Annotated in this window: 56 protein-coding genes (1 of these 56 running past the window's edge); 24 read left to right on the forward strand and 32 right to left on the reverse strand. The window is 39.5% G+C overall.

Features of this window, described 5'->3' with window-relative positions; all coding sequences use genetic code 11:
- On the reverse strand, positions 1-1,025 hold a 1,025-nt coding region (locus tag ACSHXM_RS02875), incomplete at its 3' end, for an efflux RND transporter permease subunit (protein ID WP_435687216.1).
- Entirely contained in the window at positions 1,025-2,257 is a 1,233-nt protein-coding gene (locus ACSHXM_RS02880; RefSeq protein WP_435687217.1) for an efflux RND transporter periplasmic adaptor subunit, read from the reverse strand. The genes ACSHXM_RS02875 and ACSHXM_RS02880, both read right to left, overlap by 1 nt.
- Positions 2,258-2,594: 337 nt before the next feature.
- Here ACSHXM_RS02880 and gloA point away from each other — a divergent pair, with 337 nt between their 5' ends.
- Positions 2,595-2,981 (forward strand): lactoylglutathione lyase, encoded by a 387-nt coding sequence (gene gloA, locus ACSHXM_RS02885; protein ID WP_435687218.1) that lies wholly within the window; start codon positions 2,595-2,597, stop codon positions 2,979-2,981.
- The gene (gene glpQ, locus ACSHXM_RS02890; protein WP_435687219.1) at positions 2,978-4,042 is read left to right on the forward strand and encodes a glycerophosphodiester phosphodiesterase; all 1,065 of its coding nucleotides are present in this window, start codon (positions 2,978-2,980) and stop codon (positions 4,040-4,042) included. The genes gloA and glpQ overlap by 4 nt, the downstream gene beginning before the upstream one ends.
- A gap of 67 nt (positions 4,043-4,109) precedes the next feature.
- Here the strand turns inward: glpQ and ACSHXM_RS02895 are convergent, their stop codons facing one another.
- Positions 4,110-4,988, reverse strand: coding sequence for a flagellar protein MotY (locus tag ACSHXM_RS02895; protein WP_435687220.1), 879 nt, complete (start codon positions 4,986-4,988; stop codon positions 4,110-4,112).
- A 188-nt stretch (positions 4,989-5,176) separates the two neighbouring features.
- Here ACSHXM_RS02895 and rnt point away from each other — a divergent pair, with 188 nt between their 5' ends.
- Positions 5,177-5,806, forward strand: a complete 630-nt coding sequence (gene rnt, locus ACSHXM_RS02900; protein WP_435687221.1) for a ribonuclease T — start codon at positions 5,177-5,179, stop codon at positions 5,804-5,806.
- 94 nt (positions 5,807-5,900) lie between these two features.
- Here rnt and ACSHXM_RS02905 read toward each other — a convergent pair whose 3' ends face one another.
- Positions 5,901-6,506, reverse strand: a complete 606-nt coding sequence (locus ACSHXM_RS02905; RefSeq protein WP_435687222.1) for a peroxiredoxin C — start codon at positions 6,504-6,506, stop codon at positions 5,901-5,903.
- 234 nt (positions 6,507-6,740) lie between these two features.
- Between ACSHXM_RS02905 and ACSHXM_RS02910 the strand changes: the two genes are divergently transcribed.
- Positions 6,741-6,935: a (2Fe-2S)-binding protein gene (locus ACSHXM_RS02910; RefSeq protein WP_435687223.1), complete on the forward strand. Its 195-nt coding sequence runs from the start codon at positions 6,741-6,743 to the stop codon at positions 6,933-6,935.
- Between the two features lie 194 nt (positions 6,936-7,129).
- On the forward strand, positions 7,130-7,714 hold the full coding sequence (smrA, locus tag ACSHXM_RS02915; RefSeq protein WP_435687224.1) for a DNA endonuclease SmrA: 585 nt from the start codon (positions 7,130-7,132) through the stop codon (positions 7,712-7,714).
- Positions 7,715-7,717: 3 nt separating this feature from the next.
- Here the strand turns inward: smrA and ACSHXM_RS02920 are convergent, their stop codons facing one another.
- Positions 7,718-7,882 carry a hypothetical protein gene (locus ACSHXM_RS02920; protein ID WP_435687225.1) on the reverse strand — a complete coding sequence of 55 codons (165 nt, stop codon included), beginning with the start codon at positions 7,880-7,882 and terminating at the stop codon, positions 7,718-7,720.
- 272 nt (positions 7,883-8,154) lie between these two features.
- Complete coding sequence (purL, locus tag ACSHXM_RS02925) at positions 8,155-12,045, reverse strand: phosphoribosylformylglycinamidine synthase (RefSeq protein WP_435687226.1); 3,891 nt, start codon at positions 12,043-12,045, stop codon at positions 8,155-8,157.
- Positions 12,046-12,296: 251 nt separating this feature from the next.
- On the opposite strand from purL, the gene mltF reads away from it, so the two are divergent.
- Together mltF and ACSHXM_RS02935 are read left to right on the forward strand one after the other, a co-directional pair.
- Complete coding sequence (gene mltF, locus ACSHXM_RS02930; RefSeq protein WP_435687281.1) at positions 12,297-13,685, forward strand: membrane-bound lytic murein transglycosylase MltF; 1,389 nt, start codon at positions 12,297-12,299, stop codon at positions 13,683-13,685.
- A 155-nt stretch (positions 13,686-13,840) separates the two neighbouring features.
- Positions 13,841-13,993: a hypothetical protein gene (locus ACSHXM_RS02935; protein ID WP_435687227.1), complete on the forward strand. Its 153-nt coding sequence runs from the start codon at positions 13,841-13,843 to the stop codon at positions 13,991-13,993.
- Here the strand turns inward: ACSHXM_RS02935 and tadA are convergent.
- Complete coding sequence (gene tadA, locus ACSHXM_RS02940; protein WP_435687228.1) at positions 13,990-14,487, reverse strand: tRNA adenosine(34) deaminase TadA; 498 nt, start codon at positions 14,485-14,487, stop codon at positions 13,990-13,992. The two genes, ACSHXM_RS02935 and tadA, sit on opposite strands and share 4 nt — an antisense overlap.
- 199 nt (positions 14,488-14,686) lie before the next feature.
- Between tadA and ACSHXM_RS02945 the strand changes: the two genes are divergently transcribed.
- Entirely contained in the window at positions 14,687-14,929 is a 243-nt protein-coding gene (locus tag ACSHXM_RS02945; protein ID WP_435687229.1) for a hypothetical protein, read from the forward strand.
- Positions 14,930-14,986: 57 nt separating this feature from the next.
- Here the strand turns inward: ACSHXM_RS02945 and ACSHXM_RS02950 are convergent, their stop codons facing one another.
- The 5 genes from ACSHXM_RS02950 to guaB form a co-directional block, all read right to left on the reverse strand.
- Complete coding sequence (locus ACSHXM_RS02950; protein WP_435687282.1) at positions 14,987-16,105, reverse strand: 1-acyl-sn-glycerol-3-phosphate acyltransferase; 1,119 nt, start codon at positions 16,103-16,105, stop codon at positions 14,987-14,989.
- A gap of 102 nt (positions 16,106-16,207) precedes the next feature.
- Positions 16,208-16,750, reverse strand: coding sequence for a YaeQ family protein (locus tag ACSHXM_RS02955; RefSeq protein WP_435687230.1), 543 nt, complete (start codon positions 16,748-16,750; stop codon positions 16,208-16,210).
- Positions 16,751-16,804: 54 nt separating this feature from the next.
- Complete coding sequence (locus ACSHXM_RS02960; RefSeq protein WP_435687231.1) at positions 16,805-17,266, reverse strand: GNAT family N-acetyltransferase; 462 nt, start codon at positions 17,264-17,266, stop codon at positions 16,805-16,807.
- A 47-nt stretch (positions 17,267-17,313) separates the two neighbouring features.
- Positions 17,314-18,891 (reverse strand): glutamine-hydrolyzing GMP synthase, encoded by a 1,578-nt coding sequence (gene guaA / locus ACSHXM_RS02965; RefSeq protein ID WP_435687232.1) that lies wholly within the window; start codon positions 18,889-18,891, stop codon positions 17,314-17,316.
- A gap of 76 nt (positions 18,892-18,967) precedes the next feature.
- A complete protein-coding gene (gene guaB, locus ACSHXM_RS02970; RefSeq protein ID WP_435687233.1) occupies positions 18,968-20,437 on the reverse strand; it encodes an IMP dehydrogenase in 1,470 nt (489 codons plus the stop codon).
- 163 nt (positions 20,438-20,600) lie between these two features.
- Here guaB and xseA point away from each other — a divergent pair, with 163 nt between their 5' ends.
- The 4 genes from xseA (at position 20,601) to ACSHXM_RS02990 (ending at position 25,792) form a co-directional block, all read left to right on the forward strand.
- On the forward strand, positions 20,601-21,950 hold the full coding sequence (xseA, locus tag ACSHXM_RS02975; protein ID WP_435687234.1) for an exodeoxyribonuclease VII large subunit: 1,350 nt from the start codon (positions 20,601-20,603) through the stop codon (positions 21,948-21,950).
- A 27-nt stretch (positions 21,951-21,977) separates the two neighbouring features.
- On the forward strand, positions 21,978-22,979 hold the full coding sequence (locus tag ACSHXM_RS02980) for a DUF3500 domain-containing protein (RefSeq protein ID WP_435687235.1): 1,002 nt from the start codon (positions 21,978-21,980) through the stop codon (positions 22,977-22,979).
- Positions 22,980-23,216: 237 nt separating this feature from the next.
- Positions 23,217-24,074 carry a hypothetical protein gene (locus ACSHXM_RS02985; RefSeq protein ID WP_435687236.1) on the forward strand — a complete coding sequence of 286 codons (858 nt, stop codon included), beginning with the start codon at positions 23,217-23,219 and terminating at the stop codon, positions 24,072-24,074.
- Between the two features lie 203 nt (positions 24,075-24,277).
- Positions 24,278-25,792 carry a sulfatase-like hydrolase/transferase gene (locus ACSHXM_RS02990; protein WP_435687237.1) on the forward strand — a complete coding sequence of 505 codons (1,515 nt, stop codon included), beginning with the start codon at positions 24,278-24,280 and terminating at the stop codon, positions 25,790-25,792.
- A gap of 144 nt (positions 25,793-25,936) precedes the next feature.
- Here ACSHXM_RS02990 and ACSHXM_RS02995 read toward each other — a convergent pair whose 3' ends face one another.
- The 9 genes from ACSHXM_RS02995 to glmS form a co-directional block, all read right to left on the reverse strand.
- Positions 25,937-26,722, reverse strand: coding sequence for a carbohydrate kinase family protein (locus ACSHXM_RS02995; RefSeq protein ID WP_435687238.1), 786 nt, complete (start codon positions 26,720-26,722; stop codon positions 25,937-25,939).
- 109 nt (positions 26,723-26,831) lie between these two features.
- Positions 26,832-27,596, reverse strand: coding sequence for a nuclear transport factor 2 family protein (locus ACSHXM_RS03000; protein ID WP_435687239.1), 765 nt, complete (start codon positions 27,594-27,596; stop codon positions 26,832-26,834).
- A 97-nt stretch (positions 27,597-27,693) separates the two neighbouring features.
- Positions 27,694-28,383: a VIT1/CCC1 transporter family protein gene (locus ACSHXM_RS03005; RefSeq protein WP_435687240.1), complete on the reverse strand. Its 690-nt coding sequence runs from the start codon at positions 28,381-28,383 to the stop codon at positions 27,694-27,696.
- A gap of 42 nt (positions 28,384-28,425) precedes the next feature.
- Complete coding sequence (locus ACSHXM_RS03010) at positions 28,426-28,998, reverse strand: hypothetical protein (protein ID WP_435687241.1); 573 nt, start codon at positions 28,996-28,998, stop codon at positions 28,426-28,428.
- Between the two features lie 203 nt (positions 28,999-29,201).
- Positions 29,202-29,666: an N-acetyltransferase gene (locus tag ACSHXM_RS03015; protein WP_435687242.1), complete on the reverse strand. Its 465-nt coding sequence runs from the start codon at positions 29,664-29,666 to the stop codon at positions 29,202-29,204.
- Between the two features lie 414 nt (positions 29,667-30,080).
- Positions 30,081-31,655 carry an AMP-binding protein gene (locus tag ACSHXM_RS03020; RefSeq protein WP_435687243.1) on the reverse strand — a complete coding sequence of 525 codons (1,575 nt, stop codon included), beginning with the start codon at positions 31,653-31,655 and terminating at the stop codon, positions 30,081-30,083.
- The gene (locus tag ACSHXM_RS03025) at positions 31,646-32,848 is read right to left on the reverse strand and encodes a glutamate mutase L (RefSeq protein WP_435687244.1); all 1,203 of its coding nucleotides are present in this window, start codon (positions 32,846-32,848) and stop codon (positions 31,646-31,648) included. The genes ACSHXM_RS03020 and ACSHXM_RS03025 overlap by 10 nt, the downstream gene beginning before the upstream one ends.
- A complete protein-coding gene (locus ACSHXM_RS03030; protein ID WP_435687245.1) occupies positions 32,845-34,215 on the reverse strand; it encodes a hypothetical protein in 1,371 nt (456 codons plus the stop codon). Before ACSHXM_RS03030 ends, ACSHXM_RS03025 begins: the two co-directional genes overlap by 4 nt.
- Complete coding sequence (gene glmS, locus ACSHXM_RS03035) at positions 34,212-34,637, reverse strand: methylaspartate mutase subunit S (RefSeq protein WP_435687246.1); 426 nt, start codon at positions 34,635-34,637, stop codon at positions 34,212-34,214. Before glmS ends, ACSHXM_RS03030 begins: the two co-directional genes overlap by 4 nt.
- A gap of 204 nt (positions 34,638-34,841) precedes the next feature.
- Here glmS and rraA point away from each other — a divergent pair, with 204 nt between their 5' ends.
- Entirely contained in the window at positions 34,842-35,321 is a 480-nt protein-coding gene (gene rraA / locus ACSHXM_RS03040; RefSeq protein WP_435687247.1) for a ribonuclease E activity regulator RraA, read from the forward strand.
- A 132-nt stretch (positions 35,322-35,453) separates the two neighbouring features.
- Here the strand turns inward: rraA and ACSHXM_RS03045 are convergent, their stop codons facing one another.
- The 7 genes from ACSHXM_RS03045 to nirB form a co-directional block, all read right to left on the reverse strand.
- On the reverse strand, positions 35,454-36,641 hold the full coding sequence (locus tag ACSHXM_RS03045; RefSeq protein WP_435687248.1) for an amino acid aminotransferase: 1,188 nt from the start codon (positions 36,639-36,641) through the stop codon (positions 35,454-35,456).
- A 163-nt stretch (positions 36,642-36,804) separates the two neighbouring features.
- Positions 36,805-36,990 carry a DUF1289 domain-containing protein gene (locus tag ACSHXM_RS03050; RefSeq protein ID WP_435687249.1) on the reverse strand — a complete coding sequence of 62 codons (186 nt, stop codon included), beginning with the start codon at positions 36,988-36,990 and terminating at the stop codon, positions 36,805-36,807.
- Between the two features lie 100 nt (positions 36,991-37,090).
- Positions 37,091-38,032 carry a hypothetical protein gene (locus ACSHXM_RS03055; protein WP_435687250.1) on the reverse strand — a complete coding sequence of 314 codons (942 nt, stop codon included), beginning with the start codon at positions 38,030-38,032 and terminating at the stop codon, positions 37,091-37,093.
- 181 nt (positions 38,033-38,213) lie between these two features.
- The gene (locus ACSHXM_RS03060) at positions 38,214-39,224 is read right to left on the reverse strand and encodes a glycosyl transferase family protein (protein ID WP_435687251.1); all 1,011 of its coding nucleotides are present in this window, start codon (positions 39,222-39,224) and stop codon (positions 38,214-38,216) included.
- A 105-nt stretch (positions 39,225-39,329) separates the two neighbouring features.
- A complete protein-coding gene (locus ACSHXM_RS03065) occupies positions 39,330-42,125 on the reverse strand; it encodes a nitrate reductase (protein WP_435687252.1) in 2,796 nt (931 codons plus the stop codon).
- 3 nt (positions 42,126-42,128) lie between these two features.
- Positions 42,129-42,476: a nitrite reductase small subunit NirD gene (gene nirD, locus ACSHXM_RS03070; RefSeq protein WP_435687253.1), complete on the reverse strand. Its 348-nt coding sequence runs from the start codon at positions 42,474-42,476 to the stop codon at positions 42,129-42,131.
- Positions 42,477-42,486: 10 nt separating this feature from the next.
- A complete protein-coding gene (nirB, locus tag ACSHXM_RS03075; RefSeq protein WP_435687254.1) occupies positions 42,487-45,078 on the reverse strand; it encodes a nitrite reductase large subunit NirB in 2,592 nt (863 codons plus the stop codon).
- 380 nt (positions 45,079-45,458) lie between these two features.
- Between nirB and ACSHXM_RS03080 the strand changes: the two genes are divergently transcribed.
- The 4 genes from ACSHXM_RS03080 to ACSHXM_RS03095 all read left to right on the forward strand — a co-directional run bounded on the left by ACSHXM_RS03080 (position 45,459) and on the right by ACSHXM_RS03095 (position 49,511).
- Positions 45,459-46,319 (forward strand): TraB/GumN family protein, encoded by an 861-nt coding sequence (locus tag ACSHXM_RS03080; RefSeq protein ID WP_435687255.1) that lies wholly within the window; start codon positions 45,459-45,461, stop codon positions 46,317-46,319.
- Positions 46,320-46,450: 131 nt separating this feature from the next.
- Positions 46,451-47,680, forward strand: coding sequence for a molybdopterin molybdotransferase MoeA (gene moeA / locus ACSHXM_RS03085; protein ID WP_435687256.1), 1,230 nt, complete (start codon positions 46,451-46,453; stop codon positions 47,678-47,680).
- 24 nt (positions 47,681-47,704) lie between these two features.
- Positions 47,705-49,063: an MATE family efflux transporter gene (locus ACSHXM_RS03090; protein ID WP_435687257.1), complete on the forward strand. Its 1,359-nt coding sequence runs from the start codon at positions 47,705-47,707 to the stop codon at positions 49,061-49,063.
- 46 nt (positions 49,064-49,109) lie between these two features.
- Complete coding sequence (locus ACSHXM_RS03095) at positions 49,110-49,511, forward strand: MOSC domain-containing protein (protein ID WP_435687283.1); 402 nt, start codon at positions 49,110-49,112, stop codon at positions 49,509-49,511.
- 51 nt (positions 49,512-49,562) lie between these two features.
- On the opposite strand, the gene ACSHXM_RS03100 is transcribed toward ACSHXM_RS03095, so the two are convergent.
- The 4 genes from ACSHXM_RS03100 to ACSHXM_RS03115 are packed head-to-tail and all read right to left on the reverse strand — an operon-like array spanning position 49,563 to position 51,574.
- A complete protein-coding gene (locus ACSHXM_RS03100; RefSeq protein ID WP_435687258.1) occupies positions 49,563-49,859 on the reverse strand; it encodes an ArsR/SmtB family transcription factor in 297 nt (98 codons plus the stop codon).
- Positions 49,860-49,868: 9 nt separating this feature from the next.
- Entirely contained in the window at positions 49,869-50,282 is a 414-nt protein-coding gene (locus ACSHXM_RS03105) for a DUF6691 family protein (protein WP_435687259.1), read from the reverse strand.
- A gap of 9 nt (positions 50,283-50,291) precedes the next feature.
- Positions 50,292-50,702, reverse strand: a complete 411-nt coding sequence (locus tag ACSHXM_RS03110) for a YeeE/YedE family protein (protein ID WP_435687260.1) — start codon at positions 50,700-50,702, stop codon at positions 50,292-50,294.
- The gene (locus ACSHXM_RS03115; protein WP_435687261.1) at positions 50,699-51,574 is read right to left on the reverse strand and encodes an MBL fold metallo-hydrolase; all 876 of its coding nucleotides are present in this window, start codon (positions 51,572-51,574) and stop codon (positions 50,699-50,701) included. Before ACSHXM_RS03115 ends, ACSHXM_RS03110 begins: the two co-directional genes overlap by 4 nt.
- A gap of 84 nt (positions 51,575-51,658) precedes the next feature.
- Between ACSHXM_RS03115 and ACSHXM_RS03120 the strand changes: the two genes are divergently transcribed.
- From ACSHXM_RS03120 to ACSHXM_RS03150, 7 genes are all read left to right on the forward strand, one after another.
- A complete protein-coding gene (locus tag ACSHXM_RS03120; RefSeq protein ID WP_435687262.1) occupies positions 51,659-52,411 on the forward strand; it encodes a sulfite exporter TauE/SafE family protein in 753 nt (250 codons plus the stop codon).
- A 10-nt stretch (positions 52,412-52,421) separates the two neighbouring features.
- Complete coding sequence (locus ACSHXM_RS03125; RefSeq protein ID WP_435687263.1) at positions 52,422-52,802, forward strand: rhodanese-like domain-containing protein; 381 nt, start codon at positions 52,422-52,424, stop codon at positions 52,800-52,802.
- A 133-nt stretch (positions 52,803-52,935) separates the two neighbouring features.
- Entirely contained in the window at positions 52,936-53,787 is an 852-nt protein-coding gene (locus ACSHXM_RS03130) for a polysaccharide deacetylase family protein (RefSeq protein ID WP_435687264.1), read from the forward strand.
- Between the two features lie 2 nt (positions 53,788-53,789).
- Complete coding sequence (locus tag ACSHXM_RS03135) at positions 53,790-54,776, forward strand: aldo/keto reductase (RefSeq protein ID WP_435687265.1); 987 nt, start codon at positions 53,790-53,792, stop codon at positions 54,774-54,776.
- Between the two features lie 119 nt (positions 54,777-54,895).
- Entirely contained in the window at positions 54,896-55,729 is an 834-nt protein-coding gene (locus ACSHXM_RS03140) for a mechanosensitive ion channel family protein (protein ID WP_435687266.1), read from the forward strand.
- A 156-nt stretch (positions 55,730-55,885) separates the two neighbouring features.
- Positions 55,886-56,395, forward strand: coding sequence for a glutathione peroxidase (locus tag ACSHXM_RS03145; protein ID WP_435687284.1), 510 nt, complete (start codon positions 55,886-55,888; stop codon positions 56,393-56,395).
- Positions 56,396-56,723: 328 nt separating this feature from the next.
- Positions 56,724-57,671 carry the 5' portion of a cytochrome-c peroxidase gene (locus ACSHXM_RS03150; RefSeq protein ID WP_435687267.1) on the forward strand. It continues 774 nt past the right edge of the window, so 948 of the gene's 1,722 nt are visible here — the first part of the coding sequence; the start codon lies at positions 56,724-56,726; its stop codon lies beyond the right edge, outside the window.

Genomic DNA, 57,671 nt, shown 5'->3' on the forward strand with positions numbered 1-57,671 from the left:
ACTAACACTAAACCACTAATGGCATTGTCTTTAAGTAAGTTAAACCTAGCGTCATAAATATCTTTGCTAACGTTATTAATTTTTAAGGTTAAGCTGGATGGTAGGGTCTTTTTAAAATTGTCTAAATACTCAATAGCATTAGCCGTCCCCGCAATTAATAAAGGATCATCACTTATTTTAACCTCAAAGTTTAAGCCCCCTTTGGTACCAATCATAAACTCCAATTCTTGCTCACTAAAACCATCTTTTATTTCAGCAATATCAGATAACAAAAGTACGCTACCATCTGCGTTACCTCGAACTACAATATCAGCGAAATCCTGTCCATTGTACGCTTGGGTACGAGTTTGGATTTGTATATTGCCTTGATCAGATTTAATTGTGCCTGCCGGTACATTCATCGAATCATTACGTATCGCTGACGCCACTTCAGAAAAAGTTAGGTTATATCTACGTAAATTTTCTTCAGATATTTCAATCCCAACTTCGTCAGGTACCAAACCTTGTATTTGTACTTCCGAGATACCTTCTATTAACGGCATCTCATCTCTAATTTGATAGGCTATTTGTTTCAATAAGCTTTGGTCGGCATCACCCGATATAGCAAACCATAGTAATGAACCTCTAAACAATATTTGACTAATAATGGGCCGCTCTGCGGAAGGCGGGAAAGTATTTATCGAATCAACTCGACCTTTAATATCCGATAAAACATCTTTAACATCATAACCTTCAATCACTTCTACTCTAACTGAACCAAAACTTTGACGAGATTCAGAAGTGATTTGAAAAATACCCGGAAGCCCAGACAAAGCTTCTTCAATACGAATCACAATTTGTTGTTCAACTTCTGTTGGTGCCGCTCCAGGGTAACTCATGTTGACGGTAATAAAATTAAGGTTTGGTGTAGGGAAGACCTCCTTTTTGATTAACCCTGCCCCCGACCAGCCACCAAATAATAGCCCTAACATCAATAAATTTGCTGCGATGGGGTTTTTGACAAACCATTGAATGAAATTATTCATTAACCTTTAGCTCCCTTGCTAGATAACGCCACCTCTGTGCCCGGCACTAGGCTATTTATAGGCTCAACATTAAATAGAGGTTCAATTGTAATTCCAGGAGCAACAACAGCGTGTTTCTCTAACAAAATTCCAGTATTGGCAGGAATGTCGGCTTTAAGCCAAACCTTATCTGCAGTCCTACTCAAAACGTTTACAGGAGTGACCTTTATCACATTGTCTTGGGTTATGGTATAAACATTGGAGCGTTTAACTATGGCATTATTAGGTACCACAATTACATCTTCTAACTTTTTACCGGCAATCGTCGCATTAACAAATAAACCAGGCATAAGAGGAGCAGTGTGACTTTCTGAGCCATTAATATCAAAAGGCCGTTTAATCTCAGCTATGGCATAATACATGCGAGAACGTACATCAATTGACGCTTCAGTGCGGGTAATCACACCTAACCAGTTATGTGTTTTCCCAGCAATGGTGGCACTTAAAGTAACTTGCGGTTTATTGGTAATTTCTGTACCTGTCATTGGCAAATCTAATAATGCGAGCTGCTTGTCTGATAAAGGCAATCTGACTTCTGCGATTTCGGTATCATAAATTTTGGCCAAAGCAGTACCTGAGGTTACAAATTGCCCCACATTAACTAATGTTTGTTTTATGCGGCCATTAAAAGGCACTGTTATTTTAGTACGTTGTATATTTAACTTAGCTATGTCTAAGTTAGCTTGGGCATATTCAACAGAGGCAGTGGCTTCAGCTAATTGTGGTTTGCGTAAAAATAAGTCATTGGCATCGTCGTTACCTAAATCTCGCCACTCTTGTTTGGCTTGCCTACCCCGACCTTTTTCTTCGGCTAAATTACGGTGTGCTTGGGCTAATCTCGATTTAGCGCTTAGTAAAGCGGCTTTATAATCTCTGTCATCTATCTCAATTAACACCGAACCCTGTTGGAAAAAATGCCCACTTACAAAGTCATCACTTACCCTAAGCACAACTCCAGACACTTGCGAAACCACATCAATTTCACGCTTTGCTACAACTGTCCCTTGACTAGTTGCTGATAGAGTAACTTGCTCTTTTGTTGCTGCTAAAACGGCAACTTTAGTTCTTGGGGGCTCAGCGAGTAACTCTTCATTAGGTTTAGGTGAAGGCTTAGAGGCCATAATCGAAAACATGGCGGCTACTCCAATCACCAAAATAATAAGTGGCAACTTTGCTTTATTCCAAATGTTCATATAATTCTCCAAGTTCGAGTAACCTACGAGTAAAACTAATTAATAAAAAACCGCAGTAAATACTACACCGAGAAGAATAACCTCCAACTCAAGACTTGTTACAGAAAGCCCTGAGATGTAACAGAAGTTGTCATTCGATAAATATTGCTAAGTTATGCAAGTATTCAAACATGTATAGCTGTTTTAATGACTTAAAATGCGTTCAATCCACTACAAATCGCGTTTACCGAAAACTGGATTTATAGCTAAAATTGTCATAAAAGTTTTTTTAACTTGTTTTATGATGGACCAAAGTTTTGCTTACTATTTTCACATTCGCTCATTTATAGGAATAACTATGCGCTTACTTCACACCATGATTAGAGTTTCTGATTTACAGAAATCCATTAATTTTTACACGCAAGTTATGGGTATGAAATTATTACGACAAAGTGAAAACCCTGAATATAAATATTCATTAGCGTTCGTTGGTTACGGAGATGAGTCATCTCAAACAGTGATTGAATTAACTTATAATTGGGATAAAAAAAGTTATGAGTTAGGGGATGCGTTTGGTCACCTAGCGATTGGTGTTGAAGATATTTATACAATTTGTGACCAGATAAAACAGCAAGGCGGGGAAGTATTTAGAGAGCCTGGTCCCGTATTAGGTGGCACTACCATTATTGCTTTTGCGCGGGATCCTGATGGGTATAGTATTGAATTAATTGAAGAAAAAAAATGATGAAAATAAACTCGTTAATATTAATCACCTTTGTATTCATGCTAAATGGATGTGCCAGTAATAACCCCAAGGATATTACGCCAATAGATGGTTCGGGATATGCAACTGTAAAAACGGTACAGTCCGCAACGTTAGAGAATGCCTTAGTTATTGCACATCGCGGAGCTTCAGGTTATTTACCTGAACATACATTAGAGTCGGCAACGTTGGCGTATGCTCAAGGAGCTGATTTTATAGAACAAGATCTAGTCGTCAGCAAAGATAATGTATTGATTGTGCTCCATGATATTCACTTAGAAACTGTGACAAACGTCGAACAAAAGTTCCCAACAAGAAACCGCGAAGACGGCAGATATTATTCTATTGATTTTACATTAGAAGAATTAAAAACATTAACCGTACACGAACGACAAACAGAATCTGGTCAACTGGTTTTTCCAAACAGATATCAAGGTCAAGGGAACTTTAAAATTGCCACCTTTGAAGAACAAATTGAGTTGATTCAACAGCTCAATCGCCAGTTTGATAAAAATGTAGGATATTACCCAGAAATTAAAGCCCCTGCATGGCATCAAGAGCAAGGTGTAGACATTAGCAAACTTGTACTAGCTGTATTACGCAAACATAATCTAGATCATGCTAAGGTTAATTTATATCTACAATGTTTTGATTTTAATGAAACTAAACGGTTGCGAACTGAGTTAGGGGCTAAGGTTAAAATTGTACAACTTATTGGCGAAAATGATTGGCTAGAATCCCCTACAGATTACAATAGTTTAAAGACGATAAAAGGTCTTACACAAATTGCAAAAGTTGCACAAGGAATTGGGCCATGGATCCCACAAATAGTGGATTTAGAGACATTTCAGCCTACCGGCATGGTGGCGAATGCTCATAAATTGGGGTTAACAGTTCATCCTTATACTTTTAGAAAAGATGCTTTACCTGAAAAAACCACCTCTAAACAAGCTTTAGACTTATTATTTAAGCAACTAAAAGTCGACGGTGTATTCAGTGACTTTCCGGATACCGTTGTTAATTATTTAAATGGAAGTGATTAGGCTTAATACAAAACAGGCAACGAAATGTTGCCTGAAAATTAAATTGGTGACTGAAAAAACTCACACTCTAGGGTTTAGACATTCTGATAATAACCCTACGGTTTTTAGCTCGCGTCGTTTCATTAGTATTGGGTGAAACATGCCGTCTTTCCCCATGTCCTGTTACATCGATACGGTCTGGTGCGACCCCCATAGATCTAAAGAAGTCTTTAATTTCAACAGCTCTTCGAATGGATACTTGTTTATTGATAGCTCTACCACCATAACTGTCAGTATAACCATCAAGTAACACCAGCTCTAAATCGGTGTCTTCTTTTAGGTATTCGCCTATCATTGCCAGACGTTTTTGAGAGTACTTAGTTAAAACCGTATTGTTAAACTGATAGGTTAAAGTTGTATAGGCGATATCCTGAAAACTATACGGCAACAGATTAGCAACACACTCAGCAAATTCAGTGTAGGGTTGGGCAAAATTACTCGCATTGAGTCCTACTGATACTCTGTCATATTGGTTGTACCAATCTTTGTAATAAATGGTTGGCCAAAATCCTTTCTCAAGCTCAGACAACATAGTCCAGGCTGCTTGCTCTGGTAAATCGCCATTGTATTGTTTGCGTATTGTCATATCAGCAATAGCGCGTTGAACCTGTCCTGGCATCCACTTAGGTGGCACTGAATAAACGGCTGCCACATCATAGGTTTTTGGCAGCCGCAACATATCCAATTCGAATTCCATGTTTAACTGCTTAGACGCAAAGCTAGTAAACATGGCTTCGCCATACCCTGGTAACACATGGCTCAAAGTACATTGAAGTCGATTTTTTTGTTTAAGTTGCCACTGTGAATTTTCTACTTTTGCCACATATTGGCGTAATGCTGTCGAGCCGCTAAACGACACAACTGTAAAAGCTAAACATAGAAAACTTTTGAATAATTTTTTTATCATAAATAAACAGCCCCCGCTTAATATCTGCTATCGACAAAACTAGCTAAACACTTGAGTCCAGAATCACAATAAACCTAATTAATTTTAGCTCAGGAGATAGTCAGTATACAGAGATTGTGTCGTTAATTGATGGTATTGAGAATAGAACCTTGCGATAATTACGCTAATTATTCAGTAGTTAGGTTTCCATGTCAGATTCACTTAAATTAAAAAATCGTTTTAGAGGTTACTTTCCTGTGGTGGTGGATGTAGAGACGGCTGGTTTTAACGCAAAAACCGATGCTCTTCTAGAAATAGCCGCTGTCACGACCAAAATGGATGAAAATGGTTTTTTTTATCCCGATAAAACTTTTCATTATCATGTCACCCCTTTTGAAGGTGCCAATTTAGAAAAGTCAGCCTTGGAGTTTAACGGTATTGATCCATACTGTGCGCTGCGCGGTGCGTTAGACGAAACAGAAGTAATGAAGGATTTATGTAAACAGGTTCGCAAAGAACAAAAAGCGGCCGACTGTCAGCGTTCTGTTATCGTTGCTCATAATGCAGCATTTGACCAAGGTTTTGTCAATGCAGCTATTGAACGCAGTCATATAAAGCGAAGTCCTTTTCACCCATTTGTATCATTTGATACCACTTCCCTTTCAGGCTTAGCCTTAGGTCAAACTGTATTAGTTAAAGCCTGTATGGCAGCAGGCATAGCATTCGATCAAAAAGAGGCGCATTCTGCTTTATATGACACTGAACGAACAGCGGAACTGTTTTGTTTTATCCTGAATAAATGGCAAAGCTTAGGTGGCACCATTCCAGATTTAACTTAATTGTCGCTTTTAATAGGAACGCAGTAATCTAAAAATACAAAAAAACCGCAGTCATTTTACAATAACTGCGGTTTTTTATTATTAAGCTTTTAACTTAAAGGTCGTTAGCATTCTCTGCAAGGTAGCTAGCAACGCCTTCAGGGCTTGCGTCCATACCTTTTGAACCTTCTTGCCAACCAGCAGGACAAACTTCACCATGTTCTTCGTGGAAGTTCAAAGCATCAACCATACGTAACATTTCATCGATATTACGGCCTAACGGTAAATCATTAACGACTTGATGACGCACTACGCCCTCAGCATCGATTAAGAATGAACCACGGAATGCAACGCCTGCGTCTGGGTGCTCAACGTCATATGCCTGGCAAATGTCGTGCTTAACATCAGCAACAAGAGCATATTTAACTGGACCAATACCGCCATCGTTGATTGGAGTATTACGCCATGCATTGTGGCTAAATTGAGAATCAATTGATACACCAATTACTTCTACGCCACGTTTTTTGAATTCATCGTAACGTTTATCAAAAGCAATTAACTCTGAAGGACAAACAAAAGTGAAATCTAGAGGGTAGAAAAACAATACTGCTGCTTTACCTTTGATGGCTTCGCTAAGGGTAAAACTATCAACAATTTCACCGCTTCCAAGTACTGCTGCTGCAGTAAAATCTGGTGCTGGACGACTTACTAAAACGCTCATGAATTTCTCCGATTCGTTATGATTAAGATAGGCAGGATTTACAACAAACCCTGTTAAACAAAAAAATATTAAATAACAATCTAGTCATATAAGTACAGATAAGCAAAAAACAATGCTTAGTTTAAAAATATTCCTAATTAATTTCACATACGTACACAAATGAATCAATCTAATCCTTGATCTTTATGTGAATAACAATTATTCTTATTTACATCAATATTACGAAGGTTATTTATGTACGTTTGTTTATGCCACGGCATCACAGATAAAATGATTAAGCAGACTGTCATAGAAGACGGTGTTGGAAACATGCGTGAATTAAAAAATAACCTAGGTGTCGGCTCTCAATGTGGTACTTGTGTAAAATTAGCTCAAAGTATTATTGATGACACTATTCTAGATGAATCTTTGTTCAAAGAAGTCTGTTAATTTATACCTAAACAAGCTAACCGTTTTCCCCCTACATCTTTAGCAGCCATTTTAATTTCTTCAAAAACTTTCATTGCAAAATTTGCTTTGTTTCTAACATTCTATTGTTTTCTATTTCTATCATTAACTTATGGAATATTGAATTTTTAACTATTGCCCATAATATTATCTTAAAGATTAATTCAGGGGACAACATGAGTAAGAGTGAAGAGTCAGATGAGTTCCTGAATGAGTTTAAAGATGTAAAGCCACTTAAGCACACCGAAGTCATTCAAACCAACAACGTACAAAACAGATTAGCCAAAGAACTAAAAAGAAAAGCTATTGAACGAGAACAGCAACAAAGTTTTAATTATTTGTCTGAAGCAGAAGTGGATATTATCGATCCTTATGATCACCTTGGTTATAAACAAGATGGGATCCAGCACGGTGTATATAAAAATTTGCGATTAGGTAAATACAAAATTGATTCAGTGTTAAACCTGCAAACGCTCACATTTGACCAAGCCCGCCATGAGGTTTTTAATCAAATTAAGACTTCACATAAGAAAGGTTATAGAACCATTTTGATAAAACACGGATTAGGCTTAAAAAGTAAACCTTTCCCTGCCCTATTAAAAAGTTATGTAAATCATTGGTTAATACAAATGCCTGAGATTATTGCTTTCCATACAGCAATAACTAAACATGGTGGAAATAGCGCTGTGTATGCGTTATTGAAGAAAAACCAAGAGCAAAAGGTACACAACAGAGAAATTTACGGCAAAAGACAAGGTTAACGATTAATTTTGGCTAGCTGCTTGGCTTGACGTTTGATTAGATGCTTGACTAGAAGTTTGAGGGTAATCAGAAGAAGTTGCAGATGCACTCATTATAGCGGCAACGATTAGCACAATGACAGTCACTAATACACCGGCTAGGCCAAAACCTTTATTTGAACGATTCATGAGCGTCTCTTATTATTTTCAATTTTGAATAATTTATTAACAAACTTCCTTACAGGTGCAATATGCAGATGTCATCTTCCTTGTCAACAAACAAAATTATATTAGTCCCTATTTAGCTGATATACAAGGGGTTTATTATAAATTAATTAAAAATAGTATTAAGTACTATTGACATGTATAAAATTTGTAAATAAACGACTTACAATTAGGTAAATAAAAAAGGCGCTAATTTTTAGCCCCTTTTTAGTGTTACGACAAATTAATGCGCAATTTTAACCTAAATTGACGCGTGCATTTCTGAACATTCTCATCCACGCCCCATCTTCTTGCCAATCTTTTGGATACCAAGAATTAGCCACAGTTCTAAACACTCGTTCCGGATGTGGCATCATGATAGTTGCTCGGCCGTCAGCACTCGTTAAACCAGCAATTCCCAACGGAGAGCCGTTCGGGTTAGCTGGATATTGCTGTGTCACCTTTCCATAGTTATCTACATATTGTAAAGCTACTGCAGAGCTTTGTAATGCCTGATTTGCGCCCTGCTCTGAAGTGAATTCAGCACGCCCCTCTCCATGAGAAACAGCAATTGGCATACGCGAGCCTTGCATACCATTAAAAAATACTGATTTTGATTCTTTCACTTCAAGCATGGCAACACGCGCTTCAAAACGCTCAGATTTATTAGTCACAAAGTGAGGCCATAAGTCTGCTCCAGGGATAAGTGATTTCAAATTAGATAACATCTGACAACCATTACATACACCTAAGGAAAACGAATCATTTCGAGCAAAGAACTCTGCAAATTGGTCTCTTGCTTGGTTGTTAAACAAAATAGATTTTGCCCAACCTTCACCGGCACCTAATACATCACCGTATGAGAAGCCACCACATGCTACTAAACCTTTAAATTCCTCTAAAGATTGCTTGCCAGACAAAATATCACTCATATGCACATCAATCGCAGAGAACCCAGCTCTGTCAAACGCAGCAGCCATTTCTACATGTGAATTGACACCCTGCTCTCGCAAGATAGCCATTTTAGGAGCAATACCTTTGGCGATATAAGGTGCCGCCACATCTTCGGTCACATCAAAACTTAGTTTTGCGTGTAATCCAGGATCTTCAGCATCAGCTTTAGCAGCATGTTCTTGTTCAGCACATTCAGGGTTATCACGCAATTTCTGCATATGGCGAGTGGTTTGTGCCCAAGATTGACGATATGACACTCGACTATTTTCTAATACTACTTGGTCATTTTTTGAGAACACAATTTGATCAGTATTATTGAGTCCACCAACCCCATGCACTACGTCTTGTAATCCATGCTTAACCAAAACAGCCACGATTTGTTCTTTATGTTCTGAGTTAATTTGAATGACGGCACCTAATTCTTCATTAAATAATGAATCAATAACTTCGCCTGATAAGTTATCTAAGGAAATGTCTAAACCGGTTTTACCTGCAAAGGCCATCTCAACCAAAGTAGTAAACAACCCACCATCTGACCTATCATGATATGCAAGTAACATTTTCTCTTTAACTAACTCTTGAATAGCTAAAAAGAAGCCTTTTAGTAAAGGAGCTGAATCAACATCAGGCGCTTGATTACCCAATTGTTGGTAAACTTGTGCTAAACACGAAGCCCCAAGTCGATTTTGGCCCTGTCCTAAGTCAATCAACAATAATTCTGATTTATCCACCTTAGTGTCTAATTCAGGCGTTAACGTTTTACGAATATCCTGTACAGCACCAAAAGCTGTAATGACCAAAGATAACGGCGAAGTAACAGACTTTTCAGCATCAGCTTCTTGCCAAGTGGTTTTCATAGACATGGAGTCTTTACCCACCGGGATCGTAATATCTAAAGCAGGGCATAACTCTTCACCCACTGCTTTAACAGCTTCATATAAACCAGCATCTTCACCTGGGTGACCCGCCGCTGACATCCAATTCGCAGATAAATTAATTCGTTTAAAGTCGCCTATATCTGCAGCAGCAATATTGGTTAGAGACTCACCAACGGCCATACGAGCCGAAGCGGCATAATTAATAAGTGCAATGGGGGTGCGCTCTCCCATAGCCATGGCTTCACCTTGATAGGTATCGTATGCGCTTGCCGTAACTGCAACATCGGCAACAGGAACTTGCCAAGGACCAACCATTTGATCTCTTGCCACCATACCTGTTACAGAGCGATCACCTATGGTAATCAAAAACGTTTTTTCCGCTACAGTTGGCAAATTTAAAATACGCTCTGCAGCTTCAGCAATCTCCATCACACTGGTGTCAACAGCTTTAGTATTAAGTGTTTTAGATTCTACATCGCGATGCATTTTAGGCGTTTTACCTAACAAAACATCTAATGGCATATCAATTGGATTATTTTCAAAATGACTATCGCTAAGGGTTAGATGCTCTTCTTCAGTTGCTTCACCAACCACAGCAAATAATGCTCTTTCACGTCGGCAAATATCAGCAAACACCTCTAAATTCTCTGGAGCGACTGACATTACGTAGCGCTCTTGCGATTCATTACACCATACTTCTAAAGGAGACATTCCTGGTTCATCGTTAGGTACATTACGTAATTCGAAACGGCCACCACGTCCAGCATCGCTCACTAATTCAGGAAAAGCATTAGATAAACCACCAGCACCTACATCATGAATAAATTGAATTGGGTTTTTATCACCTAGTTGCCAACACTTGTCTATGACCTCTTGGCAACGACGTTCCATTTCTGGATTTCCACGTTGCACAGAAGCAAAATCTAAATCTTCGTTAGATTGGCCTGAAGCCATAGACGAAGCAGCACCGCCGCCAAGTCCGATGTTCATTGCTGGCCCACCCAAAGCAATAAGTTTGGCCCCAACTGTGATTTCACCTTTTTGAATATGTTGTTTACGAATGTTACCTAAACCACCCGCTAACATAATAGGCTTATGGTATCCCCTTACCTCTTCACCATTAAAACTATTTACTTTTTGTTCGTACGTTCTGAAGTAACCCAAAATACTTGGGCGACCAAATTCATTGTTAAATGCAGCTCCGCCTAACGGCCCATCAACCATAATATCGTATGCGCTTACAATGCGAGCTGGCTTTCCGTAGTCTTGTTCCCAAGGTTGTTGATGACCAGGGATGTTTAAGTTAGAAACAGAAAAACCAACTAAACCAGCCTTAGGTTTTGAACCTCTACCAGTAGCACCTTCGTCACGGATTTCACCACCAGAGCCTGTTGCTGCACCTGAAAAGGGTGCGATTGCAGTTGGGTGATTATGAGTTTCGACCTTCATTAAAATATCGATGTCTTCATGATGGTAGGAATATTCATTACTGTCCGCAATTGGGAAAAATCGCCCGGCAAAACTTCCTTCCATGACCGCAGCGTTGTCTTTATAAGCTGAGTGAACATTTTCACCACATTGCTCATAAGTATTTTTAATCATCTTAAATAGAGATTTAGGCTGCTCTTGACCATCGATAGTCCAATCTGCATTAAATATTTTGTGACGACAATGTTCTGAGTTAGCTTGAGCAAACATATACAACTCAACATCATTTGGATTACGACCTAAACGAGTAAAGTTATCAAATAAGTAGTCAACTTCATCTTCGGCCAAAGCTAAACCTAAACGAATATTGGCTTGTTCTAATGCTTGTTTACCTTCTTCGAGCATTTTTACAGACGTTAACTCAGTTGGTACACCTTGGATAAATAAGCTGTCAGCTTGCTCAAGGTCAGTCAGTACAACTTCCGTCATGCGATCATGTAATAGACCTTTAAGCTGAGTTAATTGAGCATCAGTTAGCTTTTCAGTCTGCACATAATAAGCCACCCCACGCTCTAACCTTTGTACTGCTGTTAAACCACAGTTATGAGCTATATCTGTAGATTTAGACGACCAAGGTGAAATAGTGCCTGGTCTTGGTGTAACCAACAACAATAAACCTTCAGGAGCATGCTCTTGAATAGAAGGTCCATAGGTGAGCAATTTACCTAGTACTTGGCTTTCATCATCCGTTAACGGACGTTCAACTTTTGCAAAGTGAACATATTCAGCATAAATACCAGTGATTGGAAGCTCATTTTCGTTAAATTGAGCAAGACACTTTTCAACTCTAAATTCGGATAAAGCAGGCGTACCGCGAAGCACTAACATGATGGTCATCACCTTGTAGCAGAATTCCTCAAACTCGTTAATTTAAGGAATCAATTAATGGGAAATTTTAAGGCGCGAATTATAGGCCAATTTGATCAAATTGATAAGTATAGATGCCGAATTAACCTAGTTTTATTAATACACAATTGAAGAACTGGATGAATTAGATTAATTTGGTCACAATAGAAATTACAAACTCATCGTTTTTTACTTTAATAGCTGTCCAAGAGGTCAAAATTATCCGTTTAATTATTCGACTAGTTTCAATTGGTTTGTTGCTCACAATGGGCGGGTGTAATGACCTTAAACAATCATCTAACTTATCCGAAGTATTAGAAGCGGGAGTACTTAAAGTTGGGACAACCTATGGCCTAACTACATATTATAATGGCGCTTCTGGACCCGTTGGGTTTGAGTATGAATTAGCTGATGGTTTTGCCAAATATTTGGGTGTAAAGCTCGAAGTTTTTCCTTATTACAATCTCAGTGAATTATTTCCACAATTAGATAATAGCCATATCAACCTTATCGCAGCTGGAATAACCGTTAGCCCAGAACGAGCCCAATATTATAAATTTGGTCCTGCTTACCAGCAGGCTAGTGAAAAGCTGGTTTTCAAACAAGGAAAAGTATGGCCAAGAAAAATACAAGATCTTAACGGTGAATTAGTTGTGATAGCGAATAGCAGTCATCATGAAAGTTTGCTTAAGGTGCAAGAAACCTACTCTCAACTAGACTGGCAAGAAACTGAAGATCAAGATGTAGAAGAGCTATTAGAAATGGTTCTCGCAGAGGAGTTAGATTACACAATCGCAGATTCTAATGTTTTAGCGCTAATGCGTCGTAGGCACCCGGAATTGGCGATAGGTTTTTCTTTAAGTCCGGAGCAAGACATTGCGTGGGCTGTGAATAAAAAACAAGACGACTCTCTACTTGCTGCACTAATCGAGTATTTTGGCATTATCCAATCCAACGGTACGTTAGCTGCACTAGAAGACAAATATTTTGGACATGTGAGAAACTTTAATTATGTTGACACCAGAGAATTTATTAAAGCGGTTCGAGATGTGTTGCCCACCTATCAAAAGTGGTTTAAGCAATATAAGGGAGATTTAGATTGGCGCTTACTTGCCGCTATGAGTTATCAAGAAAGCCATTGGAAGCCAAAAGCAAAATCCGTCACAGGGGTTCGTGGATTAATGATGTTAACCTTGGCAACGGCAAAAGACTTGGGAATTAAATCCAGGCTCGATCCAGAACAAAGTATTAAAGGCGGTGCCACCTATTTAGCTAATATATTAAGACGAATTCCTGCCAGAATTAAAAGCCCAGATAATATGTGGTTTGCCCTAGCAGCATACAACATAGGGTTAGGTCACCTAGAAGACGCGAGAGTACTCACGGATAGACAAGGTGGAAACCCAGATATGTGGGTCGATGTAAAACAACGTTTATTACAACTGAGACAAAAACGATATTACAAAACAACTAAGTATGGATATGCTAGAGGTAATGAAGCAGTAGCCTATGTCGATAACATTCGTCGCTACTATGACACTTTGGTTTGGTTAGACGAACAACCAGCTGAAGTGTTGGAAGAACCTTCGTCACCTCAAGTCGCTAATTCCCCGCCCCAATAATCAATTCCGTTTAAAAATAAAGCAATTGAGCCCTTCCTTGTCACAATTTGGTAACAATATTGTTTTATTTTGGCTTGAATGAAACTTTTTATATTACTTTGCGTTCATATAGGCAGGTAATTTTTTTAAACTAAATAACATACCAAGGAAAATAAATGAGAAAACGTTCAACCATGTCTTGTAGAAGGACATTGTCTAGCAATAGTCGAAGACGCCAACTTTTAAAACGATTACATCAAAAAGTGGTTTCTCGTCGCCAAAGCTTTCAAGTCACAGAATTAAATGAAGACCTAGCAGAAGTTTATTAAACTAACTTAAGCTTTTGCTGTTTTAATTTCTTTTTTTCTGCTCTACGTAATTTAAAAAAAGCAGATAATCTCTCACTGCAATCTGTTCCCAAAACACCTGACGTGATGTCAACTTGATGATTAAGATTTTCATCATTTAACAAATTCATCACACTACCAGCCGCCCCAGTCTTTAAATCCGATGCGCCAAAAACTAAACGTTTAATCCTGCTATGCACTAATAAACCGGCACACATAGGGCAAGGTTCAAGGGTGACATATAAAGTGGTATCAATAAGTCGGTAATTTTCAATGGTACTTCCTGCCTGCCTAATTGCCATCATTTCGGCATGAGCAGAAGGATCATGAAGAATAATGGATTGGTTCCAGCCTTCACCTATGATTTTATCATCTCTTATTAATACTGCGCCTACAGGGATCTCACCTTGCTGTTGAGCATTATTGGCCAACAACAACGCATGGCGCATCCACTTTTCATCTTCTTTTATATTCACTGAGTTCCACTATTTTTATTTTTTGGCGAATTTCGTCACCCAATTAGCTAATTTAACCAACTAAATTTATATAATTAACGTAACAAAATTCTAACCACTTGATATTTATATGTTTTTAATTTTGGTCAATTAATTGCTTTGTATGCCACATAAGCATAAACTTTTTATTATACGAGACAAGAAAAAGGGGAAATTAAAAATGAATATGACAGCCGTCGCTATCGTCGCCATTGCATGTTGGGCAGTAGTTGAGTTGGTCAATGGACCTAAAAACCGTAAAAAGAAGCAAATCCCAAGCGAACCAGATCCCGCTACTTTAGAATTACAAAAAGAAGTAGAAGCGATGCGCGATCGAATTGAAACATTAGAAAAGATTGTAACCGACGAAAAATATGATTTACATCGTCAGTTTGATGATCTCAAAAAAGATAAAGTTGCCTAAAACCAAATACGTTTGAATTAATGCCAGACTTCATACTTATACATGAAGTCTGGTTATTTAGCTTTGTTGTTTTAAAAATGACGTAGCATACATAGTTAACAACTTATTTTGTTCATTCTCAGACAAATCTTGCAAACGTTCTTGTAGATACTGTTCGGCTTTTTCTTTGTTCTCGCAAGAATAATCAGGACCAGGATCTAACATTGTCGCTGCAACAGCACCTGTCGAAAACGGCTTATAGCCGGATAAAATGGCAGAATCTAAATGTTCAGCGACCTGTTTAGCATTTTCAAACTCACCTGTCAGTTTTTCTCCAAAATGTACGTGCACACGCCCTTTTTGGCCAGTAATCCCATTTACAATGCTTTGTACATCTTCGTTGTCAGGCTTGTCATAACTACCTTCGTCTTCAAGTTGTTGTAGCTCTTTTGCTTTACTAATATCACAAGGATCAAATTCATAAGAAATTGAAACAGGTACTATTCGTAAACTATCGATGTAAGTAGCAAACTCCGTTGTTTTCGGTTTATTTAAAGAAAACATGGAAATAATAGCTGGGTTGGTTTGGTCATTGCCGTCTTTAGCACGTCCTTCTTTTTGAGCAATCCAAATATGCTGAGATTCAGAGTTCAAACTAAATTCAATATATTCACTTAATAGCTTAGCGGCTTTTAATTTTTCACGCCTATCAGTAGCAGAGCGCTTAACAATGAAACATTTATTAAGTCGAATAAGGTCTGCAACCCATTCTTTTTTAAGTAAGTTATCGCCCACCGCAATACGTACTGTATCTTGACCATTCATATGTAAGGCCCAATTTACAAATGCTGGATCTAATGCAATATCTCTATGGTTACTAATAAACAAACAAGCTTGTGACAAATCTAAACTTTCTAAACCACTTACAGTAAAAGATTGAGTAGTAGTACTTATCATTCTTTCCATATAGGGACCAATGAGATGTTGAAAATCTCTAGCCGTTTTAACTCCAGTCATTTGTTTCAAAATATACCGGCGAGTTAGGTAACCAAGAACTGGTCGCAGAAATCTAGGCCAACTAGAAAACTTAAACGCCACTAAGCTGGCAATAAATTCTTTATTATTGAAAAGTTTATTTAAAACACTGGGTATATCTGCGTCTTCATAAGGACGTATAGAGTCAAACTTGCTGGACATGAGAGGTATTGAAAGTTCTAGTGGCAATTTTAGGCGCATATTGTGCCGTTAATTGCAGAGTTCGGCAAATGCTTTAACGAAGGTCTGCGCAGTTTACCGAAATTATTGTAAAACGCTCCAATTTACTTCTGTTTGTTTTTCAGTCCCAGCAATAAATGCTGAATTACCAGTGATAGTCACAGCCAGCTCTACCGTTCGTTCAAGCAATTCTGAAAGTTGTAGAATCTCTTCCCACTCAAACTGCAAAACAGATACGTTAAGTTTCTCAAATTGTGTTTGAGATTGTTTCCACCAGACATCGGATTTGGAATTAAAACTGTAGACATATGTACTTTTAGCTAAGCGTGAGGCTTTTTTCATGCGCTCAAAAGAAGGTTCTCCTACGTCAATCCATTGATGTAACTGGTCGTCGAAACCTTTTAACCAAATATCAGGCTCTTCTACTGAACTCAATCCTTTGGTAAAAGCCAACAAGTTTTCTTCATCCTGATGAGCATGAATACAAAACACTAAAACTCTAACCATCATTCGGGCAACAGTTTCAGAAGGATGTAATGCCACAGTCAAATTCAAAGCATCATAGTGATCGTGATTTAAATCGGATAAAGACACTTTAAATTTATAAATAGTTGGCTTAATTGCCATTAGATAAACCTCAAATTGGATACTACGAAAAGCTAAATGTAAATAAGAGAAAAGCTACAAAGATAATTTGAGTTCTACCAAAGAAGGTTCAAATCCTAGTTTCTGATACGCCGCCGTTGCTGAATGATTTTGAGCGTAAGCTTCTAGGTAGAAGTCGCTAAATCCTAACGACTTCCCCCAAGTAATCAGTGCTTCAACAACCAGTTGATTAACACCTTTACCTCTATATTCTTGTGCGACAAACATAAAACCTAAATAGATATGCTGATCATGTGTTAAATGAGCTTTAGACTCTTTAATACGAGCATACCCCGACGCTATAATTTCGTCATTACATTGGGCAACCATCACGGTCGAAGCATCAGACTTTATTAACGCAGCAAGGTCATAATAACAAAAGTGTTCCGACTTCAAACAATCGTTGAACGGACGCTCAGTGCTAATAATGCCTTGTTCAAACCCTTTTAAGGTAGGTAAGTCAGCTTCAACCGCAGCTCTTATTTTAATGTCACTCATAAGATTATTAGCACTCTTCACACAATGTACATTTTGTTTAAGGAAGTTTATTCCCATTCAATCGTTGCGGGTGGCTTGCCCGAAACATCATAAACGACGCGAGATATACCGTCGATTTCGTTGATAATACGATTCGACACTTTTCCTAAGAAATCATAGGGTAAATGTGCCCAATGCGCCGTCATAAAGTCAATAGTTTCTACAGCTCTTAAAGAAACCACCCAATCATATTTACGCATATCGCCCATAACACCAACAGACTTTACTGGCAAAAATACGGTAAATGCTTGGCTCACCTTGTTATATAAATCAGCAGCGTGTAATTCTTCAATAAAAATCGCATCAGCTCGGCGTAGTAAATCACAATATTCTTTTTTCACCTCACCTAAAACACGAACACCTAGTCCAGGTCCCGGGAATGGATGACGATATAACATGTCGTAAGGTAAACCTAACTCAAGACCAATTTTACGCACTTCGTCTTTAAATAATTCACGTAATGGTTCAACTAGCCCCATTTCCATATCGTCCGGTAAACCACCCACATTATGGTGAGACTTAATCACATGCGCTTTACCAGTAGCAGAAGCTGCAGACTCAATAACATCTGGATAAATCGTGCCTTGTGCCAACCATTTTGCATCAACCAGTTTTTTAGATTCTTCGTCAAATACTTCAACAAATACGCGACCAATTATTTTGCGTTTTGCTTCAGGCTCAGACTCTCCAGCCATGGCATTTAAGAATCGGTCTTCAGCTTCAATTTTACGAATATTTAATCCAAAATGGTCGCCAAACATATCCATAACCTGTTGGCCTTCGTTTAATCGTAATAAACCATTGTCAACAAACACACAAGTCAAGTTTTTACCAATAGCTCTGTGCAACAACATAGCCACTACAGAAGAGTCAACACCACCAGATAAACCTAAGATAACTTGATCATCACCGATTTGTTTTTTCATCTTAGCTACTGCATCTTCAATGATAGCGGCTGGCGTCCATAGTTTTTCACAACCACACACATCTAAAACAAACTGAGATAAAATACGTTCGCCTTGGCGGGTATGTGTCACTTCTGGGTGAAATTGCACGCCGTAGAATTTTTTCTCTTCATTTGCAAAAGCTGCAAACGGACAGCTATCCGTTTTAGCGGTTGTGATAAATCCAGGAGGAGCAGCGCTTACCTTATCACCGTGACTCATCCAAACATCTAATAGAGCATTTCCATTTTGCCCTACATGGTCTTCAATATTGTTAAACAATGCCATGTCGTCTATTACTTCGACTTGTGCATAACCAAACTCTTTTAAATTAGAGCCTTGAACTTCGCCGCCAAGTTGTTCGGCCATAGTTTGCATACCATAACAAATACCTAATACAGGTACGCCTGCATCAAATACATATTGTGGCGCTCTAGGAGAGTCATCAGCATGAACAGATTCTGGACCACCAGACAAGATAATACCGTTAGGATTAAAATCACGAATTTGTTCTTCGCTTACATCCCATGCCCAAAGTTCACAATACACACCAATTTCTCGGATTCGGCGTGCAATCAATTGAGTATATTGAGATCCAAAATCTAGGATCAAAATACGTTGGTCATGAATATCTATGCTCATCTGGTTTCTCTTTTTAAAATAGAAAAGGGTTTAAGTGGTTATACTTAAACCCTGTAAAACGTGTTTATGAAAACAATTACCCTAAACGGTAATTAGGTGCTTCTTTGGTGATACTCACATCATGCACATGCGACTCACCCATGCCTGCTGCAGTCACTTTCACAAATTGTGGTTTAGTACGCAAAATGTCGATAGTAGCAGAGCCGGTTAAGCCCATTGCCGAGCGCAATCCGCCCATCTGTTGATGGATGATATTCGCGATCGGACCTTTATAAGCAACGCGCCCTTCAATACCTTCTGGTACCAATTTTTCAGCACTTTTACTGTCTTGGAAATAACGATCTGAAGAACCATTATTTTGATCCATGGCACCTAATGACCCCATACCACGATACGATTTGTAGTAACGACCTTGATAAAGCTCTACTTCACCTGGCGCTTCTTCTGTTCCAGCTAACATACTACCTACCATCACACAGCTAGCGCCTGCGACTAATGCCTTAGCTATATCGCCAGAAAAACGAATACCGCCGTCAGCAATGACTGGCACATCAGTATCTTTTAACGCATCAACAGCATCTGAAATAGCAGTAATTTGAGGTACACCACAACCGGTAACAATTCGTGTAGTACAAATTGAACCAGGGCCAATCCCCACTTTAACCGCATCAACACCTGCATCGGCTAAGGCTTTAGCACCCTCACCTGTCGCCACGTTACCAGCAATTAATTGAACATTTGGGTAATCAGCGCGGATCTTAGTCACACGTTCAATGACACCTTGAGAATGTCCATGGGATGTATCAACTAACAATACATCAACTCCGGCTTCAACTAATAGTTTGATTCGTTCGTCTGTTCCGGCACCAACACTGACTGCAGCACCGACACGCAAGCGTCCTAATTCATCTTTACAGGCATTAGGTTTACTTTCAGCTTTTTGGAAATCTTTTACTGTAATCATGCCGGTTAATTTAAAGGCATCGTCTACCACTAGAATCTTTTCAATCCTGTGTTCATGCATTAAATCTAAAACTTGCTCAGATGACGCTCCAGCCTTTACCGTCACTAAATCATCTTTACCTGTCATGACACTAGTAATGGGCTCATCTAGGCTATTTTCAAAACGTAAATCACGACCTGTAACAATACCGACTAGATTATTATCTTGATCAATGACCGGAAAACCCGAAAAGCCATGTTGCTTACTGAGTGCATTTATTTCACCAATAGTGGCGGTAGGTAACACGGTAACAGGATCTTTAACCACACCACTTTCGTACTTTTTAACAATACGCACATGTTCAGCTTGTTGTTCTGGTGTCATGTTTTTATGAATAAAACCAATTCCACCTTCTTGAGCCAAAGCAATAGCAAGTCTTGCTTCAGACACTGTATCCATAGCGGCTGATATTAGTGGGATATTTAAGCTAACTCCGCGAGTAAGTCTTGTTTTAAGACTGGCGGTATGAGGGAGAACATCTGAATGTCCTGGCACTAACAATACATCGTCAAACGTAAGGGCTTCTTTAGCGATCCTTAACATGCAATATCACCTATAAATGGGGGCTTTAATTGCGGCGTGATTCTAGAGGATTTGTTCATTTCAGTCTAGTTTTTATCGCACAAAACTAGTAGATTTTTGCCTAGAAATGAATTAAATCGGTTAAACTGGCCATAATTACATTTTATTCATATTTTATTGCTTAATGTTTAACACTCAAACAAACGCCAAGAACATCCTGACTGTCAGCAAATTAAACCGTTTAGCTCGCTCTGTTTTAGAAGCTGAAATTGGTCAAATATGGCTCTCTGCAGAGATTTCTAATTTTGTCGCAGCAGGCTCCGGACATTGGTACTTCACTTTAAAAGATCAACGAGCCCAAGTAAAAGGGGCCATGTTCAAAGGCGCTAACCGCAGAGTTGTGCAAAAACCCAAAGAAGGCGACAGAGTATTGGTCAGAGCCAACATTAGCTTATACGAACCAAGAGGTGACTATCAACTTATTGTTGAACACCTTGAACCTGAAGGTGAAGGTCAGCTAAAACAGCAATTTGAACAACTTAAACAACAACTAGCCTACGAAGGACTGTTTGCCACTGAACACAAAAAAGCAATTCCTCCGCAAATTCAAAAAGTGGGTATAGTCACCTCATCGACAGGCGCCGCATTGCATGACGTGTTAACTGTATTGAAACGTCGTAATCCAAACATACAGGTAATCATCTATCCCACTCAGGTACAAGGTGAATTAGCCCCAGAACAAATAGTCAATGCTATCACCGTAGCAAATCAAAGAAATGAAGTTGACCTATTAATAGTAGGTCGAGGTGGCGGTTCTTTAGAAGACTTATGGTGTTTTAATGACGAAAGAGTAGCTCGTACAATATTTGCGTCTACATTACCGATTGTTAGTGCTGTAGGTCACGAAGTGGACGTGAGTATAGCAGATTTTGTTGCGGATTTGCGGGCTCCAACACCTTCTGCAGCGGCTGAACTTGTAAGCCAAGATCAATTAGAGTTAAGTCAAAACCTTGTAAACCTAGAACACAAACTCATTAAAGCTTATAAAACCAATTTACAGGCCTATGGTCACAAACATAAGGTACTTAATCAGGCTTTATTGCAAAATCATCCACAAAGACAATTGCAACAAAAAGCGCAATACCTAGATCAACTACACGATAAATTAAACCTAGTGTTTCATCGAAACTTTGCGCAAATCAAACAACAGCAAACCCATTTAAGTAGCCGCTTAAACTTAGCATCTCCAACAAAAAGACTGGCACAACATCAGCAGCAGTTAGCTGACTTAGAAAATAAACTGAATAGAAGTTGCCAGCAGTTATTAGATAAGAAACAACAACTATTAGCGAATAATAGTCACTTGTTAGACACCGTCAGCCCACTTGCTACCTTGTCACGTGGTTACAATATTAGTTTTAAAGACAATCAAATAGTAAAAAGTGTAAAACAACTTAAAGACGGGGATAAAATCGTTAGCCGATTTGCTGATGGAGAAGTTGCCAGTCAAGTAAGCAACATTAAAAATCAATAATATGTTATCAACTAAAAGCGACCCCTTATGTTAAACAAAACCCTTTCTATTCTTAGCCTATTATTGGTAATCAGTAGTCAAATAGCCATAGCCGGTGACATAACAAACAATACTCAGCGCTTTATTGATAGCCTCACACCACAGCAAAAAAAGCAGGCTTTGTTTAGCTTTGCCGACGAGGAGCGTTTTAATTGGAATTTTATACCGACAGAGCGTGCTGGTATTCCATTAAAGAACCTATCAGTAGAACAAAAGCAGTTAGCTCTGTCAGTTCTACGTAACAGCTTAAGTGAAAGAGGTTTTAATAAAGCCTTGAATATTATTGACCTAGAAGAAGTATTACGTGTGTTAAATAATCAAGCTTACCGAGACAACGAGCTTTATTTTCTGAGTATTTTCGGTCAGCCCAATACAGCCAATACATGGGCGTGGCGATTTGAAGGTCATCACCTATCGTTAAATTTCACAGTAAAAGATGGCAAGCTTGGCGCTGTCACACCAAACTTTTGGGGTGCTAACCCCGCTAAAGTCCCCTCTGGGCAAAAACAAGGACTAAGAGTTCTTAAACAAGAAGAAGACTTAGCCAGAGCATTAATCACAAGTATGTCTCCAGAACATCAAAAATTAACACTCATTTCAGACAAAGCTTACGGTGATATTTTAACCAAAACCAAACAACAAGTTAAGCCTTTAGCCGACAAAGGCATTAGATTCTCAACCCTTAATTCCAAACAGAAAGCCCAATTACTAACACTTATTTCAGTATATCTAGACAACATGCCACAAAACGTTGCTCAGTCTCGTTATAAAAAGATCCAAAGTAACTCAATTAACAATATTCGATTTGCTTGGGCTGGCAGTATACAACCCAATAAAAAACATTATTACCGTATTCAAGGCGATAGCTTCTTAATCGAATATGACAATGTGCAAAATAATGGCAATCATATTCATACGGTTTGGCGAGATTTTGAAGGTGACTTTGGGCGAGATTTATTGAAAGAACATCGCAGCAAACATAGTCACTGATAAATCATAAAGACTAACTACAAACACAAAGTTGTAACCTAACTCAAAAGTTTGTTGTTTTTGATAGTGAGAGTAGGCCGTGAAGCGAGAGTCCTTGTCGGTAAAATTTGACATAAGTACCAATTTTATAAAGAAATATCGACTTAAGTATAATCAGTACCTTCTTGTTTCTAAACTATGCTCAATGTAACGTTTTAGCATGTCCCAAAATTAATAACAGAAAACACCACGATATTTATGAAAAAATTAGTCAGTGTTTTACTATTATCTTTATATTTACACCCCCTGTCAGCGACGGTGTTTAGGTTTAGTGGTGCCGAATCATCAGTCGATGTTCGATACAAATATGTACAAAACGTATTGTTACTTGCGTTAGAAAAAACTAAATCAGATTACGGTGACTATCAGCTTCAATCAGCTACTCAAGGAATTAATATTGGTAGGGTTATTCGACAGCTCGAACAAGGGATACATGACAACTTATTTGTTCGAGTATCAATTAATGATGAAGCCTCTGATAATTTCCATGTGGTGCCATTTCCTATCTCTCGAGGGTTAACAGGTAATCGAATTGCATTGGTACACAAGCAAAACAAAAATATTTTATGTAATCCTAATCACGATAAATTACTACGAACATTAACCTCAATTCAGGGCGTTGGTTGGTTAGACATAGATATATTAAATGCAAATGGCGTCAACGTTTTTCCAATAACCGATTATGAACGTATGTTTCATATGATAGAACGTCAAAGAGCAGACTTATTTTTTCGTTCATTTGAAGAGATCAAAGTAGAACATGCTGCACATGTAAAAACCTTTCCTAGTTTAAGCATCGAGACTTGTACAGTTTTACATTATCCGTTACCTAGGTTTTTGGTCACACATAAAAGTAATGCAACTAATGCCAAAAGAATTGAAATAGGCCTTGTTCGAGCGTACGAAGATGGCAGTTTTATCAAACTTTGGTCAAATCATTTTTCTGAACATTTGCACTTGCTTAAAGGCAGGAAGGTTATTCAATTGGAAAACCCATACCTTAAAAAGGTTAACCAGCGGTTCCCACATTACAAGAAATACAATGTAACTCCTTAGGACTTTCAAGCCAAAACAACGACTAAAACCTAATTGTGTTTAAAAAATTATTACAAAAACAGGCCTTGCACCTGAGTAGTAAACAACCCTACAATAGATCTTATCTGATAACTGACAAATATGATTTAAAGGTCACAATACTGATGCAGTCAACACTAAAAAAACGCGCCATGTTCGTTACATTTTTATGCGTAATAATAACCATGTTTGCATGCCAAAATACGACTGTCCTTTCCAAGCTAGAATCTAAAAAGAAAAGTAAAAAAGCGCCCAATGTCATTATTATCGTGGCCGACCAAATGCGCAGAGCCGCTATGGGGTTTTGGAGTCAGCCCGAATACCAAGATTTGTTAAACGGTAAAAGTGATCATGTTATCACCCCTAATTTAGATCAACTTGCAACAAATGGGGTGGTCTTTAATCAAGCTATCGCCAATTTTCCTTTATGTAGCCCTTTTCGAGGCATGTTGATGTCTGGCATGTTTCCCAACAACAATGGAGTGAATAACAACACCCGAAAAGATAGGCCCGATACAGGGCTTAAAATTGAACTTGATACTATGCCCGAAGTGTTTAATTCAGCTGGTTACAACACGGCATTATTTGGCAAAGCCCACTGGCATAACAACTTCCCCTTATTTGATGATAAAGGTGTATATCAAGGCTCCACACAATTACCTGGCGGTCACTTTCTAAAAATTACAGATTACGATACTTATATTCCACCAGGACCAGGCCGTCACGGTATTCAATATTGGTATCAAACAATAGGCCATGATCATGATAAACCCGTGGTTTATTCGAATGATCCTAATGTAATTGGAGGAAACAAAGATGGCTCGCCTCATTATCTCAACGCCTATACTGCGGTTAATCAAGCAAATGTCATAATTGACTACATAAAAAATAACAATGGCCAACGAGATAACGATAAACCCTTTAGTTTGCTTTGGGCAATGGATCCTCCGCATAATCCTTACGCAGAAATGAGTGATACCGACGAGCAGATATACAACGAATTTTACAAACATCCTGTCATGCAAAAACTGCTTAATCGCCCAAATGTGGACATCCACACAGCCAAAAAGTATTTTCGGGTTTATTTTTCAATGATCACTTTAATCGATAGAGAGATAGGCCGAGTAATGAACACGTTGAAACAACAAGGTTTATCTGAAAACACTTTAGTTGTCTTCACCGCAGACCACGGTGAAATGATGGGAAGTCACAGTAAAATGGCTAAGAACGTGTTTTATGAAGAATCTTTAGGCATTCCTTTGATCATGTCGTTACCAAATAAACTTGAACATCACGTTAACGACCTACTAATTAACGTCCCCGATTTTATGCCAACTATTTTGAGCCTAGTTGGGTTAAAAAATAACATTCCAAAAAATCTAGACGGTACTGATCACTCAGCCCATCTATCGAGTAACCCTCCCGTTGATAAACCCAAATCAAGTCTATATTACGGAAAAGTCTCCGAATTAGGTGTGCGTACAGATCAATATACGATGGCACTTAATAATAGCGGCCAACTTATTGGCTTATTTGACAACATCAAAGACCCATACCAACTAGCACCATTAACCTTGCAAAACATACCTGCTAGCGACAAACAATTATTATTAAGTGAGTTAGGCAACTGGTTAGCGAAGATCAATCATGAATGGTACAAACAACGAAAATATCCAAAGCTAATTATTTACCCTGATTAGGGCAACAGATATCAATGCCGGAATTAGTTTGGTGTTCGCTACATCAACAAACTAATTTCCTAAACGCCTGCAAGTGTGCTCAAGTTTTTCGAATTGAGCGCGCTACTTCTAAGCCAAATATGTTTACTTAATTGTACTTTTTAGTTACCACTCAATCCCTCCATAATGCTTAGTACCAAGGGCTCCCAATTCAGCTCCTGCTTTTAACGCTTTTTCGATATCGCCTAACTTGACATAACTACAGGTAAAACCTGCTTGAAACGCATCACCACACCCAGTTGTATCCACAACATTAGTAGGTAAAGCAGGCTGCCTAAACGTTTGGCCTTGATGAAAAGCAATACTGCCTTTTTCACCAAGAGTTAGAACAATAAGTTTTCCTTTCTTATTTGATAAATCAGTTAAGTCTTTAACCATGTCGATATCGCCACCGACATAAGCTATGTCGACATTATCAATGGTTTCAGCAATGTCCTGAAATTCGGGTAAGTGTAAGTAGTCAACGCACAGCACTGCATTCGTTTTTCTAGTAATTGTTTGTTTAAAATTGGGGCAGCTGGCATGTGTGGTCCAAATATCAAAGTCATGAATGTGGCGCCATTGTTCATCGTTAATTCGAAAGTTGTCATAAACACCACCGTGCCAAGCGTTAGTTTCACCGAATCTTTCGCCTGAATCATCATTAACGATTCTATTATTCGCAGTTCGCCCTTTGATAACCTTTAGAAGGTCGACATCAACTCCGTTTCGTTTGAGTAATGAATGTATTTGCTTACCATTCTCATCATCACCTATGGCGCCTAAAAAAGAGGTACTAACGCCTAACTTTTTCAGGCGAATACATTGATTCAATGCATTTCCCCCCGGGAAGAACTTGGCTTGCTGTGGAAAATAGTCCATTGCAGCAACACTAAAACATGCGGCTTTCATTGTTTAATCACTCCCTTGTATACACTTTAGAACACAGTTTTTAGTACAAGTAAAACACACTGAATATTTATTGTGTTAACCAATACATTCATTGTTAGTTTCTCATTCTTTAAAACTTACCATTATCGTTTTTCCACTCACTCCGTGGAGCGACTTTTTCTGTTGTGTCCCAATGTTCTACAACTTTAGCGTTTTCAACCCGAAATAGATCATAGAAAGAGGTATGAACTCCAAGCTTTAGTCCTTCTGACACTGACAATACAAAATTCCCCTCAGCTAATACTCGATGAAGTTTCTGGTAACTAATTACCGGCTGAAAATTCGGCATGTTTTCTTCCAGTGTTTGATTGAGTGCCGGCAGTCCATCACCAAACTTGGGATTATGTTCCCTGTAAGTTTCAGCAACAAAGTCACTAAGTTGGTCAACTTGTCGGCCAATAAGTACCGTTTTTACAAAAGTATCAACCAATGCACGGTTGCTTTCAGTTTTCTCAAGCTCCACTGCTTCTGTTGGACCATCTACCATCGAATGGCCAGAAACGTTGGGGCCCATTCTGGATTGAATATTGTCCCAATGTTCAACCGTTTGATCTTGTTCAAACCTAAAAACTTCAAAGCCTATTCTTGAAGTACTGAAGTCATATTCGGTATGTCCAAATATAAAGTCGCCGTCGGAAAAAATCCGTACAATATTAACTCTTGGTGATGTTTTAGAAAGACGCTTAAAAAGCTCAGCTAAGCCTTCCCCTCCTTCTTGAGTTTGTGGATTATGCTGAATATATTTGTCTGGATTCACTACGGCAATGGAAGCAGGATCCCCCGTTTCAATTCCTTTTAAAAGTGCATGGATTTTGCTTTTTCTTTCAGTAGTCAAAATTACTCCGAGTCATAAATGGTTAACTGATTTGAATTGATTTAGCCTCTTGCTTAACGCAAATTTTAAAAAGGTACTGCTTGAAATAACAAAACCATTAAACAACCACGCCAAATACTCGCCCAACAATGGCTGTAAGAGCCATAGCCAGCGCCCCCCAAAAAGTGACACGCAATGCCCCAATAATCACAGAAGCCCCACCGACATATGCAGCAAGTGCACCTAAAGTCCCCAAAAATAACAACGAAGCTCCGGCAACAAAAGGAATTATTTGGGTTTCAGATACGAGCCAAGTCACCAACATAGGCATGGCAGCACCTATTACAAATGCCCCAGCCGAAAAGACTGCAGCTTGAACCGGATTAGCGCTTCGGCGTTTTGAGAACCCTAATTCGTCACGGACATGAGCTCCGAGCGCGTCGTAGTCCATGAGTTTTTCTGCCACTTGCATAGCCAAATCAGGCTCAAGCCCCCTTGTTTGGTAAATATTCGCAAGTTCTTTTTTCTCATATTCAAAGTCACTTTCCAGTGACTTTTTTTCTATTTTTATGTCAGCATTTTCGGTATCTAATTGAGAGCTAACAGACACATATTCGCCGGCTGCCATAGACATAGCCCCTGCAACTAGCCCAGCTACACCAGCAAGAATAATACTATGATGTGAAGCACTAGCTGCGGCAACGCCAATTATAAGACTAGCTGTTGACACAATGCCATCATTGGCACCTAATACGGCTGCGCGCAACCAGCCAAGCCTATGGGAACGATGTGTTTTATAATGACTCATGTGTTACTTTCCTATGACTAAAAGCACGCATTACGCCATACTTTATTGTTTGGGGAAATCATCACTTTTAGAAAATCGCGCATAACCTTCGACCATGGCTTGTACACACTTTCCGGGCGTTGGGCCGCCATTCCAAATTCCTTTACAAGGGACTTCAATTAATTCTGGATATGTTTTCTTAACCCATTCCCTCGCCTGCCAAAAAACCTCCAAGTCATTAGAGCTTGTGTCTACTGAAACGATATTAGAAGCATTAAATTGAATTTCAAAAGTGTCCGTAACATTAAAATCAATACCTAAAGCAAGCATAAGGTCATCTTGAACCGTTATAGAACAACGTATGACCGTTAACTTCTTTTTGAAACATGGCTGACGCTTTATAATTTTATAGTTCCCGCCTTTAGCCCAACCTTGATAAAATACGACATTAGGTATTGAATCTTTTGCAAATGTTAAAGCGTCTTCTAGTCTGTCTTTGTCAAATGAATAAAAGGCATCAATTAATCTTTCAGACTTCTGCAAATGATTATGACTGGTAGATCCATCCTCTGCATTTGCAAATTGACACATTATTAATAGAAAAATAGCTAAATTTAAATTACCGAAATATCGCATAACAATCCTCTTTTTAAATTTAATTCCAACAGTGTAAAGTTTACCTTAGCCGTTAGATAGAGCGTAGATGATATGGAAAACAGTGCTCTACTGAATTTGAGAGTATAAGCAACTAGCCTGTTCGAATTAAAATATTTTACGGTAATACCAATCCACATAAATAAGTAGCCACACAAAATGCATCCAGTGGGATTTTGATGTAACTATCCCCCAACAGCTACATGGTAGGTAGTAAAGCACCTACCTAACAATTCTGTTTTATGTACACGAGTAGCGACTCTATTCAACACCTTGTATTCGGGCCTAGTTTCGAGCAAATGGAATAGTATTTCCTTATGACCTAGCTCTTTAGCCCAGCACATAAGTCTTTTGAAAATGGGTATACCAAAACCCCAAAACTTTTGCGAAATAACAATCGCCAAATCATACCCTTGATTATCAGGCTGAATCCCACACCAACCTGCAAGAGTTCCTCCTATATAAACAGCCCGAATGCGACACCCATGCATGGCATCAATATTAATCTTATCCTGCATCCAAGCTTGAAGGCTAGGTTCGTCAAAATAGGGGTGCTCGATCAAATGCGCTCTTATAGAATCTTGATTGACTACGTCTAGGAACTCTTTAGGATTCACTTGATTAAAATGCAAAAATTCAATGTCACTCATACCTTAATACTTCTAACACCTTGTTATGTGGTAAATAATAGTCAGTCGAAACAATAGACAAAAGAGCATACAAAGCTGTGATTTGTCTAACTTGCTATATTCAAGTTGTTCTATATGACTTTTATCATGTGAACGGTTTTGGGCTTAACCCCTAAATTTTGATATAAACTTTCAGCTTTTGCATTGCTGGCGAAGACCTATAGATGTAACAATCTACAGCCCAAACTCTTAGCCCATTTTTCACTTTAGCACTAAAAAAACTTGGCAAAAAGGTTAATCTAGACGTCACTTTGTCGGAGGGAGTGGTGATGACATACCCCAGAGAAAAGGGCTGTCTATGTTAGTCCGATACTGTTATCGGCAACACAGGGAGAGGATACCACGAATTATCGTCGCAGCCCCTCCACGAGCATGCTATAAGCCTTGAGACATTTCCCGCTTAAGTTGGTCTTTATTGATGCGATTATTGTCGCTTTGGACTAAAGGTAATGAGCGTTTAAACAGCACTTTACTAGGTAACATATAAGAAGCTAAGTGTTTTTTCAGTTCAAACAAGATTTCCTTTTTAGTGATTTCTTTATCGGCCGAATAGACCATCACCACTTCTTCTTCAATCTGCTCATTGTCCATACCAAACACAGCGCATTGGTTAATTTGCGGAATGTTTTTAGTCACTACCGATTCAATCTCATAGGGCGATACTCTAAAACCACGCGTTTTAATCATATCGTCATGGCGAGATACAAAGTAGAAATAGCCCTCTTCATCTTTATATACATAGTCGCCAGTGGCCACTACAATTTCGTCAGTTAACTTTCCTTCAAAGTCGAGGGCATCACTTAATATATCAACCGATTTAAAGCGCATGGCTGTTTCTTCTGGCGAGTTCCAATAACCACGATAGATATAACCACCACGATGAATCAACTCCCCAACTTCTCTAACTTCGCACTCTTTTCCGTTTTCGTTAATCACATAAAGCTCAACGTCTGGGATGGGCTTACCAATGGAGTCTGGACGAATTTCAACTTGAGAAGGATCTAAATAAGTTGAACGGAACGCTTCGGTCAGTCCGTGCATCGAATAGAACTTAGCCTGAGAAAATTGTTTCTTACAATCACGGATCATACCCGCTGTGACATTTCCGCCAGAAGACGTAATTATCCTAACTTTGTCAAATAATTGTGGGCTAGGTAAACGCTGATTACCACCTTCAAACATCTGGGATATATTAAACGGCATCAAAGGCAAAACCGTGACTTTATCGTTGATTAAGTGATTAAAGAAATCATCGGGCAGAATAAAGCTGTGTAGAGCCAAAGTCGCACGTTTGTATAAAGTACAGAAAATCTGATTTAGGCCATAGTCCAAATTAAAAATCAACAAGCCAGAAATAACATCATCCTGCTGTAACTCTAGATACTGAGACACAACTCGTGCCGAATCAATCAAGTTACGATGAGAGATCACAATCCCTTTAGGTGTGCCAGTTAAACCAAAAGAATAGGTAATTAGCGCATTGTCATGACCATTTATGTCACATTCATAGGGCTTGTTATAGTACTTATAAATCTCTTCAAAAGAAGCAATTTCACTACGTGTGGTTTCATAAGACACCACTTTTCCGGCAAAATTACTTTCATCAATAGCGCCTAGGTGTTTCTGATCAGTTAACACACATTTAATGTCGCAATCATTGATAATGTACTCAACCTGTTCAGATTTCAAAAACTGGGTCATAGGCACCAATACATACTTAGTCGACAATACCGCGAGTATGGCCACGACCTGATCGATACTCTTCATCGAGTAAATCCCGATACGGCTGCCCTTAGGCAAATCGAGCTCTTCTAGGTAGTATGCCACCTGATTAACACGGGCAAACAGTTGCGCGTAAGTCAGCTGTTGGTTATTCAATACTATGGCAGATTTTTCCGGTTGGGATTTCGCTGCGGCTTCAAGAATCGCTCTAATACAATTTATTGACATGCTTCTAACTCCTTTGCGCCCAATGTCCAAATATCATACTTATTATCAATGATAGACCGAGGTTTATGTTCGGAGGTCAAAACCTTTTTATAGAAGAAAGCGACAATATCTTCCACTTCTTCTTGGTTTAATACCTTGGTTATACCACCAGTGAAAACAATAGAGTTAATCGCCAGTAGCTTCAAGTTTATATAAGCTTTGCGATAGTGAGAGGTTTTGCACAGCACCAAAAAGATAGCCAACTGCATCAATATTTTTGTAGCTCGCTCGCTATGCTCTTCAAGGATATTTTCTGTTACCTTCAAATGCATCAACAATTCATAAACAAATTCATTGTCCTTGGCCGAGAAAATCAAAGACTCACGCGATTTATAAACACCCAATTTTTTGAAAACCAAGCGATCATATTCATTTTCTGTGACGATATTTTCGTCTACTAAATCTTTGGAGTAATGAATATCTGTGGTGGCACCACCTATATCCAATAGGATAAAGGGGTCGACAACAGAAAAACGAGCATCGATTTGCGGCAAAGCCTTATTAACAATATAAGGCGTCGAAAAAATCTGATTATTAGTAATATCGTACAGGTGTTTGATATCTTCTTTGCCTTCGATATCCTGCTGGTACAAATTAGTCAGGTATTGCTTCAGGTGTTCTTCCACAATGTGTAGGCGATTGTCGATAATATTCGGCAATACCACCACATCTTCAATCTTTTCCTTAATGGCGGGCCCGTCTTTTTCACTGCCAACAAACACAATATTAGAGTAGGTCAGCTGCTCTAAGTAGCGATAGAGACTATCAGAGAAAAGTTCACTATGACTATCAATACCACCCACAATAATCACCACATCAACCAGTTCACTCGGCACAGAATAATCTTCTATATTCTGATAGAGGATAGTATCAATAATATTAATGCCAGAGTTGAAGGCAATATTGGTTGCATACTTCAAAGAAAATGACTGCGTCACACCTATGATCAAAGTACTCAAACCGCCATTAGCAGAAGAACAAATGTGGATATCATCTTTTTCAAAACGTTTTAAGGTGTCACCGCACTTATTCACCAGGTCATCACGAATATCTTGATTGAAATCGCGAAAATGCTGTTCGATATGACCAGTAGTGCTGACTTTCATATAGGTGCTACCCACGTCAATCAACAATTTATCTGTGGACTTACTCATTGCATTATTCCTATATCGTGAATAATATCGTTAACGATACTGGTGGTGTCTTTAGACAGATCGCACTTAGATTTATGGAACTCGTAGCAGCGATCAGGCATAGGTACATTGCCTCGCTTAATAATACGAATGTTCTTCTGAGCATCACGCAGCGTTATCATCTCATTGTGATTGATAATATGAGGTGAAAACGGTACGTCGATAATGCCACTTTTTATGCAGTTAAATACCTTACGCCAAAGGGTATCGGCCGGATCATTAAACACGGCTTCCATGATCGCTTTAACTTCAAGTGTAAGGATTTCCTCTTCTTCCTCGTCAACAACAGGTGGCAAACCGTTAAGAATACGTAAGGTGTATTGAGTATTGGCCACTGTTTTCGCATTGGCTTCTTTGGTGGGAATTCCCACCGCTTCTTCACAAGTTTTGGTGATAATTTTGTCTGCGCCAACCATAGAGGCAATCACAGTAGACATATTGATCAGTTGGTCTGCAAAGTCGCGATTCATTGGGAAGGCGCCCATCCATTGGTGATAAACCAAATGAATGTCTGCATCACCACAACCAATTTCTTCGGCATAGTGTCGAGCTAACTTTTTCAGTACCGCGCCAGTCACAATATCTTGCATCATCGAGCCCTGTTGGGCGAAAGATACCGAGAAAGATTTAACACCTTCTTCTAGGGATAACAGCATTTCTAGCAATTGGATCACAATAGTGATTGATGGAGGCACCATAGTCGCTGTCAACGGTCCAAAAGATTCACGATTGATTGGCTCGTTCAATTCAGAATAATTAGCACAAACCCGCTCTACATACTTCCAATAAAGAAATGCCTTATCCAGAGGGAAATTTTTAGAATAAGGCAGTAAATACGTAATTGGACCGCCTTCAATTTCAAAAATACCTGAGGCAATTGCCGTCTCAATTAACAAACGTGCGTCTGGCGTACCGTGGCGCAGGCTAACCGGCTTGTCAAAATGGGTAATCATCTTACGTGTAGTACGGTAACCGTGGGTAACCAGCGGATAACCATTGAGCATATCTATGTTATTTTCTTCACTCAGGCGAAGCATTTTCTGAGCCGTGGCGTAATCGTTCAAGCGAGTATTAGAGTCAACAGTCAATGGCAATACATCAACATTGGCCTTTAGAAAAAACTCATAAAGTGCATGTTGTTTTTCATAGGTAGGGAAACCGCCTCGCGGTTGTACCAACATTTTCTTGTTTTTATTTTTTTTAAAGTGGTGAGAAATAAACAGCTCTTTACTCGCATTTTTAACAAAGTCTGACACCTCAGCAAAGTCAAAAGCATCAACAAACTCATTACTGAGTATGATTTTTCGCTCTTCCTGCAATAAACTCATTGGGTACTTCTCTCTTCAGTTCTTTTTTCAAGATGGGTTTCCAGCATATCCAGGCCGGTGTTAAGGTCAATTTGGTGGCAAACCAAATCAAAACCATAACTTTTATATTTGCGCTGGATTTCATCAGGATCACCACGACCTACAACCAGGTTGCCCCCGATCATCATGACAACGTCGTCCAGTTTTTTGTATTGAGTCAATAAAGGTTTTACTTCTCTGCCCCAGCCTTCCGCTTCTCCGTTTAGAGATGAAATCATCAGGACATCTGCGCCTGTTTCTACTACCGCATCAAAAAACTCTTCTAAATAAGTGTTTACTCCGAGATTAAACACTTCATAACCCCTAGCGCGTAAGGAAAGATCAATCAAGCGGTTGGCGACCACATGAATATCGTTGCCAACGACCCCTGTAACTACCTTCATTAATATTGCACCTTTGAAAATCATCTTAAAATTAAAGGGCGCAATGTTACCAAATATTTGTATAAAGGTACTAGGAGCTGTTGCTCTTTGGTGAGTACATTTTGTTCTAACTAAACACCAAAGGTAAACTGCCGCAAAAATTCTATGCAAATAATGGGTCTTCAGTGATAGAATTTTCGTCTTTTTTCAAGCAGGACAATAGCGATGGACTTTTTTACAGCAGATATCTGTGATGAACACCCTAATAAAACAAACGTATTGGGACCCGGTTACCAACATTTTGGTGGAATTAATAAGTGCCAAGGGGTGGTGACAACCATTAAGCTGGATAAAAACAACGCCGATTTAGTGGCACTACTTCGCGACGAAGATGGCAGTGGCAAAATAGTGGTAGTAGATGTAGCCCAGGATTACTTTGCGGTTGTGGGTGAGAATTTAATGAAGTTTGCCCAGAAAAATAATTTCGCAGGCATAATCATTAATGGTTATGTGAGAGACACCGAGCAAATTCAAGATATCCCTGTTGCATTGATTGCTCTGGGCACTTGCTCACGCAAATCAATTCCAGTAACTAAAAGCGAGCGTGGTGTATCGGTATCTTTTGGCGACGTAACCTTTAACGAAGGGGACTATGTGTATACCGATAATGATGGGGTGATTGTTACCTCTGAGAAAATCGTTTAAGCCTTTTTTACTCTGAAATAATAATACCAATAAAAAGGTAACCATAAAAAAGCCCACATTGCTTAATGAAGCAAAGTGGGCTTTTTTGTATTAATAACTTTGACTACTGATGCCAATCCGTTTGAATAGGAATTACAAGACCTTGGCGATAGAGTCACTCAAGTAATCAATATTGTCAGGGGAAATACCCGCTAGATTGATCCGGCTAGAGCCTACTATATAAATACTAAACTCATCTTGTAGACGTTGAACCTGTTCACCATTAATTCCCAAAAACGAAAACATACCGTTTTGGCGAGTGATAAAGCTAAAGTCTTGCTCTACACCCTTAGCGGCTAAACTGCTAACCAATACTTGGCGCATTTGGCTAATGCGTTCACGCATTACTTCAAGCTCACCATGCCATTGGCTAGTTAGCTCATCCGAGCCTAGGATAGTTTCAACAACCGCCGCACCATGGGCAGGAGGCATAGAGTAGTTAACTCGCACCACTCGTTGAATAGCGGCATAAATAATATCAGCAACCGTACTATTTTTAGCAATCAATGAGCAGGCACCGATACGATCCCGGTACATGCCAAAATTCTTCGAACAAGAGCTACAAACAACCAGCTCCTCAACTTTGTCTGCCAATAAACGCAGACCATAAGCATCTTCATCTAATCCTGCGCCAAATCCTTGATAAGCAATATCCACAACCGGCAAGAATCCAATTTCATTAGCAAGGTCAGCAAACTGTTGCCACTGCTCTTGATTTAAATCCATACCACTAGGGTTATGACAACAAGCGTGAACCAATACAGCATCGTCTTTAGAAACTTGTTTAAGTGCGTCCATCATGCCCGCAAAATCTAAGCACTTATTCTCGTAATCGTAGTAAGGATAAGTCTTAACTGTCAGGCCAGCTGCAGTAAATACGCCTGCGTGGTTGGCCCAAGTAGGATTACTCACCCAGATCGTAGAACCCGGCTTGTAACGATTGATAAAATCACCCGCAACTCGCAAAGCACCAGTACCACCTGGAGTAGAAATAGTCCGAACTCGATTTTCCTGGATTGCCTGATGGTCTCCTAACAAAAGGCTGGCAATACGCTCATTGAACAAGCCAGAACCAGCCGACCCCAAGTAAATCTTAGTGTCTTCAAACTCAGTACGAAATGCCTCTGCAGCCTTAACACAAGCCAATACTGGTGTTGCTCCGGTCTCGTCTTTGTATATACCGGGGCCCAGATCAATTTTCTGTGGATTATTATCGGCTTTGAACTTAACAGACAGGCCTAAAATCGGGTCTGCAGGGGGTTGCTGAATCGTAGAAAACATAAGGTCGAATACCTCTCCTAGTAAATATGAATAAAGTTAGGCCGCATGTAAAATATCTAAAACAGTGACAAGCTGGGATATACAGTGGCATAAAGAGGGGCATTATACCTAACAGTGGAAACTTAGCCATCCTTGGTATCTCAATTCATTTAAACAATTCGCCTTATGACTGCTGAGCCATCATCTTTTTGCACCTAATTGTGATATTCAGCTTTTCTTCTTCGGACTTATTCATCCAATCTGTTATTTCAGAGGCGTTTCTAAAACAGCCCTTGCAAATGTCATTGCTGTCAAACACACACTTGCTAATACAAGGGCTAATTAGATTAACGTTACTTCCTATGTACATATGGGTTGGGTCATACTCAATTTTAAAAACACATTAGGCTTATTATAACTGGAAAATCCAAGCGTTTTTGCAACGAATAGTATTCCCGTTAATATTTTTGTTAAATATTCGCTTTTACAAAGCTAAGAATTTCATTGTGTATTTGCAAGTTAGTTCCATGCCCCATATTTTCATATGTACGGAAAACAACATTAACATTGTTGTCGTTGTAAATAGACTGGCATTTAGCCCAACGATCAGGTTGCATCTTTTGCCCTAAAGCAGAATGTATGGTTTTTCTCTCTGTTTCTGAGTATGCATCATCATATTCAACAGCATCATTCGTGTCATCCTTACCCATAAACAGAAACTGAGGTAACGCTACCCACTTTGACTTTTCAAACACTTTGCCAGTAACCTTTTGAAAATCATTAACACCGATAGGGTAATTTAGCTTCTCTTTCGCTACTTTTTCTAGCGGCAACATTAGTATTCCATTAAGCCCCCCAGCAACGACTAACTGGAGGCTATCTGGATGTATTAATGAAAACCGATTAGCAAAACTTCCTGAAGCGGAAAACCCAGTTAAGATAACTTTTTCCTTTACCTTAACAGAGTGTTTAGCCAGTTCTTTTTTTGCAAAGGAAATCATCGCCAACAATTGCAGATCCAGTCTTTTTAATTCCCCCGAGTCTACTAACAAAGTATCTCTGTCTAATGCATGTGTATATATTTCCCAACCAGTTTTTGGGCGCGGAAAAACAGGAATGAGTATGGGTGAATTGAGTTTTTTTGCTACCCATGGGCCTACAGCATTTCCCACTATTGCCTTATTAGCTTTTTGATAATGAACATCAAAATCATCTGACACAGCACCAGTATTATTAGTTTCAACAACCAAATAATCTGTATCGATTTGTGAAGGAATTTTTAATAAAAAAGGAAAGGAAAAACCTTTATTTGGCTGAGCCTCAACTTCAATTAAGGTCTCAGCATAACTACTGCTGCTTATTAATATAAGAAACAAAACGACTTTATTTTTAATTAGATTCTCGAATAACATAATATCTCCCCAATGAGAGCTTCCAACACTTTACTTATGCCGATTTTACGAACGTTCTTGGCAGAAAACCAGCAAGTAAAACTCCCAGTAAGATGTTTTTGTTAGCTTTGAGTTTAAAACCAAAGCAGTTAGGAATAAAAAGCGTTATTGAAAGGCGCAGCTTATCCAGAATTCGAGTTATTTATGTTGTTGGCAAAGTTACCGGCCATTCTTTAACACGGTTATTCCACATGTCTTGGGCCTGTTCATATGCGGTTTTCCAATCAAGCTTATCGAGTAACACCAACATGTTTGCTAGTGTACCTAACAAGGCTTTTTCACCGTATGTGTCTTGAGTTTTATCTGTCCACACATCAATCAACTGCAGTACGTCTAATTCTTTCGGTTTAGTCACATAACTGTCTAGGGTATTTTCTACGTCTATGGTGGATTGTTCGGTAACGCGATTAATATGTAAGGTCACATCACGCAGTGGATTAAATTCAATTTCTCCCCCGTCACCTCTAAAACATAAGACATTTTCATCCTGTAACAAGGCCGCACATTCTCTGTGTTTAATGTCGATTAAGCGGTGGAATATACCTTGAATACTGTGTTGCGCCTGTGACGGATTTAACATACGAGCTAAGGTATTGGCACATGAGCGTAAACCAAAAAACTCGCGAAGTTGGATGACTTCATCTAATGCCGGATTAATGTCTAATAGATCCATGTAGGCGAAGCCAAATTTGTCTAAGGCTTGTTGTGCTTGTTGAGTATTTTTTGCCAGGTCAAAACCCAATTTTGGTAACACTTCTTTTAGGTATAAACGTTTTGAATCTGGCTCGTGTGTGCCATGCAAAAAGATACGTTTGCCATTTTGTACCAGTAATAAAACTGCTAACACAAACCAAGGTAAATGCCGGCGTTTACCCGCGTAACAGCCCATGTCTAAGTCCACAGTTAAATCGGATAAACCTTCTTGGGTTAATGCTCGAAATGCTTGAGTAAAACCAGCCAATTCTTCTGCCGTTTCTTCACGTACTCGTAGCAACATCAAAAACGCACCTTTTTGTTCAGCGGTCACTTCACCTTTGGCCAGCATTGTCATGGCTTGGCAAGCTTCTTCTTGGGTTAATGTGCGTCCGGCACGCTGGCCGCGGCCAATAATTCGAATAAAGTGTTTAAATTCAATTGGGGTGTCGTCAGACATACAACTCTCTACAAGGGAATATTACAGGGAAGATTATTGCGGATTTTACAGAAATAGAGAGCCAGTACCAAGAAGTGATTACTGGCTCACCTTATTTTTAGCGTTTTATACTTCTTCTACTGGGATAATCAGATCTTCAACCGCAGGATCTGTATTTGGATTAGCAGCTAACAAACCTTTATGTTGATTAACTAACTGGCTCAGTTCTGACTTACACGAACCACAGTTAGTGCCACATTTAAGCGCACCACCCAGTTTATCAACCGAGTCGCAACCTTTTTGTATGGCGTCAATAATGGTGTTTTCACCCACTTTGAAACAACTACAAATAAGTTTACCTTGTTTGAACTGCTCATCAGGCTGATTGTTTAATAAACCGTTCATTTGTTCGGCGTCAACTAAACCACCAGCAAATAAACTGTTTATCCAACTTGTGTCCACATCAAGGTACTCTTTACTCATAAACAAACTTAACGACAACAAACCTTCGCGCATAGCAAACGTGCTGCCAACGTTACCGCCTGTCACACTCACCCACTCATCATACAAAGGTAGATTAATCTGTAACCAAAGTTTGATGGCCGCTTCAGAATGCTCAGTAGCAAAGTAGATTAAGGTGCCTTGTTCAACTGGTGTTGTCACAAAATAAGCAAACTTTTCTCTGAGTAACTCAACAGCTAAGGTTTGTTTAACAAAGATTTTTCCCTGTAATGGGTAATCGACTTTGGTTAAGGCCACGGCTGCGTGTTTTAACTCAGGCTGACCTGATATTTTGTCGTTTGCATCTGTATACAAAGCGGTAATATTTGAGCTGGCGCTATTGCTGGCACTCCAATGAATAGGTGCAAATACCTCACCTTTTCGTTGTTTATCGTCAAGTACCACGGGTAAACATATATCCGATTGTTCACGGCTTAAATGACCCGAGGTTAAATTAACCAAGTCATGTTCTTGCAACGCCAAAGCTCGCGCATCTTTAGGATGTACAGCCAAAAACGGTCGACTAATATGCGAGGTTAATTCAGCCGCTCTTCCTGTGCGAGTCATAGTGTGCCATTGGTCACGCAAACGACCACTGTTTAACACAAAAGGATACGCGTCAGTTGTGACTTGTTCTGGCGGAGTAAATACAGTTTTAACAAAGTTTGCTTTGCCCGTTGCCGTATAAAACTTAGCATCGGTAAATAAACGTTTAGTGCCTTCTGGAGCGGTTTGGTTAATTGGCCACTGTACCGGTTTCAAACGATTATAAGCCTGCTCAGATAATCCCGCTAAACCAGACAGGTCTAAGTCTCTAGTGCCTTGGTTATCAGCTTGAGTCAAACCTACATATTCTGCAAAGATATCTTTAGGATGCTTAAAGTCAAAACCTTGGGCAAAACCCATGGCTTTAGCCACATCACAAATGATCTGCCAATCGTGTTTAGCTTGACCACTTGCCTTTATTATTCCGCGCTGGCGTGAAATACGACGCTCAGAGTTAGTCACTGTACCGTCTTTCTCTGACCAGCCTGTAGCGGGCAATGCCACATCAGCAAAGGTCAAGGTATCGTTTTTATCAACACAATCAGACACAACCACCATTTCACATTTTTTCAATGCGCGAGCAATTTTTTCACGATTAGGCATGCTCACCATTGGATTGGTGGCCATAATCCAAACCGCTTTTACCTTGCCTGTTTCTATGTCGTCAAACATGTCTACGGCTTTAAGGCCTACTTTGTTGGCAATGGTTGGTGACTGCCAGTAAGTTTGTACGGTTTGTCTGTGCTCAGGATTATCAATATCCATATGACAAGCTAACATATTTGCCAAGCCGCCTACTTCACGACCGCCCATAGCATTAGGCTGACCGGTTAAAGAAAACGGTCCAGCGCCTGCTTTACCTAGTTTTCCTGAGGCTAAGTGACAGTTAATAATGCTGTTGGCTTTGTCTGTACCTGAGGTAGATTGATTCACGCCCATACAATAAGCGGTAACCACTTTTTCTGTTTTACTGAATAAACTGTAAAAGTCTTCAACCTGTTCTTTATCGAGGTCACAGGTTTCGGCAACTTTCTCTAGTGTCCATTGAGAGGTTTCTGCCAATACTGCATCGAAACCTAGGGTCACACTATCAATATAGGCTTGATCAAGCCCTTGAGCTTTCCCTGGATTTTGGGACAAATACTGAATCAAACCATTAAACAAGGCCACGTCTGTGCCAGGTTTAATAGACAAGTGGCTATCGGCAATTTCTGAGGTAGCCGTTTTACGAGGATCAATCGTGATCACACGCATGGCTGGATTTAACTTCTTTGCGCGCTCAATTCTTTGAAATAAAACCGGATGGGTCCAAGCGGCATTAGAGCCCACTAAGATTAATAATTCGGTTAACTCTAAATCTTCGTAACAACAAGGTACGGCATCTGCGCCAAATGCGCGTTTGTAAGCCGCTACAGCTGAAGACATACACAAACGAGAGTTTGTGTCGATATTGGCACTACCTATGTAACCTTTCATTAATTTGTTGGCTACGTAGTAATCTTCGGTCAATAACTGGCCGGATACATAAAAAGCGACTGACTCTGGACCATGTTCAGCAATCACTTGTTTGAATTTGTCAGCAACAGTTTGTGTTGCTGTGTGCCAATCTGTTGGCTCGCCATTCACCATAGGTGATAACAAGCGGCCGTTTACTGAATTGGTTGCTAGCAGTTTACTGCCTTTAACACATAAACGTCCAAAATTGGCTGGGTGATCTGAACTGCCTTGCAATGCACTTAATTTTTGACTTTCATCTAGAGTCACTTCAACCCCACAACCCACGCCACAGTATGGGCAAGTTGTGGTGACTAAAGATGCGCCGGATGTGTCAGGTGTATGCAATTCATGTTCAGCGAATTTGCTGATACTAACCATGAACTAGCCAACCATTTGAAGTAACACTTTATCTTGTTCTACACGAACAGGGTAAACCGTTAGCTTGACACTTTCGTCATCTAAACATTGACCTGTTTCTAGCGAATAACGTTGTTTATATAAAGGCGCTATGATGACTTCTGCTTCATCAACTGAGCCTAAAAGACCACGGTATAAAACGTTAGCTTTACCAAATGGGTCCCAGTTACTCACTGCGAAAACTTTATTTTCGCCGCCAGATTTAATTTTAAAAATGGCTACTTGTTGATCATTTACTAAGGCACATACACCTGAATTCAATACTAGGTCGTCATCTGTACACACAGAGATCCAATCATTTTGAGTTGTCATTTGTATTCTCCTACACTACTTCAGTAGCAAGTTCATCGGCTGTTGCCGCTTGCAGTTTTTGCTTTTCTTCTTCAGTAGCAGGACGGATTTGATCCCTTTCTTCTACAAAGACAATATTTAAATCTGATTTATCGCTGTTTACAAAACGACGGAAACGTTTACGTGACTGCTCGCTTTCAATGGCTGTTTTCCACTCACACTGGTAAGTGTCTACTACGTTTTGCATTTGAGCTTCTAATTCTTCACCTAAACCAAGTGAATCTTCAATTACCACTTTTTGTAAATACTCTAAACCACCTTCAAGGTTTTCCATCCATACCGAAGTACGTTGCAAACGGTCTGCGGTGCGTACATAAAACATCAATACACGGTCGATATATTTAACTAACGTTGCATCATCTAAATCTGTGGCGAATAGGTCTGCGTGACGAGGTTTCATACCACCGTTACCACAAACGTATAAGTTCCAACCATTTTCAGTGGCAATCACACCTATATCTTTACTTTGTGCTTCAGCACACTCACGGGTACAACCCGATACAGCAAACTTGATTTTGTGCGGCGCTCGTAAACCTTTATAACGATTTTCTAAATCGATAGCTTGGCCAACAGAATCTTGCACACCATAACGACACCAAGTGCTACCCACACAAGATTTAACTGTACGTAATGATTTAGCATACGCATGACCAGTTTCAAAACCTGCGGTGATAAGCTTTTCCCAAATCTCTGGCAGCTCTTCAACTTTAGCACCGAACAAATCGATACGTTGGCCACCCGTGATCTTGGTATACAGCTTATAGTCGCGACCAATTTCACCTAACACGATAAGTTTTTCTGGGGTAATTTCACCACCAGCAATACGAGGAACAATTGAATAAGTGCCGTCTTTTTGCATGTTGCCTAAGTAGGTATCGTTAGTATCTTGCAAGCTGACGTGATCAGATTGTAATACAAAGTCATTCCATACAGATGCTAAAATTGAACCCGCAGCAGGTTTACAAATTTCACAACCTAAACCTTTTCCGTGCTTCTCTACTAATTCATCAAATGTTTTGATTTTGCCAACTTTAACTAAGTGAAACAATTCTTGGCGAGAGTAAGCGAAATGTTCACATATGTCCTTTTTTACCTCAACACCTCGCTTTTCAAGCTCACTGTCGACAACCGATTTAAGTAATGCAGCACAACCACCACAACCTGTTGCAGCTTTGGTACAACCTTTAACAGAACCAACATCACAAGCGCCTTGATCGACAGCTTCAATAATGTCGCCTTTAGATACATTGTGACAAGAACATATAGTGGCGGTGTCTGGCAATGCATCTGCACCAAGGCCAGGAGCGTCACCCGCACCCGCTGGTAAAATTAGGCTTTCTGGTTTTTCAGGTAAGTCGATATCATTTAATGCATATTGTAATAATGTGTCGTAATCACTGGTATCACCGATTAATACTGAACCTAGTAATTTTTTACCTTCGGCATCTACTACAATCTTTTTATATACTTCTTCAGGTTGGTTTTCGTAGGTATAACACAAGGCACCTTCGGTACGTGCATGGGCGTCACCAATCGAACCTACTTCTACACCCATTAACTTAAGTTTGGTACTCATGTCAGCACCTTCGAAAGTCAAATCACCACCTGTGATATGACTAGCAGCTGCACGAGCCATAGTGTAGCCCGGTGCAACTAATCCGTAGATAAAGTTGTTCCAAAGGGCACACTCACCAATGGCATATATGTCTGCGTCACTTGTTAAACAGTGGTCATCAACTACGATACCGCCACGCTCACCAATTTTTAAATCAAATTCACGGGCTAAAGCATCTGAAGGTCGAATACCAGCAGAGAATAGAATCATATCTGTCTCTAGTACTTCACCGTCAGCGAATACCATTTTATAACGACAAGTATCACCAGCATCAATGCTTTGTGTAGCTTTTTGTGTATGTACTTGTACACCTAGGGCTTCGATTTTACTGCGAAGTAAACGTCCGCCACCGCCATCAACCTGCACAGCCATTAACTGTGGAGCAAATTCAACTACGTGTGTTTGTAAGCCAGCTTCTTTTAAGGCATTTGCCGCTTCTAGACCTAACAAACCACCACCAACAACCACACCAACTTTACTGACGGCAGCTGAGGCACTAATCGCTTCTAAATCTTCAATCGTACGATAAACCAAACAATGAGGTTGGTCGTTTCCAGGAATAGGAGGAACAAAAGGATATGAACCTGTTGATAACACTAACTTGTCATATTCAAATACATCGCCAGATTCAGTGGTTACTGACTTAGCTAGTTTATTGATATTGACTACTTTAGCACTGAGTTCAAACTGGATATTGTGCTCTTGGTAGTATTCAGGCGTAGTTAATGCTAACTCGTCTGCCGTTTTACCAGAAAAGTATTCTGATAAATGCACCCTGTCGTATGCAAGACGCGGCTCTGCAGACAAAACAACAACGTCTAATTGTGTTTCATTATCAGCGGCATTCTCTTGAATTAGTTGGTCTACAAAATGATGACCAACCATGCCATTACCTACTACTACAATACGCATTTTTTGTGCGCTACCAATATTTACCGAACTTGACATCAGTCACCTCTAATTGTTCTTTGAAAACAAAAAAGCCCGCAAAACCGATGACTATCGATTTTATGGGCTTCTTTGCCATACCATCTCTTAAACACGTTAAGAATGGAAATTGTAAAAACGTACGAATTTGTTTATTGGCTTTTTTAATACAGGAATGATGCCAATTTTTAAATCCATACAATTCAAGTGGTTAAGTACAATAAAAACAAATAACCGCACCATTTAAGCACCATAATTGTGCAGAAGCACCACGATCGAACATCAAAAAAGTTTTGTTACTAAATGGTGCAAAGATAATATTTGCCTTATATAAACAATAGGCGTTATGCTGCGCTGGATAAAAAATAGACCTCATTTAAACAATAGGAATGAACACTAACATGACGTTACTCAAGAAATTGGCGGTTATCGCCTCAACTATTTATATCTCACAAGCACAGGCAGCTTCTGTTTGGAAAGTATCTTCTGACACTGACTCGCTTTATATTGGTGGAACCATTCACGTATTAGCCAAAGAAGACTACCCATTACCTAAAGAATACGACCAAGCCTTTAAGTTGGCTGACAATGTAGTATTTGAAACAGACATGTCTGTTGTGAATAGTCCTGAATTTGCCCAAAAAATGATGGGCCAGATGATGTTACCTGCTGGAACAACCATTGATAAAATTCTAAAGCCTACTACTTACGCCGCGCTTGAAACCCATTTAACAGCTAGGGGGATTCCAATTCAAAACTTTGCCTCGTTTAAACCTAGTATGTTAGCGATTACGTTAAGCATGATTGAACTACAAATATTGGGCTTAACTAGTGAAGGCGTCGATCTCTATTACTCGAAGGCGGCCACAGGCCAAAATAAGCAACAACTTTGGTTAGAAACGCCTGAGCAGCAAATCGAATTTTTATCAAAACTAGGCCAAGGTGATGAAGACGCAATGATCGAATACACCTTAAAAGACATTGCTAAAATGCCCACTATGATAGACAAATTGCGTAAAGCATGGCGTGTAGGCGATATGCCGGCCTTAGCTGAAGTGGGAATTAAGGACTTTGTTGTGGATTACCCAGAAATATATAGAGACTTACTGGTTACTCGCAATAACAACTGGATACCTCAAATAGAAAACATGATTAAGTCAAAACCTGTCGAGTTCATTATGGTGGGAGCCTTGCACTTAGCCGGCCCTGATAGTGTATTAAAAGCACTAAAGGCTAAAGGATACAAAATAGAAAAACTATAGCTCTATAAATTGGGGGGGCTTAGTGCCCCATAAAATTTATCACCTTCCCCCTCTATCCCTTTCTCAGCATTTTTGCGATAGTTAGTCGCTCATTATTCACTAGTTAATTTTATCTAAGGCGATTCACCACCATGTTGCATTCTTGTGATACACCAGGCTTATTAGCCATTTCCGATGCAATATCAAATATGCTCGAACAAGTCCCAGCAGTAACATCTTCAGAACTTGTTCCTCTCAACAACGCATTGAACCGCATATTAGCCTGTGACGTAATTTCTAAGATAAACGTGCCCCCTGCAGATAATTCTGCCATGGATGGTTACGCCTTTAAAAGCGAGGATTTAGTAGCAAATAACCAGCTTTTATTGGTAGGCACAGCGCTGGCAGGACAACCCTATAACCAAACCGTAAAATCTGGCGAATGTGTACGGATCATGACTGGGGCAGTCATCCCCAATGGCGCAGATACTGTGCTCATGCAAGAAAACACGCAAAAAAATGCACAGCAGATAACATTTTTAGAATCACCAAACAAAGGCAATAGTGTTAGAAAGGCCGGAGAAGATATTCAACTTGGTCACGTAGTCGTTGAAAAAGGCACAGCATTAACACCAGCATACCTTGCCCTAATAGCATCAGTGGGCGTGGCTGAGGTTAAGGTTACACGCAAACTACAAGTTGGTTTAATCGCAACCGGTGACGAGCTCACTCCTCCGGGAGAGCCGCTAATTCAGGGCAATATTTATGAAAGTAATCGTTTTGCGCTACTTGGTTTATTAGCTGATTTTCCTGTGGATGTTGTTGATTTTGGCATTATAAAAGATGACAAATTAATACTCGCCAATACCTTTAATCAAGCGGATAACACCTGTGATTTAGTCATATCATGTGGCGGTGTATCAGTGGGAGACGCTGATTACGTTAAACAGATTTTAGATGATTTGGGACAAATTAACTTTTGGAAAGTCGCGATTAAACCCGGTAAACCTTTTGCTTTTGGCAAACTTAAAAAAGCGTGGTTTTGTGGGCTACCCGGCAACCCTGTTTCGGCCTACGTGACCTTTGAACAACTAGTAAAACCGGTATTGGAAAAGTTAAGTGGTAAAGCAAAAACGCCGGATGAATACTTTGTGGCACAAGCGGCAGAAACGATTCGCAAACGCCCAGGTCGTGCCGATTATCAGCGAGGCATATTTTTCCGAGATGACGCTGGTAAATTATGGGTCAAAGCCAATGGTAAACAAGGCTCAGGCATAATGAGCTCTATTGCCAGAGCGAATTGTTATATGGTGCTGCCACAAGAGTCTGGCAATATCCCAGAGGGACATGACGTTAAAATAATCCCTTTTAAAGACCAGTAACCATCAAATATAAAGAAGAAACCAGTGGCATTTAAAAAAGAACTCAAAACCATTATTCATCTAGCTTGGCCTTTGCTCATAGCGCAAATTACCCAAACCTTAATGGGTGTTTCAGACACTATCATGGCAGGCAGATATTCAGCTACTGATATGGCAGCGGTAGCGATTGGGTTTAGTTTTACCCTGCCCATTATTGTCTTTATTCAAGGCATTACCTTAGCCCTTCCTCCTATTATTTCGCGGCTGAATGGCTCAAAACAACCAGATAAAGTGGCGAATTATACCCAACAAATGATCTGGCTGGCTTTAGCCTTTTCCAGTTTAGCCGTGTTATTTGGTTTTGTATTTGAGTCAGTCACTCAGTTCATCCAAATGGAAGCACAATTGGGTAAAATAGCGGTGGATTATATCCAATATATTTTGTTTTCAATGCCCGCATTTGCTTTGTATCAGGTATTGAGAAACTACTGTGAAGGCCTATCTATCACTAAACCTAGCATGGTTATTATGGGCATAGGTTTGTTAGTTAACATACCCGCGAACTATGTATTAATTTATGGCAAATTTGGTTTGCCAGAAATGGGTGGAGCTGGCTGCGGTGTAGCCACTGCTTTAGTTTTTGTGGCCATGTTTATTGCGACATTTTTTTATAGTGTAAAGTCTAAAAATCTAGCTCAGTACCAATTGTTTAATCGGTTATATCTTCCCAGTAAAAAACCAATTCTAGAATGTATGAAGTTAGGGTTTCCGATAGCGATGACGATTCTTTTTGAAGTGACCTTATTTGCTGTAGTGGCTATTTTACTCGCGCCATTTGGTGCCATTATGGTGGCGTCTCACCAAGTCGCCCTTAATTTTTCTGCATTAATGTTTATGATCCCTTTGAGCATTGGCATGGCAACCAGTATTCGTATCGGCTATTTGTTAGGTGAAGGCCGTCCAGCACAAGCCAAAGTAGCCACAAAGTGCGCATTTGTATTAGGTGTATCCATAGCATTTTTTACCGCTACCATTACAGTGATTGGTCGAGAGTCGATAGCTAATTTGTATAGTATCGATCCAGCGGTGATTGCCCTAGCATCTAGTATGTTGTTATTTGCAGCGATGTTTCAATTTTCTGATGCAATTCAAGTGATTTCTGGCACGGCCTTAAGAGGTTATAAAGATACAGCAGCGATGTTTTATTTGAGTTTTATCTCATATTGGGGAGTAGGATTAACCATTGGCTGTATTTTAGGACTAACGGATTGGATAGTACCCAAAATGGCTGGAGCAGGCTTTTGGATTGGCTTTATTTGTGGATTAACCTGCGCTGCGATTACCCTAGGTATTCGTCTTAAGTACATTCAAAATAAACATATTAAACAGCAAGAGGCCCACTAAAGTGCAATTATTAGGTATAGCCACTCGAGAAAAAACTGGGGCTCCCATGCAAACTCACTTCTCATGTGAAGTGACGGCTAAAAGTGGTGTTGAACACGATGGCAGAGGTAAGCCAGGTAAACGTCAAGTAACGGTATTAAGCAAAGAACAATGGTTAGAAGCCTGTGAAGATATTCATACAGTGTTACCTTGGACAATAAGGCGAGCCAATCTGTTTGTTGAAGGAGTGAGTTTTAGCCAAGAAGATGTGGGCAAACACTTAAAAATAGGTGAGCTAATTTTACTGATCAATCGAGAAACTGATCCTTGCCCTAAAATGGATGCACAACACCAAGGCTTAACCCAAGCTTTGGAGCCCTATTGGCGCGGCGGGGTTTGTTGTACTGTTATCCAAAGTGGCGAAATTAAACTAGGGGATCAAGTGGAGTGGTACACCCAGCCTGCTTAATCACCTAGTTTGCTTAATCACTCAGTTTGATCAGCCCGTTTAATCGGCTTTTTAATCAGCGCAGTATAGTTGGTATAAAGTCGCGATCATTGTTTTCACTTGTTCACTGCTCAGTGAATAATAAATGGTTTGCGCTTCTCTTCTGGTTTGCACTAAACCATCTTTACGCAGCACGGCTAGATGCTGCGACAAAGTTGACTGAGGAATGGAAATTTCTTCATTTAACTGTGAAACCGACAGTTCACGACCATTCAAGACACACAAAACAAGTAGTCTATTTTTGTTAGCCATCGCTTTTAATAAGTCTGCGGCATGAGCTGCATTAGCCTGCATATCAGCTAAATTCATGTTTTCTTACTACTTGGAAAATCTAGATGTGAGTATCATACCAATCAGCATGCTTAACACAAAGCCAAGGATCCCAATTTGACCACCAGATACATTAACAATAGCGGGTCCTGGGCAAATTCCACTTATGCCCCAGCCAATGCCAAATAGTATCGCACCGAATATTAATTTTTTATCGAGCTTTGTATTGGTTGGGATCTGACATTCTTGGTTAAATAAGGTTTGCCCTTTGGGTTTTATCACTAGGTGATAAACAGGTAAATAAACCGATAATCCTCCGGCCATAACAAAGGCAAGGGTTGGATCCCACTGTCCAAAAATATCTAAAAAACCAATAACCTTTGCAGGATCAACCATACCTGAAATCACTAAACCTAAGCCCAAAATAAGCCCTGATATAGCAGCACTAATAATATATTTCATATTCAACTCCTATAAAAACTTAGTTAACGCAACGGTGACAATGGCTGACGACATGAAGATCATAGTGGCAACAATAGAGCGTTTTGATAATCGCCCTATCCCACAAATACCATGACCACTGGTGCAACCAGAGCCCAATTTAGTCCCCACTCCCACAATTAACCCAGCAACAATAAGTGTTGTGAGGTCCACAGGTAAACTAGCGGGTAAACTAAAACCACCAAATGAAGCGACAAGAGGCGCCAAAACTAAACCCACAATAAAAGCCCAGCGCCAAAGTGATGCGATTGAAAAGGACGTCAAAGCACCGTGTAATATGCCCGATATACCAGCAATCCTGCCGTTCAACAGCATTAGCAAAATGGCACCTAAGCCTATTAACATTCCGCCTAGGAAGGCTTCTATAAATACATTGTTCATGAGTTATCTCCGTATTTTTCGGTTAAAGGTATAGACAAATAACGTTTACCATTGCTTTGTAATTCAGGCAACAAGCCTCCCCACAGGTTAACTTGTAGCGAAGGATAGATAAGTTTAGGTGCGGCTAAACTTTCATCTCTTTTATTTCGCATCGAAATGTAAGACTCTTTTTGGGTATCTTGGTTTATGTGAATATTTTGAGTTTTGCTCTGAGCCACAGTCGTTTGTATTTTTACGTCTCTGCCATCCGGCTGATAATCATGACATACCCAGATACGAGTGTTGTCATCTAAACTGTGAATTTTTTCTATGCTCTTCCAAAGTTTTTCTGCATTACCTCCGGGAAAATCACATCTTGCTGTACCGCCATCAGGCATAAATAAAGTATCGCCGACAAATAAATTTGAATCGACTAAATAACTGACACTGTCGTCTGTATGCCCTGGCGTTGATAACACTTTAATTTCACTATCGCCAAACGTAAGCACTTCTTGGTCTTTCACTAGGTGATCAAATCCACTCTCATTTTCAGATAAAGCAGAATGTTTTGGAAACAGACTGTTAAAGTGTTTTTGTACCTGCAATATTCCTTCGCCTATCACAATAGGCGCTTGTGTTTTTTCTTTTAAGTAGTGAGCTGCGGTTAGATGATCTGCGTGAGCATGTGTCTCAAGGATCCATACTAATTCTAAATTATTGGTTTTAATAAATTCGAGTTGTTCATCAGCTAAAACACTCGAAACAGACCCAGAGCCAATATCTAAATCTAAAACACTATCTATCACAACTGCTTTTTTTTGCGTTGAATCAACCACAACATAACTAGCTGTGCCAGTTTGATTATGGAAAAAAGCGTTAACTGAAACAGTCATATGAAGTCTCCCCTTGAATTTTTTATCAACTCAGTATATCGTATATCGCAAATATACAATATTAATTAGTAGGAATGCAAATTTATGTTGCTGATGTTGATTATATCCGCACTGGTTGTTGGCGTTAGTTTGGGATTATTAGGAGCCGGAGGTTCAATTTTAACCGTACCTGCCCTAATGCTATTACTTGGCCTTGATGAGAAAACGGCCATTACGAGTTCATTATTGATTGTGTCTTTCATTGCCTTCGTCGGAACTTTAACCGCATTAAGACACAAGTTACTAAACAGCAAAATACTTCTTTGGTTCGCACTTTTGAGTTTACCCGCAGCTTCAATAGGGGCTCAATTGGGAGCCTGGTTGCCAAATGGTATACAAACTCAAATTTTGGCCATAATCATGTTATTTGCTGCAAAAAAGTTATACCAGCCGGTGGCAGTTGAGGCTGGAAATACCATAAGTGCCAAACGATTAATATTAGCGGCTTCACTTACCGGGTTGGTAACGGGGTTAGTAGGTGTTGGAGGCGGCTTTTTAATTGTTCCTGCGCTAATTTTGTACGCGGGACTAAATATGCAGCAAGCCACCGCTAATAGTTTAGTGTTAATAGCGTTAAATGGCGCTGTGGCTTTTTCAAGTTTGCACCTTTCGAACAATACCACTGCACTAGATTGGACAGTGATTTTTATCATGGCCGGAGTGGGAGCATTAGCTGTCATAGCTGGGCAAAAGATTTCGACTCATCTAGATCAAACTTTACTTAAACGTTGTTTTTCAATTCTTTTAATTTTGGTTGCACTAAGCCTCATTGTGCAGTCAGTTAAAGGCTACTTTTAGGAGATACACTATGCTGTCTTATCCAGAATATATTACGTTAGTTAGAAAACAAATTATCGAAATTGATATTGATACTTTTAATACAAACCCTAGTCTATATTCGTTATTGATTGATATCCGAGAAACTCCTGAAGTCGCCCAAGGTGTGATTGCCAATTCAATACACATTCCAAGAGGTTTACTAGAAGCCAAGTTAGGAGAACTGTCGCCTGACAAAGATCCAGAAAACGCAGCTAAGTGGTTACAGCAACAATCTATCGCTTTGTATTGCAGAACAGGGGGGCGTTCAGCTTTAGCTGCAAAATCACTTATGAATATGGGGTTAACTAATGTTGTTTCTATTAAAGGTGGCACAAGCTGCTGGCTAGAGAAAGGTTTACCTTTAGTGTGAAGTGAAAGCTAAATTGGTTTATTTATTCTGTTTATCGAATAATGAAAAAAAACAACTAACACAATAAGCGCTATTGCAGATTGCATTTTTGCGGCACACTAGAACCAGTGTTTATCAAATATGTCTTTTTAAAATGAATTTAAATAAATTGTCAGTCGTAGTGTTTGTTGGCCCAGTGTCTTTATTGAAGACTTCTTTATTGAACAGCACTTTATTGTTCACAACTTTATTGATCACTACTTTATTTATCACCACAACTTATGCAAGTGAAAGATGGCCAGCTGGTCATAAAGTCGCGATTAGTTTGTCATACGATGATGCACTCAATAGTCAATTAGACAATGCCCTACCCGCTCTAAATCAACGAGACCTAAAAGCCTCGTTTTATGTAGTACCTTTATCTCAAGCCTTCAAAAATCGAATCGAGGAATGGAAACAAGTAGCCAAACAAGGCCATGAATTAGGTAACCATACTTTATTTCATGCATGTGATCGCTCTAAACCCGGTCGAGAATGGGTTGACCCTCTAAATGCGTTAAATGAAAAAACAGTCAGTGACATGCTTAATGAAATAACAGTAGCGAATACTTTGCTTACTGCTATTGATGGCTATACAACTCATACACTGACACCGCCATGTTTTGATCAAATGACCAAAGATGGAAACTACATTGATGCAGTAAAAGATCAATTTATTGGCATCAAAAGCCTAGATGAACCAAGCTTCGCGGTGTTACTTACAGCGGCTGACATTAGTGCCCAAGAGATCATTGCGTTTATCGAAAAGCAGCCAAAAAACATAAAGTTAATCAATGTGTTGTTTCACGGTATAGGTGGAGATCATCTAGTCACTTCAACACTAGAACACACTAAGTTGTTAGATTATTTAGTGGCTAATCAAGATAAATATTGGGTGGATACCTACCGAAACATAAAACTAGCACAAACAAATATTAATATACCTTCAACAGAGGGTAAGGAATAAAAATGAAGTTACGCACTTTAGGTAAAACAGACTTTAAAGTTTCTGAAATTGGCTTAGGTTGTTGGCAATTAGGCGGAGATTTCGGCCCAGTAAGTGACACGCAAGCCCAGCAAATATTGTCAGAAGCATACAAACACAAAATTAACTTCTGGGACACGGCAGACGTGTACGGAGCAGGCAGAAGTGAATCTTTAATAGCCCAGTGGAGGAAAGAGCACTGTGACGCAAACGATTTAGTGGTTGCGACAAAGGTTGGCCGCACGGGAGAGTTATTTCCTGATAAATATACTAAAGCTACGGTAAAAAAATCCATTCAAACCAACGCCAACAGTTTACAAGTAGAATGTATCGATTTAGTCCAATTGCATTGTATTCCTCCCGAGGTATTGCAAGATGGAGAGATATTTACCTGGCTAAAAGATTTTAAGCAAGAAGGACTTATTAAACATTATGGCGCAAGCGTCGAAACCATTGATGAAGGATTGTTGTGCTTAAAAGATAGCGAACTGGCTAGTTTACAAATCATATTCAATATTTTCCGCCAAGATGCCATAGAAAAATTACTACCCCAAGCAGCCGATAATAATGTTGGTGTGATTGTGCGCTTGCCCTTAGCTAGCGGCTTGTTGTCTGGAAAGTACCATAAAAATCAACAATTTGACGAATCGGACCATCGTAATTACAACAAAGATGGGGCCGCATTTAGTGTAGGAGAAACCTTTTCTGGTATTCCTATGAATAACGGTATAGAGCTGGTAAACGAATTAGAAAGTTTGTTACCAGAAAACATGACTATGGCTCAATTAGCCTTGCGTTGGATATTAGATCAACCAGCCGTTAGCTCAGTGATAGCAGGGGTCAGCAAAAGTGAACAAATTGCTCTAAATGCTTCTGCTTCAGCCCTTGGAAGTTTACCAAAAGACTTACACCAAGATTTATCTGAATTTTACATCAACAAAGTCAAACATCAGGTACGTGGAAATATCTAAAACTTTTAGTAGACTTTAGTCTAAGTAAACTAAAACAACTTAAATGATAGAGAGTATTTCATTTATCATTAAGCAGCGATTACATAATTAAACCAATTAAATTTAAACAAGGAATCAAAATGGAATCATTTGAACAACAAGCTCAGGCTTTCTATGAAAAGGCAGTCAGTATTGGTACTGAATTTGGCGCACAACTTATATCGGCTATTTTAGTCCTAATTATTGGACTATGGATAGTGGGCCGTATAAGTAATGCCGTTAGAAAATACGCAATCAAAGGTTTGCCTGATGAAACCTTAGCGAAGTTTCTAACCAATATCTTTGAAATTATTTTAAAAGTATTATTGGTTATCAGCGTTGCCTCTATGGTGGGTATTGAAACGACTTCATTTGTGGCAATTTTAGGTGCAGCTGGTTTAGCAGTGGGTTTAGCACTTCAAGGTAGTTTATCTAATTTCGCTGGCGGCGTGATGATTTTGATTTTTCGCCCATTTAAAGTAGGTGATTATGTTGGGGCGCAAGGAATTGAAGGCGCCGTCACTGACATAGGTATTTTTGTCACCACATTCGAAACCTTTGATAAACGCATTTTAATTATTCCAAACGGCCCGATTGCTAATGGCAATATCACCAACTTCACAAAAAGTGCGGTTCGCGCTGTGGAAGTTTCGATTGGTATTTCTTATTCAGATGACATTGCAAAAGGTAAAGCCGCAATGGAAGAAGTATTAAAGAATGACCCGCGCGTATTACAAGAGGAAGGAAACGTAGTCGCAGTAGTCGATTTAGGTTCAAGCTCAGTCGACTTTTTAGTCAGAGCCTTTGTAAAGACAGATGATTACTGGGGGATGTTTTTTGATATTCGCCCTGCACTTAAAGCGGCTGTGGAAGCAGAAGGTCTAACTATCCCGTTCCCACAAAGAGATGTGCACGTAATTCAAGAAAATAATTAATTCATCATTAAACGAAATAGTGCGAAATAATTTCGCACTATTGAGTGTCTAATGAGTCACCAAGTAGACTCATTAGATTTTCAAAATATAGAAAAGGTGTACAAGATGAAACCGATTACCTCCATCCAAAAACTTTTTATTGGTTTATGTTTAATTATGCTGTCGGGCATTGCCCAAGCTAATTCATGTCCTGATTTACTGAGTTTTAATAAACGAAAACTCAACTCCCAAGAAGTGATAAATATGTGTGATGCCTACAAAGGCAAAACTGTATTGTTCGTGAATACCGCCAGTTATTGTGGATTTACTAAACAATTTACCGGCTTAGAGGCTTTGTACCAAAAGTATAAAGATGATGGCCTAGTTGTATTAGGCTTTCCATCACATGATTTTAATCAAGAAGACGAAAGCGAAGCTAAAACAGGAGAAATTTGCGAACTGACATATGGCGTGAAATTCCCAATGTTTGAAGCCATGGCAGTAAGAGGTGATGATGTCGATCCTTTATACAGAATGCTTGCCAAAAAATCAGGCACCACGCCTAAATGGAACTTTTATAAATACTTGATGGATAAAAACGGAAAAGTAGTGGATTCGTATTCATCTATGACCAAACCAGATGATGAAGGTTTGGTTAAAGATATAGAAACATCTTTAGCACTTTAGGAACAAGGTGCCCTTCGCGCAGCCAAGCTTGGTGCACGAAGGGCATGTTTTCATATGCAATTAAAATGTTTGATACGCTCCACAGTTTTCTATTATCGAACTGCCTAGCCCCCTAGCCAGATGACTTACCTCTATTACTTTCAACTTATCAAATCGCCCTCAAATTATAGCGCTTAGGCCACTTTATTTAACTGAATTAGACAACACGTTTGCTAACGCATTATAAAATTAAAGTTAATTTAATCTGAAAAAATAACTTGTCTCTGTCAACCAACCTCAAGTTGAATCGTTATAACTCTTAAGCCTGAAATAATCTGAGGAGTTTTCCATGCTTAAGTTGATAACTGTAATAAGAAATAGTTTATTAGTGTTAATTGTTTTAGCTTGTTATGTGGGAGTAGTAAATTCCGTATTCGCACAACAAGCAGATAATCGTCGACCGGATAACGATCGTAACAATAATGAACCTAGACCAGATAGAGATAGAAACAATCGCCCAAACAATGGGGGTAACCCGCCAGCTGAGGGCCGTACACCTAATAACCGAGATATAAATTCAGATAACGCAGATGAATTACTGCAAGCGTTGATTGTTGATTTAGAATTACAACCCATTGATACTCAAGCTCTTGATTTGCCTTCTATTCAAGACGAGCTACCTCAGCTAGGTAAGCAGTTGTTTTTCGCCAAAAATTTAGGTGGTGAACAAAGTGTAGCTTGCGCGAGTTGCCACCATCCCATGTTAGGTGGAGCTGATAACCTATCACTACCGGTAGGCGTTCAACCGGTTGATATAATTGGGAACGAGGCTCATGGTTTATTAGGCCAAGGTAGGTTTAATGGCGACAGTGCCAATAATAACTTACCTCTAGTTCCTCGCCATTCGCCCACGGTTTTTAATATTGGTTTAAATACAGATGCTTTATTCTGGGATAGTAGAATCGAAACTAGAAGAAACAACACCATAATCACGCCTAATTCTACCGTAAATGATCAAGGTAGACGTTTAGCAGACAGAAGTTTACCCGCTGGAACGACCTTGGCCGCAGCACAAGCGAGACTGCCGGTTACGTCTGTTGAAGAAATGCGAGGAGACTTTTCTCCTGGAGCAGATGATCAATCCTTACGTGAACAATTATTAGCACGTTTTTCTGGCACGAATAGTGAGTTCCTTAATAATTGGCCCATCGCTTTTGAACAGGCTTTTGGTGATCAAGACATTACTTTTGATCGCATTGCTCACTCACTTGGTGAATATGAACGCTCCATGGTGTTC

Source organism: Paraglaciecola sp., assembly GCF_051252315.1.
Classification (GTDB): Bacteria; Pseudomonadota; Gammaproteobacteria; order Enterobacterales; family Alteromonadaceae; genus Paraglaciecola.

Coding starts and splice junctions, on each gene's coding strand:
- ACSHXM_RS03025 (WP_435687244.1), bottom strand. CDS start 32,848: ATGAGTAAGTCCACAGATAAATTGTTGATTGACGTGGGTAGCACCTAT.
- ACSHXM_RS03015 (WP_435687242.1), bottom strand. CDS start 29,666: ATGAGTGACATTGAATTTTTGCATTTTAATCAAGTGAATCCTAAAGAG.
- ACSHXM_RS02990 (WP_435687237.1), top strand. CDS start 24,278: ATGTTTGCATGCCAAAATACGACTGTCCTTTCCAAGCTAGAATCTAAA.
- ACSHXM_RS02880 (WP_435687217.1), bottom strand. CDS start 2,257: ATGAACATTTGGAATAAAGCAAAGTTGCCACTTATTATTTTGGTGATT.
- guaB (WP_435687233.1), bottom strand. CDS start 20,437: ATGTTAAGGATCGCTAAAGAAGCCCTTACGTTTGACGATGTATTGTTA.
- rraA (WP_435687247.1), top strand. CDS start 34,842: ATGGACTTTTTTACAGCAGATATCTGTGATGAACACCCTAATAAAACA.
- ACSHXM_RS02955 (WP_435687230.1), bottom strand. CDS start 16,750: ATGGCAATTAAGCCAACTATTTATAAATTTAAAGTGTCTTTATCCGAT.
- ACSHXM_RS02985 (WP_435687236.1), top strand. CDS start 23,217: ATGAAAAAATTAGTCAGTGTTTTACTATTATCTTTATATTTACACCCC.
- purL (WP_435687226.1), bottom strand. CDS start 12,045: ATGTTAGTGCTTCGCGGTACGCCTGCTTTATCCGAATTTAGAGTTGAA.
- glpQ (WP_435687219.1), top strand. CDS start 2,978: ATGATGAAAATAAACTCGTTAATATTAATCACCTTTGTATTCATGCTA.
- ACSHXM_RS03030 (WP_435687245.1), bottom strand. CDS start 34,215: ATGAGTTTATTGCAGGAAGAGCGAAAAATCATACTCAGTAATGAGTTT.
- ACSHXM_RS02895 (WP_435687220.1), bottom strand. CDS start 4,988: ATGATAAAAAAATTATTCAAAAGTTTTCTATGTTTAGCTTTTACAGTT.
- ACSHXM_RS02960 (WP_435687231.1), bottom strand. CDS start 17,266: ATGAGTGACATTAAAATAAGAGCTGCGGTTGAAGCTGACTTACCTACC.
- ACSHXM_RS02905 (WP_435687222.1), bottom strand. CDS start 6,506: ATGAGCGTTTTAGTAAGTCGTCCAGCACCAGATTTTACTGCAGCAGCA.
- ACSHXM_RS03145 (WP_435687284.1), top strand. CDS start 55,886: ATGCTGTCGGGCATTGCCCAAGCTAATTCATGTCCTGATTTACTGAGT.
- ACSHXM_RS03050 (WP_435687249.1), bottom strand. CDS start 36,990: ATGTACATAGGAAGTAACGTTAATCTAATTAGCCCTTGTATTAGCAAG.
- ACSHXM_RS03055 (WP_435687250.1), bottom strand. CDS start 38,032: ATGTTATTCGAGAATCTAATTAAAAATAAAGTCGTTTTGTTTCTTATA.
- gloA (WP_435687218.1), top strand. CDS start 2,595: ATGCGCTTACTTCACACCATGATTAGAGTTTCTGATTTACAGAAATCC.
- ACSHXM_RS02950 (WP_435687282.1), bottom strand. CDS start 16,105: ATGTCCAGCAAGTTTGACTCTATACGTCCTTATGAAGACGCAGATATA.
- ACSHXM_RS02910 (WP_435687223.1), top strand. CDS start 6,741: ATGTACGTTTGTTTATGCCACGGCATCACAGATAAAATGATTAAGCAG.
- ACSHXM_RS02920 (WP_435687225.1), bottom strand. CDS start 7,882: ATGAATCGTTCAAATAAAGGTTTTGGCCTAGCCGGTGTATTAGTGACT.
- ACSHXM_RS03105 (WP_435687259.1), bottom strand. CDS start 50,282: ATGAAATATATTATTAGTGCTGCTATATCAGGGCTTATTTTGGGCTTA.
- ACSHXM_RS02945 (WP_435687229.1), top strand. CDS start 14,687: ATGAATATGACAGCCGTCGCTATCGTCGCCATTGCATGTTGGGCAGTA.
- ACSHXM_RS03100 (WP_435687258.1), bottom strand. CDS start 49,859: ATGAATTTAGCTGATATGCAGGCTAATGCAGCTCATGCCGCAGACTTA.
- ACSHXM_RS03080 (WP_435687255.1), top strand. CDS start 45,459: ATGACGTTACTCAAGAAATTGGCGGTTATCGCCTCAACTATTTATATC.
- moeA (WP_435687256.1), top strand. CDS start 46,451: ATGTTGCATTCTTGTGATACACCAGGCTTATTAGCCATTTCCGATGCA.
- ACSHXM_RS03010 (WP_435687241.1), bottom strand. CDS start 28,998: ATGCGATATTTCGGTAATTTAAATTTAGCTATTTTTCTATTAATAATG.
- guaA (WP_435687232.1), bottom strand. CDS start 18,891: ATGAGCATAGATATTCATGACCAACGTATTTTGATCCTAGATTTTGGA.
- ACSHXM_RS03140 (WP_435687266.1), top strand. CDS start 54,896: ATGGAATCATTTGAACAACAAGCTCAGGCTTTCTATGAAAAGGCAGTC.
- nirB (WP_435687254.1), bottom strand. CDS start 45,078: ATGTCAAGTTCGGTAAATATTGGTAGCGCACAAAAAATGCGTATTGTA.
- smrA (WP_435687224.1), top strand. CDS start 7,130: ATGAGTAAGAGTGAAGAGTCAGATGAGTTCCTGAATGAGTTTAAAGAT.
- ACSHXM_RS03115 (WP_435687261.1), bottom strand. CDS start 51,574: ATGACTGTTTCAGTTAACGCTTTTTTCCATAATCAAACTGGCACAGCT.
- ACSHXM_RS02995 (WP_435687238.1), bottom strand. CDS start 26,722: ATGAAAGCCGCATGTTTTAGTGTTGCTGCAATGGACTATTTTCCACAG.
- ACSHXM_RS02980 (WP_435687235.1), top strand. CDS start 21,978: ATGTTAAACAAAACCCTTTCTATTCTTAGCCTATTATTGGTAATCAGT.
- xseA (WP_435687234.1), top strand. CDS start 20,601: ATGTTTAACACTCAAACAAACGCCAAGAACATCCTGACTGTCAGCAAA.
- ACSHXM_RS03095 (WP_435687283.1), top strand. CDS start 49,110: ATGCAAACTCACTTCTCATGTGAAGTGACGGCTAAAAGTGGTGTTGAA.
- ACSHXM_RS03005 (WP_435687240.1), bottom strand. CDS start 28,383: ATGAGTCATTATAAAACACATCGTTCCCATAGGCTTGGCTGGTTGCGC.
- ACSHXM_RS03110 (WP_435687260.1), bottom strand. CDS start 50,702: ATGAACAATGTATTTATAGAAGCCTTCCTAGGCGGAATGTTAATAGGC.
- ACSHXM_RS03135 (WP_435687265.1), top strand. CDS start 53,790: ATGAAGTTACGCACTTTAGGTAAAACAGACTTTAAAGTTTCTGAAATT.
- nirD (WP_435687253.1), bottom strand. CDS start 42,476: ATGACAACTCAAAATGATTGGATCTCTGTGTGTACAGATGACGACCTA.
- ACSHXM_RS03020 (WP_435687243.1), bottom strand. CDS start 31,655: ATGTCAATAAATTGTATTAGAGCGATTCTTGAAGCCGCAGCGAAATCC.
- ACSHXM_RS03130 (WP_435687264.1), top strand. CDS start 52,936: ATGAATTTAAATAAATTGTCAGTCGTAGTGTTTGTTGGCCCAGTGTCT.
- ACSHXM_RS03060 (WP_435687251.1), bottom strand. CDS start 39,224: ATGTCTGACGACACCCCAATTGAATTTAAACACTTTATTCGAATTATT.
- ACSHXM_RS02935 (WP_435687227.1), top strand. CDS start 13,841: ATGAGAAAACGTTCAACCATGTCTTGTAGAAGGACATTGTCTAGCAAT.
- glmS (WP_435687246.1), bottom strand. CDS start 34,637: ATGAAGGTAGTTACAGGGGTCGTTGGCAACGATATTCATGTGGTCGCC.
- ACSHXM_RS03045 (WP_435687248.1), bottom strand. CDS start 36,641: ATGTTTTCTACGATTCAGCAACCCCCTGCAGACCCGATTTTAGGCCTG.
- ACSHXM_RS03125 (WP_435687263.1), top strand. CDS start 52,422: ATGCTGTCTTATCCAGAATATATTACGTTAGTTAGAAAACAAATTATC.
- ACSHXM_RS03120 (WP_435687262.1), top strand. CDS start 51,659: ATGTTGCTGATGTTGATTATATCCGCACTGGTTGTTGGCGTTAGTTTG.
- rnt (WP_435687221.1), top strand. CDS start 5,177: ATGTCAGATTCACTTAAATTAAAAAATCGTTTTAGAGGTTACTTTCCT.
- ACSHXM_RS03065 (WP_435687252.1), bottom strand. CDS start 42,125: ATGGTTAGTATCAGCAAATTCGCTGAACATGAATTGCATACACCTGAC.